This window comes from Streptomyces sp. MspMP-M5, from assembly GCF_000373585.1.
Taxonomy (GTDB): Bacteria; Actinomycetota; Actinomycetes; order Streptomycetales; family Streptomycetaceae; genus Streptomyces.
The window spans coordinates 1-57671 of record NZ_KB891911.1; the positions used below are offsets into that span (position 1 = coordinate 1).

General features: G+C 73.7%; 41 protein-coding genes and 1 pseudogene (1 of these 42 running past the window's edge). 23 read left to right on the forward strand and 19 right to left on the reverse strand.

Features of this window, described 5'->3' with window-relative positions:
* The 8 genes from B073_RS41265 to dhaM all read right to left on the reverse strand — a co-directional run.
* The coding region (locus B073_RS41265) for a condensation domain-containing protein (RefSeq protein WP_037812901.1) at nt 1–2137 on the reverse strand (2137 nt) is incomplete at its 3' end.
* A gap of 11 nt (nt 2138–2148) precedes the next feature.
* Nucleotides 2149–20757 (reverse strand): non-ribosomal peptide synthetase, encoded by an 18609-nt coding sequence (locus tag B073_RS0127255; RefSeq protein ID WP_018541258.1) that lies wholly within the window; start codon nt 20755–20757, stop codon nt 2149–2151.
* Between the two features lie 138 nt (nt 20758–20895).
* The gene (locus tag B073_RS0127260) at nt 20896–22251 is read right to left on the reverse strand and encodes a serine hydrolase domain-containing protein (protein ID WP_026247773.1); all 1356 of its coding nucleotides are present in this window, start codon (nt 22249–22251) and stop codon (nt 20896–20898) included.
* A 142-nt stretch (nt 22252–22393) separates the two neighbouring features.
* Entirely contained in the window at nt 22394–23602 is a 1209-nt protein-coding gene (locus tag B073_RS0127265) for a cytochrome P450 (protein WP_018541260.1), read from the reverse strand.
* Nucleotides 23603–25365: 1763 nt separating this feature from the next.
* Entirely contained in the window at nt 25366–25770 is a 405-nt protein-coding gene (locus tag B073_RS41270; protein ID WP_018541261.1) for a hypothetical protein, read from the reverse strand.
* Entirely contained in the window at nt 25752–26036 is a 285-nt protein-coding gene (locus B073_RS44480) for a serine hydrolase (protein WP_018541262.1), read from the reverse strand. The genes B073_RS41270 and B073_RS44480 overlap by 19 nt, the downstream gene beginning before the upstream one ends.
* Nucleotides 26037–26118: 82 nt before the next feature.
* A complete protein-coding gene (locus B073_RS46690; RefSeq protein WP_158690230.1) occupies nt 26119–26268 on the reverse strand; it encodes a hypothetical protein in 150 nt (49 codons plus the stop codon).
* A 100-nt stretch (nt 26269–26368) separates the two neighbouring features.
* Nucleotides 26369–26761 carry a dihydroxyacetone kinase phosphoryl donor subunit DhaM gene (gene dhaM / locus B073_RS0127275; RefSeq protein WP_026247774.1) on the reverse strand — a complete coding sequence of 131 codons (393 nt, stop codon included), beginning with the start codon at nt 26759–26761 and terminating at the stop codon, nt 26369–26371.
* 57 nt (nt 26762–26818) lie between these two features.
* On the opposite strand from dhaM, the gene B073_RS0127280 reads away from it, so the two are divergent.
* From B073_RS0127280 to B073_RS0127325, 10 genes are all read left to right on the forward strand, one after another.
* A complete protein-coding gene (locus B073_RS0127280) occupies nt 26819–27595 on the forward strand; it encodes an IclR family transcriptional regulator (RefSeq protein WP_018541264.1) in 777 nt (258 codons plus the stop codon).
* Between the two features lie 347 nt (nt 27596–27942).
* Complete coding sequence (gene dhaL / locus B073_RS0127285) at nt 27943–28659, forward strand: dihydroxyacetone kinase subunit DhaL (RefSeq protein WP_078508204.1); 717 nt, start codon at nt 27943–27945, stop codon at nt 28657–28659.
* 84 nt (nt 28660–28743) lie between these two features.
* Nucleotides 28744–29841, forward strand: coding sequence for a 4-hydroxyphenylpyruvate dioxygenase (hppD, locus tag B073_RS0127290; protein WP_018541266.1), 1098 nt, complete (start codon nt 28744–28746; stop codon nt 29839–29841).
* Nucleotides 29838–30995 (forward strand): alpha-hydroxy acid oxidase, encoded by a 1158-nt coding sequence (locus tag B073_RS0127295; protein ID WP_018541267.1) that lies wholly within the window; start codon nt 29838–29840, stop codon nt 30993–30995. Before hppD ends, B073_RS0127295 begins: the two co-directional genes overlap by 4 nt.
* Nucleotides 30992–31918 carry a phytanoyl-CoA dioxygenase family protein gene (locus tag B073_RS0127300; RefSeq protein WP_018541268.1) on the forward strand — a complete coding sequence of 309 codons (927 nt, stop codon included), beginning with the start codon at nt 30992–30994 and terminating at the stop codon, nt 31916–31918. Before B073_RS0127295 ends, B073_RS0127300 begins: the two co-directional genes overlap by 4 nt.
* Entirely contained in the window at nt 31915–33234 is a 1320-nt protein-coding gene (locus B073_RS0127305; RefSeq protein WP_018541269.1) for a PLP-dependent aminotransferase family protein, read from the forward strand. The genes B073_RS0127300 and B073_RS0127305 overlap by 4 nt, the downstream gene beginning before the upstream one ends.
* Complete coding sequence (locus tag B073_RS41275) at nt 33231–34169, forward strand: DMT family transporter (RefSeq protein ID WP_018541270.1); 939 nt, start codon at nt 33231–33233, stop codon at nt 34167–34169. Before B073_RS0127305 ends, B073_RS41275 begins: the two co-directional genes overlap by 4 nt.
* Before the next feature lie 133 nt (nt 34170–34302).
* Complete coding sequence (locus B073_RS0127315; RefSeq protein WP_018541271.1) at nt 34303–35421, forward strand: prephenate dehydrogenase; 1119 nt, start codon at nt 34303–34305, stop codon at nt 35419–35421.
* A gap of 88 nt (nt 35422–35509) precedes the next feature.
* Nucleotides 35510–35887 (forward strand): 5-carboxymethyl-2-hydroxymuconate Delta-isomerase, encoded by a 378-nt coding sequence (locus tag B073_RS0127320; RefSeq protein WP_018541272.1) that lies wholly within the window; start codon nt 35510–35512, stop codon nt 35885–35887.
* A gap of 68 nt (nt 35888–35955) precedes the next feature.
* A complete protein-coding gene (locus B073_RS0127325; protein ID WP_018541273.1) occupies nt 35956–36237 on the forward strand; it encodes an acylphosphatase in 282 nt (93 codons plus the stop codon).
* Here B073_RS0127325 and B073_RS0127330 read toward each other — a convergent pair.
* From B073_RS0127330 to B073_RS0127340, 3 genes are all read right to left on the reverse strand, one after another.
* Nucleotides 36228–37370 carry a hypothetical protein gene (locus B073_RS0127330; RefSeq protein ID WP_234025176.1) on the reverse strand — a complete coding sequence of 381 codons (1143 nt, stop codon included), beginning with the start codon at nt 37368–37370 and terminating at the stop codon, nt 36228–36230. The two genes, B073_RS0127325 and B073_RS0127330, sit on opposite strands and share 10 nt — an antisense overlap.
* 94 nt (nt 37371–37464) lie before the next feature.
* Entirely contained in the window at nt 37465–37812 is a 348-nt protein-coding gene (locus B073_RS0127335) for a DUF3040 domain-containing protein (protein WP_018541275.1), read from the reverse strand.
* 354 nt (nt 37813–38166) lie between these two features.
* A complete protein-coding gene (locus tag B073_RS0127340; RefSeq protein ID WP_078508205.1) occupies nt 38167–38727 on the reverse strand; it encodes a DUF402 domain-containing protein in 561 nt (186 codons plus the stop codon).
* 266 nt (nt 38728–38993) lie between these two features.
* On the opposite strand from B073_RS0127340, the gene B073_RS41280 reads away from it, so the two are divergent.
* From B073_RS41280 to B073_RS0127355, 3 genes are all read left to right on the forward strand, one after another.
* Complete coding sequence (locus B073_RS41280; RefSeq protein WP_018541277.1) at nt 38994–39191, forward strand: DUF6126 family protein; 198 nt, start codon at nt 38994–38996, stop codon at nt 39189–39191.
* Between the two features lie 13 nt (nt 39192–39204).
* The gene (locus B073_RS0127350; RefSeq protein WP_324608806.1) at nt 39205–39837 is read left to right on the forward strand and encodes a histidine phosphatase family protein; all 633 of its coding nucleotides are present in this window, start codon (nt 39205–39207) and stop codon (nt 39835–39837) included.
* A gap of 83 nt (nt 39838–39920) precedes the next feature.
* The gene (locus B073_RS0127355; protein WP_202487050.1) at nt 39921–40466 is read left to right on the forward strand and encodes a hypothetical protein; all 546 of its coding nucleotides are present in this window, start codon (nt 39921–39923) and stop codon (nt 40464–40466) included.
* A 97-nt stretch (nt 40467–40563) separates the two neighbouring features.
* On the opposite strand, the gene B073_RS0127360 is transcribed toward B073_RS0127355, so the two are convergent.
* Nucleotides 40564–40905, reverse strand: coding sequence for an SHOCT domain-containing protein (locus tag B073_RS0127360; protein WP_018541280.1), 342 nt, complete (start codon nt 40903–40905; stop codon nt 40564–40566).
* Nucleotides 40906–41090: 185 nt separating this feature from the next.
* A complete protein-coding gene (gene ftsH, locus B073_RS0127365) occupies nt 41091–43037 on the reverse strand; it encodes an ATP-dependent zinc metalloprotease FtsH (protein WP_018541281.1) in 1947 nt (648 codons plus the stop codon).
* A gap of 177 nt (nt 43038–43214) precedes the next feature.
* On the opposite strand from ftsH, the gene B073_RS0127370 reads away from it, so the two are divergent.
* Nucleotides 43215–43790: a hypothetical protein gene (locus B073_RS0127370; RefSeq protein ID WP_202487051.1), complete on the forward strand. Its 576-nt coding sequence runs from the start codon at nt 43215–43217 to the stop codon at nt 43788–43790.
* A 274-nt stretch (nt 43791–44064) separates the two neighbouring features.
* Here the strand turns inward: B073_RS0127370 and B073_RS0127375 are convergent, their stop codons facing one another.
* Nucleotides 44065–44703: a TetR/AcrR family transcriptional regulator gene (locus tag B073_RS0127375; protein ID WP_018541283.1), complete on the reverse strand. Its 639-nt coding sequence runs from the start codon at nt 44701–44703 to the stop codon at nt 44065–44067.
* A 137-nt stretch (nt 44704–44840) separates the two neighbouring features.
* Here B073_RS0127375 and B073_RS0127380 point away from each other — a divergent pair, with 137 nt between their 5' ends.
* Together B073_RS0127380 and B073_RS49390 are read left to right on the forward strand one after the other, a co-directional pair.
* Complete coding sequence (locus B073_RS0127380; protein WP_018541284.1) at nt 44841–45770, forward strand: alpha/beta fold hydrolase; 930 nt, start codon at nt 44841–44843, stop codon at nt 45768–45770.
* A 59-nt stretch (nt 45771–45829) separates the two neighbouring features.
* A pseudogene (locus tag B073_RS49390) lies at nt 45830–45937 on the forward strand (MarR family transcriptional regulator); the annotation flags it as partial.
* A gap of 126 nt (nt 45938–46063) precedes the next feature.
* Here the strand turns inward: B073_RS49390 and B073_RS0127390 are convergent.
* From B073_RS0127390 to B073_RS0127400, 3 genes are all read right to left on the reverse strand, one after another.
* Nucleotides 46064–46819, reverse strand: coding sequence for an SDR family oxidoreductase (locus B073_RS0127390; protein WP_018541286.1), 756 nt, complete (start codon nt 46817–46819; stop codon nt 46064–46066).
* 349 nt (nt 46820–47168) lie between these two features.
* Complete coding sequence (locus tag B073_RS0127395) at nt 47169–47414, reverse strand: hypothetical protein (RefSeq protein WP_018541287.1); 246 nt, start codon at nt 47412–47414, stop codon at nt 47169–47171.
* 164 nt (nt 47415–47578) lie between these two features.
* Complete coding sequence (locus tag B073_RS0127400; protein WP_018541288.1) at nt 47579–48157, reverse strand: RNA polymerase sigma factor; 579 nt, start codon at nt 48155–48157, stop codon at nt 47579–47581.
* A gap of 129 nt (nt 48158–48286) precedes the next feature.
* Between B073_RS0127400 and B073_RS47310 the strand changes: the two genes are divergently transcribed.
* Complete coding sequence (locus B073_RS47310) at nt 48287–48424, forward strand: hypothetical protein (RefSeq protein WP_018541289.1); 138 nt, start codon at nt 48287–48289, stop codon at nt 48422–48424.
* 95 nt (nt 48425–48519) lie between these two features.
* Nucleotides 48520–49173 carry a TetR/AcrR family transcriptional regulator gene (locus B073_RS41285; protein WP_018541290.1) on the forward strand — a complete coding sequence of 218 codons (654 nt, stop codon included), beginning with the start codon at nt 48520–48522 and terminating at the stop codon, nt 49171–49173.
* A 101-nt stretch (nt 49174–49274) separates the two neighbouring features.
* Here B073_RS41285 and B073_RS0127415 read toward each other — a convergent pair whose 3' ends face one another.
* Nucleotides 49275–49625 (reverse strand): DoxX family protein, encoded by a 351-nt coding sequence (locus B073_RS0127415; protein WP_018541291.1) that lies wholly within the window; start codon nt 49623–49625, stop codon nt 49275–49277.
* Nucleotides 49626–49740: 115 nt separating this feature from the next.
* Here B073_RS0127415 and B073_RS0127420 point away from each other — a divergent pair, with 115 nt between their 5' ends.
* Both B073_RS0127420 and B073_RS0127425 read left to right on the forward strand, forming a co-directional pair.
* Nucleotides 49741–50661 carry a LysR family transcriptional regulator gene (locus B073_RS0127420; RefSeq protein WP_018541292.1) on the forward strand — a complete coding sequence of 307 codons (921 nt, stop codon included), beginning with the start codon at nt 49741–49743 and terminating at the stop codon, nt 50659–50661.
* A gap of 97 nt (nt 50662–50758) precedes the next feature.
* Nucleotides 50759–51526 carry a maltokinase N-terminal cap-like domain-containing protein gene (locus B073_RS0127425; protein ID WP_018541293.1) on the forward strand — a complete coding sequence of 256 codons (768 nt, stop codon included), beginning with the start codon at nt 50759–50761 and terminating at the stop codon, nt 51524–51526.
* A 345-nt stretch (nt 51527–51871) separates the two neighbouring features.
* Here B073_RS0127425 and B073_RS0127430 read toward each other — a convergent pair whose 3' ends face one another.
* The gene (locus tag B073_RS0127430; protein ID WP_026247780.1) at nt 51872–53221 is read right to left on the reverse strand and encodes a hypothetical protein; all 1350 of its coding nucleotides are present in this window, start codon (nt 53219–53221) and stop codon (nt 51872–51874) included.
* A 429-nt stretch (nt 53222–53650) separates the two neighbouring features.
* Here B073_RS0127430 and B073_RS0127435 point away from each other — a divergent pair, with 429 nt between their 5' ends.
* From B073_RS0127435 to B073_RS0127445, 3 genes are all read left to right on the forward strand, one after another.
* On the forward strand, nt 53651–55018 hold the full coding sequence (locus B073_RS0127435; protein WP_018541295.1) for a hypothetical protein: 1368 nt from the start codon (nt 53651–53653) through the stop codon (nt 55016–55018).
* A 295-nt stretch (nt 55019–55313) separates the two neighbouring features.
* Nucleotides 55314–56219, forward strand: coding sequence for an acyltransferase domain-containing protein (locus tag B073_RS41290; RefSeq protein ID WP_018541296.1), 906 nt, complete (start codon nt 55314–55316; stop codon nt 56217–56219).
* Nucleotides 56191–57671 carry the 5' portion of an acyl-CoA dehydrogenase gene (locus B073_RS0127445; RefSeq protein ID WP_018541297.1) on the forward strand. The gene runs 358 nt beyond the window's last position, so only the first 1481 of its 1839 coding nucleotides appear in the window; its start codon is at nt 56191–56193; its stop codon lies off the right edge, out of view. The genes B073_RS41290 and B073_RS0127445 overlap by 29 nt, the downstream gene beginning before the upstream one ends.

Genomic DNA, 57671 nt, shown 5'->3' on the forward strand with positions numbered 1-57671 from the left:
GCAGCCGGTGGCCGTCGGCCATCAGCAGTACGCCCTCCAGTGAGGTGTCGAAGGAGAACGACGCGGTCAGCGCCACCCGCAGCGGTCCGCCGCCGGCGTCGGCGACGAATCCGTGCCGGTGGCCGGCGAGCAGGTTCATCAGGGAGTGGTGTGCGACGGCCACGCCCTTGGGGCGGCCGGTGGAGCCGGAGGTGTACAGGACGTAGGCGGTGGTGCCGGGGAGCAGTGGTGCGCGGCGGTCGGCGTCGGTGGGATCGTCACTGCGGTCCGGGCCGGGCAGGTCGCGCACGGCGGCCTCGTCGAGGACCAGCAGCGGGCGGGCGTCGTCGAGCAGGAACCGCAGTCGCTCGTCGGGGAGTTCGGGGTCGAGGGGCAGATAGGCCGCGCCGGTCTTGAGGACGGCGAGCAGCGCCACGATCAGCTCGGCGGTGCGCGGCAGCCGTATGGCGACGAGCCGTTCGGGCCCGGCGCCGCGCGCGATGAGGCGGTGGGCGAGCCGGTTGGCGCGGGCGTTGAGCGTGGCGTAGTCCAGCACGGTGTCCCCGGCCACCAGCGCGGTGGCGTGCGGGCTGCGGGCAGTCTGGGCCTCGAAGACGGCGGGGTAGGTGGTGGGCGCGACGGGCAGCGCGGTGGCGTTCCACTCGGTGGTCAGCCGCCGCCGCTCCCGTTCTGACAGCAGTGGCAGTTCGCCCAGCGGCCGGTCGGGTTCGGCCGCCACTCCGCCGAGCAGGACGAGGAGTTGGTCGGCCATCCGCGCGGCGGTGGCGGCGTCGAAGAGGTCGGTGCGGTACTCCAGCAGTCCGCTCAGCCCGTCGCCGTCGGGGACGAACTCGATGCTCAGGTCGAAGGCGGCGGCGCGGCGGGGCACGGGGACGGTCCCGGCGGTCAGCCCACGCAGGGCGGGGGCCGCGGGCGGGGCGGGGTGGAGCAGGACCATCACGTCGAAGAGCGGGTTGCGGCCGGCTTCCCGGGTGGCGCCGGCGGCCTCCACGACCCGTTCGAAGGGGAGGTCGTCGTGGGCGAAGGCGTCGAGGACGGCGGTGGCGGAGGTGTCGAGCAGTTCGCGGTAGGAGCGGGTGGCGTCGACCGGGGCGCGCAGCACCACGGTGTTGACGAAGAGGCCGACGGCGCGCTCCAGTTCGGTGCGGCCGCGGCCGGGGGTCAGGGAGCCGACGGCGATGTCGTCCTGTCCCGACCAGCGGGCGAACAGCGCCTGGCAGGCGGCGATCAGCGCGGTGAACAGGGTGGTGTGCTGTGCGGTCGCCACCTCCCGCAGCCGGGCGGCGGTGGCGGCCGGGACGCGGAAGGTGTGGATCGCGCCGGCGCCGGACTCCTCGCCGCCGCGCGGACGGTCGAGCGGCAGCTCCCACGGCACCAGTCCGTCCAGCTGCTTGGCCCAGTAGGAGAGTTGGTCCTCCAGAAGGGCTCCGGAGAGCCGTTCGCGCTGCCAGACGGCGAAGTCCGGGTAGGGGGTGGCGGCCGGGGCGGGGGCGGGCGCCTCCCCGTGGGCGAGGGCGTCGTAGTGGGCGCAGATCTCGTCCAGCAGTACGCCCATGGACCAGCCGTCGGTGACGATGTGGTGGGCGGTGAGCAGCAGGACGTGCTCCTCCGCGGCGCGGCGGATCAGCAGGGCGCGCAGCAGCGGGCCGGTGCGCAGGTCGAACGGGCGGGAGTACGCGGCGAGCAGCAGCCCGTCCAGTTCCGCGTCCCCGTCGTCCGCGCCGGACGCCGCTTGTTGACGATCCGTCATGTCGTGTAACGGGAGCGGGACGGGGGCGGCCGGGTGGACCACCTGGTGCGGCCGGCCGCCGTCCTCGTCGAAGGTGGTGCGCAGCGCCTCGTGGCGCGCCACCACGGCGTCGAGGGCCCCGGACAGCGCGGTGCGGTCCAGGGGGCCGGTCAGCCGCAGGGCGACCGCGCTGTTGTAGCGAGCGTCGCCGGGCCGGAGCCGGTCGAGGAACCACAGCCGCTGCTGGGCGAAGGAGAGCGGCAGGGGGCGGGACCGGTCCGCGCGCGGGATGCCGGGACGGGCCGTGGCGGCCGGCGGGGCCTGTCCGGCCAGCCGGCGGCGCAGCGCCTCCCGCAGCTCTGGCGGCAGGGCCGCGGCACGGTCCTTCTTCGCGTCCGAGGACGTCATGTCGTGGTTCCTCACCGTTGGTCGGGGTCGCTGTCGCGGGCGGCGTCTTCCAGTTCGCGCAGAACGTGCTCCTCCACCAGGTCCGCGAGGGCGGCGACGGTCCGGGCGGTCAGTACGTCGCGGGGTGTGAGGTGCACGCCGAAGGTCTCGTTGGTCCGGGAGGCGAGCTGCAGGCTGCGCAGCGAGTCGCCGCCCAGGGCGAAGAAGTCGTCCTCGACGCCGACCGGCCGGCCCAGCACCTCGGCCCAGAGGCCGGCGAGGAACTCCTCGGTGGGGGTGCGGGGCGCCAGGCGCGCCGCGGGTTCGGGGAGTTCCGGGCCGGGGGCCGGGAGGGCAGCGCGGTCGGTCTTGCCGTTCTCGGTGAGCGGGAAGCGCTCCAGGACGACGAAGGCCGACGGGACCATCGGGCCGGGCAGCGTCCGGGCGGCGAACGCGCGCAGTTCGGCGGCGGACGGGACGTCGGTGCCGGGGGCGGCGAGCAGGTGGGCCACCAGGCGCGGTGTGCCGGGCTCGTCCTCCCGCAGGGTCACCACGGCGTCCCGTACGGCGGGGTGGCCGGCCAGGGTCGCCTCGACCTCGCCGGCCTCGATCCGGTGGCCGCGCAGCTTGAGCTGGTGGTCGGTGCGGCCGAGGTAGTGCAGTTCGCCGTGGGCGTCGCGGCGGACCAGGTCGCCGGTGCGGTACATCCGGGTGCCCGGCGGCCCGTAGGGGTCGGCGACGAAGCGGGCGGCGGTCAGGCCGGGGCGGCGGAGATAGCCGCGGGCCAGCGAGGGCCCGGTGAGCCATAGTTCGCCGGGGACCCCGTCGGGGACGGGGCGGAGCCGCGCGTCCAGGACGTAGCTGCAACTGCCGGGCCGCGGGCGGCCGATGGGCGGCGCGCTGCCGTCCGGCCGCAGCGGCCCGGACCAGGTGGCGACGACCGTGGCCTCGGTGGGGCCGTAGGAGTTGATCATCCGGTGGTGCGGGGCCCAGCGGGCGACGAGGTCGGCACCGCAGGCGTCCGCCCCGACGATCAGGGTGCGCAGGTCCGGCAGCGTCCCGGCGGTGCCGGGCGGCACGGTGCCGAGCGCGGCGGGCGGCAGCAGGGTGTGCGTGACGCGTTCGGCGCGCAGCACCTCGGCCAGCTGGGTACCGAGCAGCGGGCCGGGCGGCGGCACCACCAGGCGGGCGCCGTTCGGCAGCGCCAGGCACAGCTCCAGCACGGAGGCGTCGAAGCTGGGGGTGGCGAAGGCCAGTACCCGGTCGCCGGGCCGCACTTGGTAGTGGTCGGCCTCGGCGGCGGCGAAGGCGGCCAGGCCGCGGTGGGTGACGACCACGCCCTTGGGGGTGCCGGTGGAGCCGGAGGTGTAGAGCACATAGGCCGGGTCGCCGAGATCGAGGGGACGGGAGCGGTCCCGGTCGGTGGGGCGGTGGCCCGGTGCGTCCTCGTCGGCCAGGAGGGCGTGGAGCTCGGCGGCCTCCAGGGTGACGGCGGGGGCCGCGTCGCGCAGCATCAGGGCGATCCGTTCGGCCGGGTATCCGGGGTCCACCGGCAGGTAGGCGGCGCCCGCCTTGGCGGTGGCGAGCTGGGCGACGATCATCTCGGCCGAGCGCGGCAGGACCAGGGCGACGAGGTCTCCGGGGCCCGCGCCGCGGGCGATGAGCCGGTGGGCGAGGCGGTTGGCCCGCGCCTCCAGCTCGGCGAAGGTGAGGCACAGGTCGGGTGCGCTGACGGCGGGGGCGTCGGGCCACCGGTCCACCGCGGCCTCGACGAGCGCGGCCAGGGTGGCCGGCGGGACGGGGTCCGGGGCGGCCGGCGCGGTCAGCCGGGCATGCTCCGCCGGCGGCAGGGTGGCGATCGCGTCGAGGGTCGCCGGGCCCCCGGGCGAGCCGGCGGCGGCGATCGCGGCCAGGGTGTGCGTCAGCTGGGCGGCGAGGGAGCGGGCGGTGGACTCCTCGAAGTAGCGGGGGTCGTAGCCGAGTTCGACGCTCAGCCGGGTGCCTGGTGAGATCACCACGGTGAGCGGGTAGTTGGTGGCCTCCAGGGCGTGCAGGTCGCGGACCCGCAGGCCGTGGGCGGTGGCCGCGGTGTCGTTGATCGGGTAGTTCTCGAAGACCACCAGGCTCTCGAACAGCGGGGTCCCGCCGGGCACGTCGCTCCAGTCGCGCAGCGCGGCGAGCGGGACGTGGTCGAAGCCGCGGGCGGTGGCCTGGGCGGTCTGCAGGGCACCCAGCCAGTCGGCCGGGGCCGCGCCGCCGGCCACGTCACACCGCACCGGCAGGGTGGCGATGAACAGGCCGGGGATGGTGTCGGCGCCGGGCAGGCCGGCCGGGCGGCCGGAGACGGTGCTGCCGAAGCACACCTCCCGCTCCCCGCTCCAGCGCGACAGCAGCAGCGCCCAGGCGCCCTGGACGACGGTGTTGAGGGTGAGGTGGTGGCGCCGGGCGAAGTCCTGGAGCGCGGCGGTCTCCCGCTCCCCGAGCCGGTCCGGGAGCCAGCTGCCGGCGCGGGTGGGCGCGTCGGGGGCCGGGCGGCGGTCGTAGGGCAGCGGGGTGGGGGCGGTGAGACCGGCCAGGGCGCGGCGCCAGTGCTCCTCGGCCGGAGCCGGGTCCTGGGCGGCCAGCCAGGCGACGTACTCCGCGAAGGGGCGGCGGTCCGGCAGCCGCGGCTCGGTGCCGTGCGCCAGCGCCGTGTGGCAGGCGAAGACGTCGGAGAGGACCTGGAAGACGCTCCACCCGTCGAGCAGCACATGGTGGAAGGTCCACACCACCCGCACCTCGGAGGGGCCGAGCCGGACGAGGGTGAGCCGGAGCAGCGGCGGCCGGTCCAGGGCGATGCCCCGGTCCCGGTCCTCGGCGAGCAGCCGGGCCAGCGCGGCGTCCCGCTCGTCGGGGGTGCGGTCGCTCCAGTCGAGGGTGGTGACGGGCAGGGTGACGGCGCGGTGGACGATCTGGAGGGGGGCCGGCACGTCGCCCAGGAGCACGGCGGTGCGCAGGACGGGGGTGCGGTCCACGACCTGCTGCCAGGCGGCGGCCAGCAGCGCCGGATCGGTGACGCCGTCCAGGACGAAGGTGGCCTGTTCGACGTAGAGGCCCTGGCCGGGTTCGTCGAGGGCGTGGAAGACCAGGCCGGTCTGGGTGGGGGTCAGCGGGTAGATGTCGGTGACGTCCCGGCCGTCGCCGGCGAGCCGGTCGACGGTGCGCTGGTCGAGGCTGACCAGCGGGAAGTCGGAGGGGGTGCGGCCGCCGGCGCCGGGTGCGGCGCAGTGCCGCAGGATGGCCCGCAGTTCGGCGGCGGTCTCCTCGGCTAGCCGGGCCACGGTGGCGCGCCGGTGCAGGTTGGCCGAGTACGACCAGGTGAACTCCAGCCGCTTGTCCGCCACTTGGCCGACCACGTCGATCAGGTGCGGCCGGTCGGCGGCCGGGTCCAGGTCGCCGTCGAGCGCACCGTACGGGGCGTGCAGCAGGCCGCCGTCCTCGCTGGCGCTCCAGTCCTGCCGGCCGAGGTAGTTGAAGACGATCTGCGGGGCGGCCGGGAGACCGGCCGGTGCCGGGGTGCGCAGATGGCGCAGCGCACCGTGGCCCAGGCCGTGCCGCGGCAGCGCCCGCAGCCCCTCCTTGGCGGACTTCAGCGCCGACGCGAGGTCCGCGTGCGGCGGGAGGTCCAGCGCGACGGGGAACATGGTGGTGAACCAGCCGACGGTGCGGGAGAGGTCCACGTCGTCGAAGAGTTCCTCGCGGCCGTGGCCCTCCAGCCCGATGAGCACCCGGTCGTGCCCGGTCCAGCGGGCCAGCACCCGGCCCAGGGCGCACAGCAGGACGTCGTCGATCCGGGTCCGGTAGACGTCGGGCACGTCCTGGAGCAGCCGGCGGGTCTCCTCGGCTTCCAGGCGGACGGTGACGGTCTCCTCGGAGTCCGCGGTGTTGCGGCCGGTGTGGTCGGTGGGCAGTGCGTGGTGGCCGCCGGGCTCCTGCCAGTAGGGGAGTTCGTCGTCGAAGCCGCCAGCCGCGGTGTGCTCGCACAGCCGCTCGGCCCAGGCGCGGAACGAGGTGGTCTTGGGGCCGAGCAGGGCCCGGCCGCCGGTGCGCGCCTGGCGGTAGGCGGTGTCGAGGTCCTCCAGGAGGATGCGCCAGGACACCGCGTCGACGACCAGGTGGTGGGCGACGAGCAGCAGGACCGGGCGGTCCTGGCCGCCCAGATGGCACAGGGCGGCCTTCAGCAGCGGCCCCTCGGCCAGGTCGAACCCGGCGCTCAGCTCGCGGGTGAGCGCGCGCAGCGCGGCGGGGTGCTCGTCGGGCCGCCGGGTGGTCAGGTCGCGCACCTCCAGGGCGGCGCCGGTGCCGGGCAGCGTGCCGTACTGGCGCCAGTGGCCGTCCTCGGTGGTGCGGTACCGCATGCGCAGCGCGTCGTGGTGGTCGAGCACCGCGCCCAGTGCCGTCCGCAGCGCGTCCTCGTCGGTGTCGGCGGCGAGGTGGAAGGAGAGCGCCTGGGTGAAGTGCGCCGGGTGGTCGGGCATGGTGGCGAAGAGCCAGTGCTGGACGGGGGTGAGCGGTATCTCGCCCACCACCGGGCCCTGTTCGGCGGTGGCGGCCGCGGCCCGCGGTTCCCCGGCGGCCGCGGCGAGGGCGGCGACGGTCTGGTGGACGAACAGCTGGCCCGGGGTGAGCGCGAGGCCCGCGCGGCGGGCCGCGGAGACGATGCGGATGCTGAGGATGGAGTCGCCGCCGAGCGCGAAGTAGTTGTCCTCGGCGCCCACTTGGGCCACGCCCAGCACCTCGGCCCAGATGGCGGCGAGCACCCGTTCGGCGTCCGTGCGCGGCGGGACGTGTCCGGCGGCCGGGGCGGCGGCCGGGCCGGGCGCGGGCAGCGCACGCCGGTCGAGCTTGCCGGTGGGGCCGAGCGGCAGCCGTTCCAGGGGAACGATGAGCGCGGGGACCAGGTGGTCGGGGAGGCTGCGGGCGAGGAAGGCACGGAGCGCGACGGGGTCGGGGGCGGCCGCGCCACGGGCGACCGCATAGCCCACCAGGCGCTTGTGGCCGTCGGTCGCCACGACCCTGGCGGCGGCCGCGGCCACGTCCGGGTGGCGGGCCAACGCGGCCTCGACCTCGCCCAGTTCGATCCGGAAGCCGCGCACCTTGACCTGGTCGTCGGTGCGGCCGAGGTACTCCAGCCGGCCCTCGGCGTCCCAGCGTACGAGGTCGCCGGTGCGGTACATCCGCTCGCCCGGGGGACCGAACGGGTCGGGCAGGAAGCACCGCGCGGTCAGGCCGGGCCGCGCGAAGTAGCCGCGGGCCACGCCGGTGCCGGCGAGATGGAGCTCGCCGGGCACCCCGACCGGCACCGGGCGCAGCCGCGCGTCCAGGACGTAGGCCCGGGCGCCGGCGACCGGGCGGCCGATCGGCGGGGTGCGGTCCGGGTCGGCGGGGTCGCAGTGCCAGGCGGTGGCGTAGACGGTGGCCTCGGTGGGGCCGTAGAGGTTGGCGACCCGGCAGCCGGGGACGGCGGCGCGGACCTCGCGGACGGTGCGCGCGGCGAGCGCCTCACCGGCCAGCACCACGGTGTCCGCGGTGACGTGGACGGTGTCCTCGGCGAGCAGCCGGCCGAGGGCGGAGGGAACCGCGCTGAGCAGGCCGGCGGTCCAGGGCTCGGGGCGTTCGGCGAGGGCCAGCAGGTCGCGGACGATCTCCACCCGGCCGCTGGCCAGCAGCGGGCAGAGCAGTTCGAACACCGACACGTCGAAGTTGAGCGAGGTGGACGCCACGACGTGCGCCAGGCCCCGGGGGCCGAACTCGGCGGCCGCCCAGTCGGCCAGCGCCACGACGGAGGCGTGGGTCACCACCACGCCCTTGGGCACTCCGGTGGAGCCGGAGGTGTGGAGGACGTAGGCGGGGTGGTCGGCCAGCAGCGGGCCGGTGCGCTCGGTGTCGTCCAGGTCGGCGGCCGGTCCGGCGGCGAGGTGGTCCGCGAGCCCGGGGTCGTCCAGGAAGAGCCGGGCGGTGGGCCCGTCGGGCAGCCGGCCGGCCGTCGCGCCGGTGGTGAGGACGAGGTCCGGTGCGATGTCGTCGAGGAGGAAGGCGACCCGCTCGGCGGGGTGGCCGGGATCGATCGGCAGATAGCCGGCGCCGCTCTTGAGGACGGCCAGCAGGGCCACGGCCAGGTCGGCGGTGCGCGGCAGGGCGAGCGCGACGAACCGTTCGGGGCCGGCGCCCGCGGCGATCAGCAGCCGCGCCAACCGGTTGGCGCGGTCGTTCAGTTCCCGGTAGGTGAGCCGGTCCGCGCCGGCCAGGACGGCCGGGGCATGCGGGGTGCGGGCGGCCTGTGCCTGGAACACCTCGGGCAGGGTGCGGCGCGGCCGCGGCACGACGGCGCCGCCGAACTCCGCGACGACGCGGTGGTGTTCGTCGTCGGTGAGCAGTGGCAGCTCGGCCAGCCGGCGGTCCGGGTCCGCCGCCATCGCGGTGAGCAGCGTGCGCAGGCCGGCGCCGAGCCGCTCGACCGTCGCGGTGTCGAAGACCGCCGGGTCGTGGTCGAGGGCGACGGTCAGCCGCTCGCCGGGGGCGACGATCACGCTGAGCGGGTAGTTGGTCGGCTCCAGGTCGCGTTCGGAGGTGAGGCCGAGGCCGTGCCGGGCCAGGGCGTCGCTGTCGAAGGGGTAGTTCTCGAAGACGACGATGGTCTCGAACAGGCTGGTTCCGGGCGGCAGTTCGCTCCAGGAGCGGATGTCGGCCAGGGAGACGAAGTCGAACCGCCGCGCCTCGGACTGGGCGGTCTGCAGCTCGCGCAGCCAGTCCAGCAGGGCGCGCCGTCCGTCGGTGCGGACCCGGGTGGGCAGGGTGTTGATGAAGAGGCCGACCATGCTCTCCACGCCGGGCAGTGTGGCGGGCCGTCCGGAGACCGTGGTGCCGAAGACCACGTCGTCACTGGCGCTGTAGCGGGACAGCAGCAGGGCCCAGGCGCCTTGCAGGACGGTGTTCATGGTGAGGCCGGCGTGCTGCGCGGTCCGGCGCAGGCGGGCCGACTCGGCCGCGTCCAGGGCGAGGTGGACGGAGGCGGAGGACGAGGCGCGGTGGGCCTGCGCGGGGGTGCGGTCCTTCGGGAGCCGGGTCGGCTCGGTGAAGCCGGCCAGCGCGGTCCGCCAGTGGTGTTCGGCCTGTCCGGTGTCCTGCCCCGCCAGCCAGCGCAGATAGCCGTCGAAGGGCGCGCGGGCCGGGACCTCGGGTGCCCGGCCGGCGGTGAGCGCCGCGTACCGTTCGCAGACCTCGTCGAAGACCTGGGCGGCGCTCCAGCCGTCGAGGAGGACGTGGTGGAAGGTCCACACCAGGCGGACCCGGTCGGCTGGCAGCCGGATCAGGGCCAGCCGCATCAGCGGGGCCCGGGTGAGGTCGAGGCCGGCCGCACGGTCCTCGGCGAGCAGCGTCTCCAGGGCGCGTTCGCTCGCCTCGGTGCTCCGGCCGGTCCAGTCGTGGTGGGTGACGGGCACGGTGGCCCGGGTCTGGACGACCTGGAGCGGCTCGGGGGTCTGCGCCCACACCAGGCGGGTGCGGAGCACCGGGTTGGCGTCGGCCGTCCGCTGCCAGGCGGTGGCGAGCGCGGCGGGGTCGCGGACGCCGGAGAGCACCAGCTGGACCTGGTTGACGTAGGTGTGCGAGGCGGGGTCCATCAGGGTGTGGAAGAGCATGCCCGCCTGCATGGGGGTCAGCGGGTAGAGGTCCGCCACCTCCCGGCCGTTCCCGGCGACCCGGTCCACGGTGGCCTGGTCGAGGCGGGCGAGTGGGAAGTCGGAGGGGGTGCGGCCGCCGGCGTCCGGACCGGCGCAGTGCGCGACGATCTCCTCAAGTGCCGTGCGCATGCCGGTGGCCAGGGCGGTGACGGTCTCGGTGCGGTGCACCGCGTGACTGTGGTACCAGGTGAGTTCCAGGCACCCGTCCTCGACCCTGCCGACCACGTCGAGCAGGTGGGGGCGGACGTTTTCGGGGGCGGCGGCGCCGTCCAGTCCGCCGCGGACACCGCGGATCAGCCCTCCCCCGCCGGACCAGTCGAACCGGCCCAGGTAGTTGAAGCTGATCCGGGGCTGCGGCGTACCGGCGAGGGCGCCCTCCACGGCGAGCCGGCGCAGTGCGCCGTGGCCCAGGCCGCGGCCGGGCACGGCACGCAGCTGTTCCTTGACGGACTTCAGCGCCGTTCCCCAGTCACCGTCGGGGACGTCGAGGGCCACCGGGAAGAGGGTGGTGAACCAGCCGACCGTGCGCGACAGATCGACACCGTCGAAGAGCGCGTCCTCGCGGCCGTGGCCCTCCAGGCCGACGGCGACGGTGCGCCGGCCGGTCCAGTCGGCCAGGACCCGGCCGAGCGCGGTGAGCAGGACGTCGTTGATCTGCGTCCGGTAGGCGGCGGGGACGTCGCGCAGCAGGGCGGCGGTGCGCGGCCGGTCCAGCCGGACGGTGACCGTGCCGAGGTCGGCGATGGTGTTGGCCCCGTCGGCGTCGGCCGGCAGCGGCACCGCGCAGTGGCCGGCCGCTGCCTCCCAGTACGCCTGCTCGGCGGCGAACCCGCCGGCCTCGGTGCGCTCGTGCAGCAGCCTGGACCACTCCTGCACGGAGGTGGTACGGGCGGGCGGGGCCGCCGGCTCTCCGGTGCGGGCCCGGCGGTAGCCGCTCTCCAGGTCCTCCAGCAGGATGCGCCAGGAGACGCCGTCGACGACGAGGTGGTGGGCGGTCAGGAACAGCCGCGGCGGCGCGTCCGGCGCGCCGGTGAAGAGCCGGGCGGCGAGCAGCGGCCCATGCGCGAGGTCGAAGCCGGCGTGGGCCTCGGCCATCGCGGCCTCGACGGCGGTGGCACACTCCCGCGCGTCCCGCCCGGTCAGGTCGTGGACCCGCAGGGCCGGCGGTTCGGCGGCGTCCGCGGCCGGGCAGTGCTGCTGCCAGCCGCCGTCCGCGCACTGCGTGAAACGGGCCCGCAGGGCGTCGTGGTGGGCCCACAGCGCGGCCAGGGCAGCTTCCAGTGCCCGGATGTCGGGTTCCTCGGCCAGTTCGACGACGACGGACTGGTTGAAGTGGCCCGGACGCGCCGGCCGGGCGTCGAGGAACCAGCGCTGGATCGGCAGCAGGGGGACCTCGCCGGTGACCGGGTCGGTGCCGGTGACGGGGGCGGCGGCGCCGGTGGCGGCGGCCAGGGCGGCGACGGTGGGGTGGCGGAACACGTCCCGGGGGGTCAGGTTCAGGCCCGCCCGGCGGGCGCGTGAGACGACCTGGATGCTGAGGATCGAATCGCCGCCCAGCATGAAGAAGTTGTCGTCGGCACCGACCTGTTCGACGCCCAGCAGTTCGCGCCAGATGTCCGCGAGGGTCCGCTCCGCCCCCTCGCGCGGTGCGCGGTGGGTGCCGCCGGGGGCGGGCGACCAGCGCGGGGCGGGCAGCCGGCGCCGGTCCACCTTCCCGTTGCCGGTCAGCGGCAGCGCGTCCAAGGTGACGAAGGCGGCCGGGAGCATGTAGTCCGGCAGCCGCTCGGCGAGGAAGTCGCGCAGCTCCTGGGCCGGGGGCACGGTCGCGTCCGGGGCGGGGACGAGGTAGGCGGCCAGGCGTTTGCGGCCGTCCGCCGCGACGGCGGTCAGCAGCGCCTCGGCGACCGCGGGGTGGTGGGTGAGCGCGGCCTCGATCTCGGCCGGTTCGACGCGGAAGCCCCGGATCTTGATCTGGTCGTCGGTGCGCCCCACGAAGTGGAGTTCACCGCCGGCGCTCCAGCGCACGAGGTCGCCGGTGCGGTACATCCGGCTGCCGGGCGGTCCGAACGGGTCGGCGAGGTAGCGTGCGGCGGTCGCGCCGGGGCGGCCGTGGTAGCCGCGGGCGACACCCGCGCCGGCGACGTACAACTCGCCGGGGATGCCCGGCGGTTGCGGCCGCAGCGCGCCGTCCAGGACGTAGCCGCGGGTGTTGTCCAGGGGGCGGCCGATGGGCAGGGTGGCGGGCAGCGGGTCGCCGGCGCGGAAGACCCGCCGGGTCGCGAAGGTGGTCGTCTCGGTCGGGCCGTAGCCGTCGACGACGGCGAGGTCCGGGCAGGCGTCGAGGACCCGGCGCACCGCGGCGCCCGGCACCGCCTCGCCGCCGGTCCACACCTCGCGGGCACCGCGCAGGCAGGTGGGGTCCTCCTGGGCCAGCAGGCGGAAGAGCCCGGCGGTCAGCCACAGGCAGGTCACGCCCTGTTCGGCCACCGCCCGGCGCACGGTGGCGGCCTCCAGGTCGCCGGGCGGGGCCAGGACGGCCCGGCCGCCGCGCAGCAGCGGCACCCACAGTTCGTAGGTGGCCGCGTCGAACGCCGCCGGCGAGTGCACCAGGACCCGTTCGTGCCCCTCGAAGGCGCGGTCGAAGGCGAGCGCCACGACGTCGCGGTGGCGCACCGCGACACCCTTGGGGCGGCCGGTGGAGCCGGAGGTGAACATCAACTGGAGCGCGTTGTCGGGGTGGAGAGCGGGGAGGGACGAGTTCTCGTGCTCGGTCATGTCCGGGGCGGCGGCCGTCACCCGTAACGTTCGCCCGCCGGGGGCCACCGCACGTGCGGTGTCCTGCCAGGCGGCGTCGGTGAGCACCAGGTCCGCGGTGGTCTCCCCCAGCAGCAGCCGCAGCCGCTCGTGCGGGGCGCGGCCGTCCAGCGGGACGTACACCCCGCCTGCCTTGGCGAGGGCGACCTGGGCGACGACGAGGGCGGCCGAGCGGTCCATCAGGACCCCGACCGGCTGCTCGGGGCGGACCCCGAGCGCGGCCAGCCGGTGAGCCAACGCCTCGGCCCGGGCGTCGAGTTCGCGGTAGGTCAGGCGGACGTCGCCGGCGTCCACGGCGAGCGCGTCGGGGGTGCGCCGGACCTGGTCGGCGAAGAGCTGGGCGACCGTCCCGTCGGGCAGTGCGGTGGCGGTGTCGTTCCACTCCTCGACGACCTGGCGGCGGCGCGCCGCGCCGAGCACCGGCAGCCGTGCGGGCGGGCGGTGGGCGTCGGCGGCCATCCCCGCCAGCAGCACGGTGAGGTACTCGGCCATCAGCTCGACGGTGGCGGTGTCGAACAGTTCTGGGTCGTAGCCGAGGCGCAGGGCCAGTTCCGGGCCGGGGTAGGCGACCAGGCTCAGTGGGTAGTTGGTGGTCTCGATGCCGTCGAGGGCGCTCAGCCGCAGCCCGTGGGCGGCGGCGAGATGGTCACCGGCCGGATAGTTCTCGAAGACCACGATGCTGTCGAACAGGGCGGTGCGCTCGGGCAGTTCGCTGAACGCCGACAGCCGGGCGAGCGGGACGAAGTCGAAGCGCCGGTCCTCGGTCTGGATCTCCTGGACCCGGCGCAGCCAGTCCGGCAGGGTGCCCTCGGAGGGCACGGTCAGGCGGGTCGGCACGGTCGCGATGAACAGGCCGGTCATCGCCTCGGCGCCGGGCAGCTCCGGCGGGCGGCCGGAGACGGTGGTGCCGAAGACCACCTCCGAGCGTCCGCTCTGCCGGGCCAGCAGCACCGCCCAGGCGCCCTGCACCAGCGTGTTCATGGTCACGCCGGCGTCCTTGGCCAGGTCCGCCAGCCGGCCGGTGAGGGCCGTGGGCAGGGTGACGCGCACCGCCTCGGTGGACTCCGTGCGGTGGCTCTCCCGGGGCTCGCGGTCGTAGGGCAGGGCGGTGGGTTCGGTCAGCCCGTCGAGCCGGGCCCGCCAGTGGCCCTCGGCCTCCGCCGGATCGCGCTCGCGCAGCCAGGCGACGTAGTCGCGGAACGGCCGGCGGGCGGGCGGCGCGGCCTCCGGCGCCGGTCCGTTCCCGTCCGCCGGTCCGCTCAGCCCGGCATGGCAGCCGAAGACGTCGGAGAGCACCTGGAACAGGCTCCAGCCGTCCAGCACCAGGTGGTGGAAGGACCACACCACCCGTACCTCGGTGGCGGACAGCCGGGCCAGGACCAGGCGCTGGAGCGGGGCGGTGGCCAGGTCCATCCCGTGTCGCCGGTCCCGGGCGAGCAGTTCGCGCAGCCGGGCGTCGCGCGCCTCGGGCGGCAGGGCGCGCCAGTCCAGGTGGGCGACCGGGAGGGTGACGCCGTTCTCGACCACCATCAGCGGCTCGGGCACGTCCTGCCAGACGACGCGGCCGCGCAGCACCGGGGTGCGGTCGGTGACCTGCTGCCAGGCGGCGGCGAGCACCTTGGGGTCGGGCACCCCGTCCAGGACGAAGGTGAGCTGCTGGAAGTAGACGCCGCCGTCGTCCTGGGCGAGCCGGTGGAAGAGCATGCCGGCCTGGGTGGGGGTGAGCGGGTGGATGTCCTCGACGGCCCGGGCGTCGTCGCCCACCAGCCGGTCGAGGGCCGGCTGGTCGAGGGCGGCCAACGGGAAGTCGGACGGGGTGCGGCCGCCGGCCCCGGGGCGGGCGGCGTGCCGGGCGATCTCGCCCAGGGCCGCGGCGAACTCGTCGGCCAACCGGGCCGCGGTCGCCTCGTGGTGCAGGTTGACCGAGTAGAACCAGGTGAACTCCAGTGCGTCGCCGTCCAGTTGGCCGACGACCTCCAGGGCGTGCGGCCGCTCGGCGGCCGGGTCGGCGTCGAGGGCGAGCGGGCGGTGCGGGCCGCGGTAGAGGCCGCCGTCGGTGTCGGGCAGGCCGAACCGGCCGAGGTAGTTGAAGCTGATGCCGGCGGACGGGCCGGCGGGCAGACCGGCCGGCCGGGTCAGGTAGCGCTGGACGCCGTAGCCGAGGCCGCGGCCGGGCACCGCGCGCAGCTGCTCCTTGACGGACTTCAGCACGGTGTCCCAGCCGGCGTCCGGCGCCACGGTGAGGGCGACCGGGTAACGGGTGGTGAACCAGCCGACGGTGCGGGAGAGATCCACGTCGGCGAAGAGTTCCGCACGGCCGTGGCCCTCCACGTCCACGGGCACGGTGTCGCGTCCCGTCCACGTGCCCAGCACCCGGCCGAGCGCGCTCAACAGCACGTCGTTGACTTCGGTGCGGTAGGCGCCCGGCAGGGTGTGCAGCAGGGCGGCGGTCTGCTGCGGGGTCAGGCGGACGGTCACCGAGCGGGCCGACGCGTAGGTGTTGGCGCCGGTGCGGTCGACGGGCAGGGCCGGGTCGCCGGCGCGGGCCGCCGCGGTCCAGTACGCGGCCTCGTCACGGAAGCCGCCGGTTTCGGCGTGGCCGGTCAGCCGGCGGGCCCAGTGGCGCAGCGGGGAGGAGGCGGGGAGCGGCGCGGCGTCGCCGCCGCCTCGCCGGGCGCGGTAGGCCCGGTCGAGGTCCTCCAGCAGGATGCGCCAGGAGACCCCGTCCACCACCAGGTGGTGGACGGCCAGGTGCAGGACGCGGGGCCGGTCGGCGCCCCGGTCGTGCAGCACCGCCCGCAGCAGCGGCCCGCGTTCCAGGTCGAACGGGCCGAGGTGCGGGGCGTCGTCGTCGGGGCCGGCATGGCGGTGCAGGACGACCGGGGGCGCGGTGCGGTCGATGTGCTGGTGGCGGCGGCCGTCGCCGGCCGCCGGGAAGCGGGAGCGCAGCGCCGCGTGATGCTCCGTCAGGTCCCGTAGGGCGCCTTCCAGCGCGGCGGCGTCCAGGTCCTCGGTCAGCTCGACGGAGAGGGTCTGCCCGAAGTGGGCGGCGCGTGCCGGGTCGGCCTCGAACAGCCACCGCTGGATGGGGGTCAGCGGCGACGTCCCGGTGGGTTCGGCCGCCGGGGCCGGGGCGGCGGGCCGCTCGGCGGCGTCCGCGCACCGTGCGAGGGCGGCGACGGTCTGGTGCCGGTAGACGTCGCGCGAGGTGATCGCCAGGCCCGCCTGCCGGGCCCGGGCGACGACCTGGATGCTGAGGATGGAGTCGCCGCCCAACGAGAAGAAGTTGTCCTCGACGCCGACCCGCCGCACCCGCAGCACCTCGGTCCAGACGGCGGCGAGGGCGCGTTCGGTGGCGGTGCGCGGGGCGACGAACTCCGTGGTCGCGTCCGTCGTCCAGTCCGGGGCGGGCAGTTGGGCGCGGTCCAGTTTGCCGTTGGGGTTGAGCGGCAGCGCGTCCAGGACGAGGACGGTGGCGGGCACCATGTAGTCGGGCAGGGTGCGGCCGAGCCGGCGGCGCAGCGCGCCGGGCGCGGGGTCCGCCCCGGGCTCGGGGACGACATAGCCGATCAGGCGCGGGTGGCCGTCGGTCTCCCGGGTGGCGGCGGCCGCCTGCGCGACCCCCGGGCAGCGCAGCAGCGCCTCCTCGACCTCGCCCAGCTCGATGCGGAAGCCCCGCACCTTGACCTGCTGGTCCACCCGGCCCAGATATTCCAGCTCGCCGTCGCCGGTCCACCGCACCAGGTCGCCGGTGCGGTACATCCGGCTGCCGGGGCCGGCGAACGGGTCGGCGAGGAAGCGGCGGGCGGTCAGGCCGGGCCGCCGGAGGTAGCCGCGGGCCAGGCCCCCGCCGCCGAGGTACAACTCGCCGGCCACCCCGGGCGGTTGGGGGCGCAGCCTGCCGTCCAGGACGTAGCAGCGGGTGCGGGCGACCGGCCGGCCGATGGGCGGGGCCTGTTCGGGCCGGGCGTCGCCGGCGAACCAGGCGGTGGCGTAGACGGTGGCCTCGGTCGGCCCGTAGACGTTGGCGACCTCGGAGGACGGCATGGTCTCCCGGATCTCCTGCACGGTCCGGGCGGGCAGCGCCTCGCCGGCCAGCACCACCGTGTCGGCCGTGACGCCGCCGGCGCCCCGGGTGAGCATCCGGGAGATCACCGAGGGCACGCCGCTGAGCAGGCCGGCCCGGCGCGGCGCGGTGCCCGGCCGGTCGGCGAGGGCCGGCAGGTCCGCCACCACCTCGACGCTGCCGCCGGACAGCAGCGGGCAGAGCAGTTCAAAGACGGAGACGTCGAAGTTGAGCGAGGTCGAGGCGACCACATGGCTCAGCCGGGGGCCGAACCGGGCGGCCGCCCAGGTCGCGAGGTCGGCGACGCTGCGGTGGGTGACCACCACCCCCTTGGGGCGGCCGGTCGAACCGGAGGTGTAGATGGCGTAGGCGGGGTGGGCCGTCTCCAGGGGGCGGGACCGGTCGGCGTCGGTGAGGTCGTCCGCTGCCTGGCCGGCCAGCCGGGCCGCGGTCTCCGGGGCGTCGAGGACCAGCCGTTCGGTGTCCCGGGGCAGGCAGTGGGCGGTGTCGCGGGTGGTCAGGACGAGGGCGGGGGCGGCGTCGGCGAGCATGAACCGGATGCGTTCGGCCGGATAGCCGGGGTCCACCGGCAGGTACCCGGCACCCGCCTTGAGCACCGCCCAGAGCACCGGCACGAGGTCGGCGGAGCGTGGCAGGGCCAGCGCCACCAGGGTCTCCGGGCCGGCGCCCTGGCCGACCAGCAGCCGGGCGAGGCGGTTGGCGCGCCGGTTCAGCTCGGCGTAGGTGAGCCGGGTGTCGCCGCAGACCACGGCGGTCCGGTCGGGGGTGCGGGCGGCCTGCGCCTCCAGGAGGGCAGGCAGGGCGGTGTCCGGGCCGTCCTGCTGGGGGGTGTTCCAGGCGTCGAGCATGGTGCGCCGCTCGTCGTCGGTGAGCAGCGGCAGGTCGGCCACGGTCCGGTGCGGGCCGTCCGCCATGCCGTCCAGCAGCAGGTGCAGTTGGCGGCTCATGCGGGCCACGGTGCGGGCGTCGAAGAGGTCGGTGTTGTATTCGACGGTCAGCCCGAGGGAGCCGTCGGGGTGCGGCAGGAATTCCAGGACGAGATCGAAGCGGGCGGCCGGCCGCGGCAGCGGATGCTCCTCGATCCGCACCCCGCCGGCTTCCCGCGGGTGCACCATCGGGGTCTGCTGGACGACGAGAACCTGGACCAGCGGGGTGCGGCCGGGGTCGCGCGGCGGGGCCAGTTCCTCGACCAGGCGGTCGAAGGGGACGCCGGCATGGCTGAAGGCGTCCAGCAGCGTGCCGCGCAGGGTGTCCAGGAAGGCGTCGACGGTGGCGGTGCCGTCGACGTCGGTGCGCAGTACGAGGGTGTTGACGAAGAAGCCGGTCACGTCCTCCAGTTCGCGCCGGTCGCGGCCGTTGGTGACGGTGCCGAAGACGATGTCGCGCTGGCGGGTGTAGCGGGAGAAGAGCACCGCGGCCGCCCCGGCGAACAGGGTGAACAGGGTGGTGCCCCTGGCCCGGGCGAGGGCGCGGAGGCGTTCGGCGAGGTTGGCCGGCAGCCGGTGCCGGTGAGCCGCGCCGGAGGTGGTGCGCACCGGCGGCCGGGGCCGGTCCACGGGCAGGTCGAGCTGGGGCATCCCGGTGAGGTGCCGCTTCCAGTACGCGAGGTCGTCGGCGTACCGGCCGGGGGTGCGGTGGGCGCGCTCCCACACGGCGAAGTCGGGGTACTGAAGAATCGATTCTTCGAGGTCGTCGGTTCCGCCGTCCGCCTCCGCGCCGTACAGCGCGGCCAGTTCCCGTACCAGCACCCCGACCGACCAGCCGTCGGTGACGATGTGGTGCTGTGCCAGCAACAGCAGCTGCTCGTCGTCGGCGAGCCTGATCAGCAGGGCCCGGGTGAGCGGTCCCTCGCGCAGGTCGAAGGGGCGCCGCAGCTCCTCGGTGAGCAGACGGTCGGCCTCCTGGGCGCGGTGCGCGGCCGGCCGGTCACGGAGGTCGGCGGTGGCGAGGGGCAGGACGGCGGTGTCCGCCACGCGTTGCACCCCTTGGCCGTCCACGGTGGCGAAGGTGGTGCGCAGGGAGTCGTGACGGGCGGTGAGCCGGTCCAGGGCACGGCGCAGCGCGCCGGTGTCCAGCGGGCCGCGCAGCCGCATCCCCACCCCGGTGTTGTACTCGGTGCCGCCCGGGGTCAAGTCGTCGAGGAACCACAGTCGTTGCTGCGCGGCGGAGAGCGGCAGCGGCCCGTCCCGGCGGGCGGGCGTGACCGGCGCGGGAGCGGCCGCGGTGGCCGGCTCGTCGAGGAGGACCGCCAGGCCGGCGAGGGTCCGGGCGCCGAACACGTCGCGGACGGTGAGCCGGACGCCGAGCGCCGCCCGGATACGGGAGAGCACCCGGGTGGCGAGGACGGAGTCGCCGCCGAGGTCGAAGAAGTCGTCGGTGGTGCCGGGCTCGGGCACCGCCAGGACCTCCGACCAGATGGCCGCGAGGGTCCGTTCGGCCGGGGTCCGCGGGGCGTGCCGGCCCGGTTCCGGGGCGCGGACCGCATCGGGTGTGGGCAGCGCGCGCCGGTCGATCTTGTGGTGGGCGGTGAGCGGGAACGTGTCGAGGACGACGACCGCCGACGGCACCATGTGGGCGGGCAGGCTGCGGGCGAGGGCGGCGCGCAGCGGCGCGGGCCGCGGGGGCCGGGCCGGGTCGCCCGGTGTCACATAGCCGACGAGCCGCCGGTGGCCGGGCTCGTCCTCGCGCACCAGGACCACCGCGTCGGCCACCTCGGGGAGACGGGCCAACGCCGCCTCGATCTCACCGGGTTCGACGCGGAAGCCGCGGATCTTGACCTGACGGTCGGCCCGGCCGAGGAATTCCAGTTCGCCGGCGGGGTCGCGGCGCACCAGGTCGCCGGTGCGGTAGAGCCGGGCCCCGGGCGGCCCGAACGGGTCGGCGACGAAACGGGCCGCGGTCAGCCCCGGGCGCCCGAGGTAGCCGCGGGCGACCCCGGGGCCGCCCACGTACAACTCGCCCGCGGTGCCGTCCGGGACCGGCCGCATGGCCTCGTCCAGAATCCGGGCCCGGGTCTGCGGCAGCGGCCGGCCGATCGAGGGGGTGCCGCCGCCGGCGGACAGCGGACCGGTCCAGGAGGCGACGATGGTGGCCTCGGTGGGCCCGTACGAGTTGATCATCCGGCGCCCCGGCGCCCAGCGGTCGGCCAGTTCGGCGGGGCAGGCTTCGGCCCCCACGATCAGGGTGCGCAGGCCCGGCAGGCGAGCGCCGTCCGCGGGGACGGTGGCGAGCGCGGCCGGCGGGATGAGCGCGTGGCTGATGCGGTGCTCGGCCAGCACCGCGACGAGTTCGTCCCCCAGCCACGGCCCGTCCGGCGGGACGACGAGCGTGGCGCCGGCCAGCAGGGAGGCGCACAGCTCCAGTACGGCGGCGTCGAAGCTCGGCGAGGAGAACTGCAGGACCCGGTCCCCCGGCCCGACCGCGTACCGGTCGGCGGCCGCCGCGGCGAAGGCGCCCAGCCCGGTGTGCGGCACGACCACGCCCTTGGGCGCGCCGGTGGAGCCCGAAGTGTAGATGACGTAGGCGGGGTGCCCGGGGTGCAGCGGGGAGAGCCGGTCCCCGTCGTCCGGGGCGCGGTCGGGGCCGGCGGCGGCCCGGATCGCGGCCGGGTCGTCGAGGACCACGGCCGGGCGGGCGTCGGCGAGCATCAGGGCGCGGCGCTCGGCCGGGTACGCCGGGTCCACCGGCAGGAAGGCGCCCCCCGCCTTGGCCACGGCCAGCTCCGCGACGACCAGTTCGACGGAACGGGGCAGGACCAGCGCCACCGTCCGCTCCGGCCCCACCCCACGGCCGATGAGGACGTGCGCGAGGCGGTTGGCCCAGGCATCGGCCTCCCGGTACGACCAGGTCCGCCGGCCGTCCGTCAGCGCGGTCGCCTCCGGGCTACGGGCCACCCACCGTGCGAACAGGTCCGCGAGCGCCGGGGCGGGGACCGGACCGGCCGGGCCCGGCTCCGGATCGAGGGTCCGGACCCGCGGTGCGGTGGGCTCGGGGGCTGAACTCTGGTGCTGGTCCGTCATGTTGGTCAGTCCTTCTGGGCGGGGACGGGGCGGCCGGCGGGACGTGCGGCGGGCCGCCCGGACAAGCGGGGCCGGGCGGAGCGGAGCCGGAGGGGCGAGCGGGTGGGGAGGTGCACCTCGGCGTCCGCCGGGCCCGGTTCAGGCGGTGGCGGAGCGGCGGGCCGTGCGGCCGGAGATCTGGAGGCGGTCGACGGCCCCGCTGTCGGGGTCCCGCAGGAAGCGTCCGCCCGGCACCGGACGACCGGTGGCGGGGTCCACCAGGTCGAAGGAGAGATCCGGGTAGCAGACCAGCGGGGCCGGGGTGTCGCCGTTCACGGTGAGGGACAGGGTGCCCGCGGCGTCCGCGGTGACCAGGTATGCGACGGTGCCGTTGCGGTAGCTCCCGGCGCCCTGGGGCAGCGCGCCGGCCGGGCCCCGCTCGGGCGGCCGGGCGGCCGGCGGGACCGGTTCCCCGGTGATCTCGCCGATTTCCGCGGCGAGTTCGTGCCACAGGGCGGTGCCGTTGTTGGCGTTGGCGGTGAAGGCGACCACGGTTCCGGTGTCCGGTTCGGCCCGCAGATGGCAGGAGGTGCCCTGGGCGTTGCCGTCGTGGCCGCACCACTGCCGGGCGTCCTGCTGGAAGAGCGCGAGGCCCGGTCCCCAGGCGTCGGCGAGCGCGCCCGGGGCGGCGCCGGGCACCGGGCTGCGCATCTCCTCGGCGGCCTCGGGTGTCAGCACCGCGCGGGGACCCGCACCGGTCAGCGCCCGCCCGAGAGCGACCAGGTCGAGGGCGCTCGCCGCCAGTCCGCCCGCCGGAGCCTCGACCGGCGCGAGGGTCTGGCGTACCGGCCGTACCCGACCGGAGACCGGGTGGACGGAGTGGCCGCGGGCGACCGGCCGCCCGGGAGCCGGCTCCCCCAGGAAGGCGGGCGCGGTGCCCAGCGGTTCGAGGACCAGCGTCCGCACCGCGTCGCGCCAGGCCATGCCGGTGATCTCCTCGATCAGCCGCCCGGCGGCGACGTAGCCGGCGTTGGAGTACGAGAAGCCGGTGCCGGGCACGCACACCGTGTCCGGGCCGGCGCAGTACGTGGCGAGGTAGCGCGCGGCCGTCAGCCCGGCCACGTCGTCCGAGTCGGGCCCGGTGGGCAGTCCCCCCGTGTGGCTGAGCAGCTGCCGCACGGTCAGGTGCGGAGCGCGGCGCAACTCCGGTAGATGCGTCCCGGCGAGGTCGTCGAGGTCGAGGTCACCGTCTTCGGCCAGGAGCAGCACCGCAGCGGCCGTGTAGGGCTTGGTCAGCGAGCCCAGCGGCACCGCCGTCTCGGCGGTGAGCGGCCGGCCGGTCCCGGCATCCGCCACGCCGGTGTGCAGCGGGTAGGTCACCCCGTCGAGGTGAACGGCGAGTTGGGCGCCCGGCACCTGATGGGCGCGGGCGAGGGTGTCCAGACGCTCTTGTAAGAGAGGGCGTATCCGGGTCGGCTGCCGGTTCGCGACCGGCGCGCTCGAAGCATGCGGCATGAGGAAGGAACTCCCGGGACTCGGAACTCACGGGGGAATGACGTGACTGCCTGCCGTGGGACCGGCCGCTCCGGTGGGGCGGGCCGGCCGGTCAGCCGGCGCGGCGGCGGCCGGTGGGGCCGGGGCCGCGCGGCGCACGGCGCTATGACCTCCGGACCTCCAACGGCAGATGGCGCGGGCTGACGATCACGGCCGGGTTCTGGAGCACCACGTCGCGGTCGTCCGGGACCGCGAGATCGGAGAACCGATCCAGCAGCAGGCGCAGGGCGATCCGTGCCTCCAGCCTGGCCAGCGGCGCCCCGAAACAGAAGTGGATGCCGTGGCCGAAGGTCAGGTGGGGGTTGGGATGGCGCGTCACATCGAAGCGGTCGGGCTCGGCGAACCGGGCCGGGTCACGGTTGGCGGCGGCGAGGTGCGGCATGACCAGCGTGTCGGCCGGCAGGGTGTGGCCGCCGATCTCCACCTCCCGCGTGGTGCGCCGGCCCAGTTCGGGAAAGGGCGGCAGCCACCGCAGCACCTCCTCCAGGGCCGCCGGCAGCCGCCCCGGCTCGGCTCGCAGCAGGGCGGCGGCATCGGGGTGGGCATCCAGGCAGAGCACCGCGTTGCCCAGCAGGGCGGTGGTGGTGATGTGCCCGGCGACGAGCAGCAGCGCGACGAAGCCGACGATCTCCTGGTCGGTCAGGCGGACGCCGTCCGCCTCGGCCGCCAGGAGTCTGCCGGTCAGGCCGTCGCCCGGGGCCCGACGGTGGCGGCGGATGTGGTCGAGAAGGTAGCCGTTCATCTCCCGCACGGTGGGCGCGAGGGCGTTCAGGGCGCGTTCGAGATCGGCCATGTCCGGCGCGTCGCCGAGGTCGTCTCCGCCGAAGAGGACCGCCGCCCACTCCTGGAACAGTCCACGGTCCTCGGCCGGTACGCCCAGCAGTTCGCCGATCACGATGACCGGCAGGGGGTAGGTCAGCGCCTCCACCACGTCGAAGCGGTCGCGATCCGCGACGGCGTCGAGCAGTTCGGTGGTCAGCGTGTGGATCCGTGGCTCCAGTCCGGCCACCACACGAGGGGTGAACGCCTGGCTGACGAGGGTACGCAGGGTGCGGTGGCGCGGCGGGTCCATGCCGACGAAGTTGCCCTCGCGGAAGGTCTCGAAGTCCGGCTGGGTGGGGGTCAGTCCGGAGAGGTCGGAGGAGTAGGTGGCCGGGTCGGCCAGTACCGCGGCCACGCTCCGGTGGTCGAGAACCTGCCAGACGCCCTGCCGTTCGTCGTGGCGCACCGGGCCGGCCGCTTGCAGGGCCACCCACCGGCCGATCAGCTCGTCGAAGACGGTGGGCGACGCACTCAGTTCTTTGCTGGTCACCGGTTCTCCCTGAAGTACGGGTTCTGGACGGGGCTTTTCTGTACGGCAGTTGGGCCCAGGACTGTTCGGCGGCCCGACGTCCGGAAAAGACAACTCGCCAGGTGGTGCAAGATTTTTACTATCACAGCCCTTTCGTGGCCTTGACTGCTTTGCGATTAATTCTGTGTTGCCGCCAGCCGAATTGGGCGACCATCGGGAGAAGCGCCCGCGGGCAGGCGTCGGCAACGGCCGCCATAGGCCGGCCCCAACGCCCGACGGCACCCCTGCACCGCATCCAGGAGTTCCGGGAGTTGCGGGACTTGCCAGGCTCCTGAACCCCCCGGCACACACGACCGGTTATCGGCACTGCGCACGCGCACACCGAACGAAGGACGGCAAGCGGGCGCGAATGACGAAATCATCCGCAGGCACTCGGCGGAACGCGTCAGCACAGCATGCCCCGGCGCCCGGACACCCTTTCCACCAGCCCGAACGTGGGGGCACGCGGCGGAAGTTGAACTCCGCTCCCGCCACACCGCCCGCGCCGGGACGGCACCTGCCCTCGTCGGCGGAGAAAGGTCAACGGCGACAGCAGCCGAAAAGCAGCCGCGTCGGCCGAACGGCAGGCCGGTCCGTACCGGCCACCGGCCGGCCATGACCGGAACCGGAAGAGGACACGGAATTCCCCATGCCATAGCGCTTTGCGCCCCGAGCAGCGGGACGCCGAACGCTTGACACCGGGTCCGCCCGGCGCAGCGCGGAGCAAGCCGACGCGCTCCGGCCACGACCCGTCCCCTTCGCAGGGACCCACGACGGTGACACCACCGTCGACCCACTCGTTACCACACATCCCCCACAGGAATCCTCTCGCCCAGGGCGCGCATGAGGTGTCTCCGCACCAGCAAACGTGAGCGGACCCCACCTAAGCCACCCGGTGCCTACAAGAGACAACGAGAGACGATCACCATTACCGGCAGGCGTACTTGGAGTTGTCGGCGATCTGTACCCCTGGCACATTCTCGCCACTCGAACGTGACCGACAGTCTTCACTCGCCTTCACGCAATATCAACCCCCATGTTCTGACGATGTGCGATTTTCCGGTTCATTTGCCTTGACTTGCCAGTAGGCACCTGAGGCTCCTGTTACCCAAGAGGCAAGTGATATTCGACTTCCCGTTCGAGTGCAGCGAAGGGAATCGCACAAGCGTTTCCCCGGGGACGGCCTGGCCCTCCAGGAACGTTCCCGCTCCCCTGCCGGACAGACGAAGACGATGAGGCTCACACCTGCACGACGTCAAGGCGGCGCAGGCAACATTCCACCTGCAAAGCAAGCGCCCCGCACTGGCGGCCCGGACCAGCGCCCACGTCAGCGTTCGCCGCTTCACCGGGCGTTGGCCATCGCACCGGCCGCGCGGAGCGGCAGGCCAGACGGCCGACTGGCCTGCTCTCGCCCACCTGCCTCCGCGTTCCCCGCACCCGACCGGCCAACACCCCCCGTCGCGGAATGGCTCGCTTTGACCGGTCGGCGAATTGGCCGGATCCCAGACCTTCCACCCGGCACCCGGGCCGAGTTACTCGCGGTTCAACTCCGGGCGGGCGTCACCGCGTCTCCTGCTATTCGCTCCCGCTGCTCCTGCCATACGCGCCCCAGTGCGCCCCCATCGCGCCCCAGTTGCGCCCCCTTACGCCCCCACAAAACCGCGAGCGACCCGGCCCGACGGGAACCCGATAACGGACGTCATACAGCCGCCGAACGCGAGCCCGCCGAGGCGGACTCGGATTCCTCATCGGTGTGGGAGGGGGATGCCTGCGGAGCGGAGTTTGGCCTCGGTGAGCGCGGTCAGGCGGGCCGAGATCGGTGCCTGATCCTTGCGGTGGTTGTTGATCAGCCTGTACTGGGTGGAAGCGCTCGTCCATGCCCGCAGGCTGGTGGGGCTCCCCAGGAGTGTGGGGTTGGCGAGGTAGTGGTCTGCCATGGCGGTCGCGAGTTCTTCGATCCTCGGGTCGTCCGGGTCCCAGGTCTCGGCCTCCCGACCGCGCTTGATCAGGTCGACGTACTCGGGGTCGTCAAGCCAGTGTTCGAGCTGGGTCAGGAAGCCCTCGAAGCCCTCCGGCACCAGCGCCCGGGTCAGCACCAGCGCCTCGCGTTGTGCGGCCACGTAGTCGGGGCTCAAGCCGAGGCCGGGCATCCGCTCCAGGATCGCGCAGGCACGGCCACCAGCATGAGCGCCGAGGTCGCGACGAAGTTCTTGGTGGTGCTGCCGATGCGGAAGTGCCCATTGACCAGCGGCTCGGCGTTCTGCCCCAACTCGCGCACCCCGGCACTGCCGACCCACTCACCCCGCTCGTCGTTCACCCGCAGCTGCACCCCGAGGAAACCGGACTCGACGATCGCCTCGATCGCCTTCTGCAGCGATGGGCGTTCCTGCCCCTGGTGGGAAAGGACGGTGGACATGGTGGTCGCTCCTCGGAATCCGTTGTGCCCGGGTCGGCGTCGTGCCGCTGCGACGAGCTTCCGCCCTGCCCCAAGGTCGACCTCAAGCGTGTTCTGGCTCACCACTACCTTGGGGGAACAATGACTGCGGCTGCCAGACGAGGTGCAGTTCGGCCAGCAGGGCGGTGAGTTGCGAGTCGTGCGGGCAGCGGTCGTCGGCCCGGCGCAGCATCCGGGCCGCGTGCGGGCGCATACGCGCCGTACGGCGCCGGTGGTGGGCGGCGGTGCGCTCGTTCCGGTCAGGCGGAACAGACGGCTGCGTTCGGCCCCCGCCCCCTCCGGCGAACCGGCCGTCAGAGCTTGCTGAAATGGCGGGCCTCTTCTGCCGCCTTGGCGACGGTGGACAGTGGGGCGCCGGTCGCGGCGGTGACGGCGGCCGCCACGGCGCCCTCGACGAACGGGGCGTCGGCGAGGACGGCGCGGATGGCGGGGTGGTCCTCCAGGACGAGGCGCGCAGTGAGCACCGAGCTGCCCAGGTCGGGCAGGAGCAGTACGCCGGCATCGGTGGCGGCGCTGTGCAGGGCATCACGGATGCGGGCGTAGCTGGTGCCGGTCCGGCCGTCGTCGGTGCCGCCCGCCGCGGCCACGGTGACCTCGGGGCCGGCCATCTCGGCGACCAGGGAACGTACCCCCAGGGCGATTTCCGCACGGTGCGACACAAGTACGATGCCAACCAGCGGTGTCATGAACGAGAACCCTACGGTTCGGAACGCCGTTCAGCAATACCGACCGAGGAGTGGTTCATGGTCCAAGCGGTGCACAGGGCGATCCACGTACTGCGGGAACTCGCCACGGCGGCACGCCGGTTGGGTGTGACGGAGCTGGCGGAGCGGATCGGGGTCGCCAAGCCGACCGCCCATGCACTGCTGCGCACCCTGGAGGCGGAAGGACTGGTCGTCCAGGACCGCGAGACCGGCAAGTACCAGTTGGGGCCGGGACTGGTGACACTGGGCAACGCCTATCTGGACTCGCATGAACTGCGCACCCGTGCGGTGACCTGGTCCGACCGGCTCGCCGCCCAGGCGGACGCGGCCGTCTGGACCGGCATCTTGACGGGAGGTCAGGTATTGGTGGTGCATCATGCGTTCCGGCCGGGTGGGGCGGTGCAGGTCCTGGAGACGGGGGCCAGTCTGCCGTGGAATGCCTGTGCGCTCGGCAAGGCGATCGCCGCCTTTCTGCCCCTCGAACGTCGTTCCGCGCTGCTGGCGGGCGAGTTGCCGCGGGTCACCGGCTCCAGTCTGGATGATCCGGAGCGACTGGAGAGCCAGCTGGACCGGGTGCGGGAGACCGGATACGCGCTCGACGAGCACGAGTTGACGCTCGGAGACGCGGGGATCGCGGCGCCGGTCTTCGACCGCTCCGGTGAAGTGGTCGGCGGGCTGGGGCTGGTGGGCCCGGTGGAACGCCTGCTGGCCGAAGGCGTGCGGCAGGAACACGCCATCGCGGTGCGGGAGGTGGCGCGCAGCCTGTCCCGGGACCTCGGCGCACCGCGTAACGCCGGTCTGACGGCGTGTAGTTGAGCCAGTTGAGCCAGTTGACGGAGTCGGTGTAGTCGGCTCCGGGCCCTGTCACTCCCCACTTCCCTGTGCCACCTCGGCGCGCCGCTTCCCGGTGCGCTTCCCCGCGCCGCTTCTCCCTGCGCCTCCTCGCGTCCGCGTCGATTTCACCAACGCGCCGCTCGCCGGCCGCGGTTCGCTGTCGCTCCGTAAAGCCCGTGCTCGCTTGTGCGGGAAAACCTTGACGCGGCCGGGGTCGTTGCGTTTTGCTTCCTGTCGGTATTCGGTAATGCCGAACACCTTTCGGTAACACGTTGGTAATCCGGTAGCCGTCCACCACTGCGGCACGGGGGATCGAAGGAGCGCCTGCCATGCGGGAGCCTGAGAGGGACCGCGAGACGTTACGAGGCCGTGCCGGTACGCCCGGCCGGGGCGCGGTGGACTGTCCCTTCGTTCTCGACTGGCTGCGGCGCGTCGGCACGGCCATGGACCGGCATCAGGACCATCTCATCCAACTCGACTCCGCCATCGGCGACGGCGATCACGGGGCCAACATGGCCCGCGGCTTCGCCGCGGTCCGCGCCGCGCTCGACGCGCTGCCGCATCCCCCGGCCTCGCCCGGCGCGGCACTGACGGCCGCGGGCGAGACGCTGATCTCCGTGGTCGGCGGGGCCTCCGGGCCGCTGTACGGAGGCGCGTTCCGCACCCTGGGAGCCGCCCTCGGCACCGCGCCGGAAGTCGGCGCTCGCCGGTTCGCAGCCGGCCTGGTCGCCGCGCTGGCCACCATGCAGCGACTGGGCGCGGCCGTGCCCGGCGACAAGACCATGATCGACACCTGCTCCCCCGCGGTCCACGCCTTCCGGGGCGCCGCGGAGTCCGGCGCCGACCTCCCCGCCGCCGCCCGCGCCGCGGCACTGGCGGCCGAGGACGGTATGCGTGCCACCATCCCGCTCCAGGCAAGGAAGGGCCGGGCCTCGTATCTGGGGCTGCGCAGCGTCGGCCACCAGGACCCCGGAGCCACCTCCTCCTGTTACCTCTTCCGGGCCCTCGCCGAAGCGGCGGCGGCACCGGCGACCTCCATGCGCTGACCTGGCGGCCGGCTTCTCGCGGCGTTTCACGCGAGGGGCGGCCCGGTGCGCCACCACACCTTCCGAACGAGAGATTGGATCAGTGTGACCGCCCATTCCGTCGACCACGTCGAGTTCTTCGTCGGGGACGTCAACCAGTCATCCCACTACTACTGCGGCACCTATGGATTCCGGGTGGTGGCCGAGGCCGGCCCGCTCACCGGGCTCGCCGGCGCCCGTTCCCTCGTCCTGGCCCACGGCGGGGTGCGCCTGGTGCTGACCTCGGCCCTGCACGCCGACCACGCCGCCTCCCACTTCGTCCGCAGGCACGGCGACGGCGTGCGGGACGTGGCCCTGCGGTCCACCGACGCGGCCGGCGACTTCGCCCGTGCGGTGGCGGCGGGGGCCGATCCGGTCGCCGAACCCGAGACGTTCGAGGACGCCGGCGGCCGGGTCGTCCGGGCCACCGTCGCCGCCACCAACGACCTCGTGCACACCTTCGTCCAGCGTGACGACCCGTCAGGACCGTTTCTGCCGGGGCGGTACCTGCCCGTAGACGACGGGCAGCCCGACCCCGGTCTGCTGCGGTCCGTCGACCATCTGGCGCTGTGTCTGCGCCCCGGTTCGCTGGACACCATGGTCGACTTCTACGGACGCGCCCTGGGGCTGAAGCACACCTACGACGAGTACATCGTCGTCGGCGGCCAGGCGATGGCCTCCAAGGTCGTCCAGGACGAGACCCGGGGCATCACCTTCACGATGGTGGAGCCCGACCCGGTCAGCGGCCGCGGACAGCTCAACGACTTCCTCGACGGCTTCGACGGCCCCGGTGTGCAGCATGTCGCCTACGGGACCGACGACATAGTCACCGCCGCCCGTGAACTCCGCCGCTCCGGTGTGGAGTTGCTCAGCACACCGGCCGGCTACTATGCCTCGCTGGCCGCCCGCGGCATCGACGTGGGCATCGACCCGGCGGCCCTCCAGGAGCTCGGTCTGCTGGCCGACCGGGACGAGTGGGGCCAGCTGGTGCAGGTCTTCACCCGGTCCCCGTACGCCCGGCGCACGGTCTTCTTCGAGCTGATCCAGCGCCTGGATGCGCGGACCTTCGGCAGCGGCAACATCAAGGCACTCTACGAGGCCGTGGAACGGGAACGCGCGGGGAACGCCGTACCGGCGGGTGCCGCGGCGAGGGCCGGCGGGTGACCGCGCCGACCGCCGCCCGCACCGACCGTACCGAACCGCCGCTGAACCCACGGGACTTCGAGGCGGCGGCCCGTACCCGGCTCGACCGCCCGGTGTTCGACTACATCGCCGGCGGCAGCGGCGACGAGGTGACCCTGCGCGAGGACCGCGCGGCCTACGCCCGCTACCGGCTGCGCCCCCGCGCCCTGGTCGACGTCTCCCGCTGCGAGCCGGCCACCACGCTGCTCGGCCGGCCGGTGGCGTTTCCGGTGGGCATCGCGCCCATGGCGTACCACCAGTTGGTCCACCCGGACGGCGAGACCGCGACCGTCCGCGCGGCCGGCACGGTGGGCGCGCTCACCGTCGCCAGCACCTTCGCCAGCACGTCGCTGGAGGAGATCGCCCGGGCCGCCACCGGGCCGCTGTGGCTCCAGGTGTATGTGATGCGCCGCCGGGAGATCACCGCGTCCCTGGTGCGCCGAGCCGAGGCGGCCGGCTACCAGGCACTGGTGATCACCGTCGACACCCCGCGCATGGCCCGCCGCGAGCGCGATCTGCGCAACGGCTTCCGCCTGCCGCCGCACATCCGCCCCGCCAACCTCGACGAGGACCACGACACCGGGCTGTACCAGGGCCGCGCCGGCAGCTCCACTCTCGCCGCGCACGCCGCCCGGCACCACGACGCCGCGTTCACCTGGGACGACCTGGCCTGGCTGCGGTCGCTGACCGGGCTGCCGCTGGTGCTCAAGGGCGTCCTCACTGCGGAGGACGCACGGCGGGCGGCCACCCTGGGCGTGGCCGGGCTGATCGTCTCCACCCATGGCGGGCGCCAACTCGACGGGACAGTACCGGCATTGGAGGCTCTCCCGGAGGTCGTCGCGGCCGCCGGGGACCGGTGCGAAGTGCTCGTCGACGGCGGCGTCCGGCGCGGGACCGACGTGCTCAAGGCACTGGCCCTCGGCGCCCGTGCGGTCCTCGTCGGCCGCCCCGTCCTCTGGGGCCTCGCCGTCGACGGCGAGGCCGGCGTCGAACGGGTGCTGGCCACCCTCCGGGACGAACTGGAGGAGGCGATGGCGCTCACCGGCCGCCCCCGCCTGGACACCCTCGCCCCGGACCTGCTCCACCGCTCCACAGACCGTCCGTACCCCACCACCGACGACAGGGAACCGGCATGACCGACACCGCTGCCAACGCCACCCGCTTCACGCTGACCCCCGCCGAGCAGGAGCTGCTGCCCACCGACGAAGAGGTGCGGTTCTACCAGGAGCACGGCTGGTACCTGTCGAAGAAGCTGCTCACCGACGAGGAGGTCGACCTGCTGGACTCCGCGGCCGACCGTTTCTACGGCGGCCACCGGGACCGCACCCTGCCGGTCCGCCCGCCGCGGCTGGCCTACTGGGAGCCGGAGCAGGGCGATGTGCACCGGCACAACGACTACATCTTCTACGAGGACGACACCATCCGCTCCCTCCTGGCCAAGCCGGTGATCGCGGCGGTCGCCGCACGCATCGCGCAGACCGACCAGATACGCCTGTGGAACAGCACCCTGATCCACAAGCCGCAGCGGACGGACGACGCGCGCAACATCGTGCCCTGGCACTTCGACCGCCACTACTGGCAGACCTGCTCCTCCGACGCGATGCTCACCGCCTTCATCCCCTTCCACGACTGCGGCGAGGAGATGGGGACCATCACGATGGTGGACGGCAGCCACCGCTGGAAGGAGACCGGCGGCGACGATTCCACCAGCCGGCACTTCGCCGATCGCGACCGGTCCGAACTTGAGGACATGCTTACGGAGAACGCCGCCTTCAACAACGCGGAGGTCCGCAAGGTGCCCGTGACCATCCCCAAGGGACACATCAGCTTCCACCACTGCCGCACCTACCACGGCAGCGGCTACAACCTCGGCGACCGGCCCCGCCGCGCCATCTCCCTCCACCTCCAGGACCGCACCAACCAGTGGCGGCCCTACGAGCTGTCCTCCGGCGACCTGGTCGTCTACAACAACGACGTGCTGGTGCGCAAGGACGCGCACGGCAACCCCGACTACACCGACCCGGACTTCTGCCCGGTCCTGTGGGAGGACGCCCGGTGAGCCAGGATCCCCCCGTCACCGAGCTGCCGGGCCAGGGCCTGCACGGCTCGCTCTCCGACCCGCTGATGGAGGTGATGAACTTCCTCAACGAGGTCACCTCCCGCTACCCGGACGCGATCTCCTTCGGCCCCGGCCGGCCCTACGAGGGGCTCTTCGAGGTCGAGCGGATCGGCGACTACCTCACCGCCTACCAGCGGTACCTCACCGAGGAGCGCGGCTGCTCCCCGGAGCAGGTCCGCACCCTGCTGTTCCAGTACGGGCGGACCAACGGGCAGATCCACGAGCTGGTCGCCCGTGCCCTGCACCACGACGAGGGCATCACCGCCGATCCGGCATCGCTGGTGGTCACGGTGGGCGCGCAGGAGGGGATGTTCCTCGTGCTGCGCGCCCTGTTCGCCGACCCCTCGGACGTGCTGCTGGTCTCCTCGCCGTGCTACGTCGGCATCACCGGCGCCGCCCGGCTGCTGGACATCGAGACCGTCCATGTCCCCGAGGGCCCGGAGGGGTGCGATCCGGCCGTCCTGCGGCGGACGGTCGCCGAGCTGCGCGCCGCGGGCAAGCGGCCGCGGGCGTTCTACGTGGTCCCGGACTTCTCCAACCCCACCGGCACCTGCCTGCCGGTCGCCGCGCGCCGCCGGCTGCTGGAACTGGCCGAGGCCGAGGACCTGTTGATCCTGGAGGACAACCCCTACGGCTTCTTCACCCCCAAGGGCAGCGTGCTGCCCACCCTCAAGGCGCTGGACGACCGGCGGCGGGTCGTCTACCTCGGCTCGTTCGCCAAGACCTGCTTCCCCGGCGCCCGGGTCGGCTATGTGATCGCCGACCAGCACGTCCGGGCGCCGGACGGCGGCCGCACGCTGCTGGCCGACGAACTGTCGAAGCTCAAGGGCATGCTGACGGTGAACACCCCGGCGCTCAGCCAGGCGGTCATCGGCGGCATGCTGGTCAGCCATGACTTCCGGCTGCGGGAGGCCAACCGGCCGGCCGCCGACTTCTACCAGTCCAACCTGCGGATCCTGCTGGACAGTCTCGACGGGCTGCTGCCCCGCGAGCGGCGCGAGGCGGCCGGAATCAGCTGGAATGCGCCTGCGGGTGGCTTCTTCCTCACCCTGACCCTCCCGGTTCCGGCGGACAATGCCCTGTTGGAAGAGTCCGCCCGCGAACACGGAGTGATCTGGACACCGATGAGCTACTTCTATCCCGACGGTGACGGCGGATGTCACCAAATGCGCCTTTCCCTTAGTTACTTGACGCCGGATCAGGTTGCGGAGGGAGCCCGCCGGCTGGTCGGGCTGCTGGAACGGAGCTGCGGATGAACGCCGTCCTGTATGCCGTGACGGTGCTGATCTGGGGCTCCACCTGGCTTGCCATCAAGGGGCAGTTGGGGGACGTGCACCCCACGGCCTCGATCGCGTACCGCTTCGCACTGGCCGCCGTGATCCTGCTGGCCTGGGCCCGGCTGCGGGGGCTGCCGCTGCGCTATCCGCTCCGGGTGCACGGCCAGTTCGTCCTCATGGGCGCGTTGATGTTCTCCACCAACTTCGTCTGCTTCTACTTCGCCGAACAGCATCTGACCACCGGACTGGTCTCGATCGTCTTCGCCATGTCGCTGGTGGTGAACATGGTCTTCGCCCGGGTTTTCTTCCGGCGCAGCATCACCGCGAAGATGCTGGTCGGCGGAGGCATCGGGCTGTTGGGAATCGTCACCGTCTTCTGGCCGGAGTTCCAGAACTTCGGCCTGTCCTCCGGCTCGGGCCAGGGCATCGTGCTGTCGGTGCTCGGCACCCTGGTCTTCTGCCTGGGCAACGTGGTCTCCGGCAAGACCCAGGCGGCGGGCATCCCGGTGGTGCAGGGCACGGGGTACGCGATGGCGTACGGGGCGCTGCTGATGGCGCCGTTCGCCGCGTTCTTCGGGCACGGCGCGCCGTTCCAGCCCACCTTGAAGTACACCGGCTCACTGCTCTATCTCGCCGTCTTCGGTTCGGTGGTGGGCTTCGGCGCGTACCTCACCCTGCTCGGCAGGATCGGCGGCGAGCGGGCCGCGTACGCGATGGTGCTCTTCCCGATCGTGTCGCTGCTGCTGTCCACGGTGTTCGAGCACTTCTCCTGGACGGCCAGGGACCTGGCGGGTGTCGTGCTGATCCTCGTCGGCAACCTGGTGATGGTCGCCAACCCGGCGCTGCTGCGGCGCCTGACCGGCCGGCCCGCACCAGCACCGGAACCGGCCGCGCCGGCCCCGGCCGACCGCTAGGAACCGTCGCAGCACAACCGCCGCCCGAAGCTCCCTCCTTCCCCGGGCCCGNCCGCCCTCCCGGCCGGGCCCGGGCCCCGCACCGCCCCTCTCCGCCACCCACCCCACCCCCTCTCGGCCGAGGAGCGCCACCTTGGACACCGCCGCAGTCGTCGGCACCGGTCTCATCGGTACCTCCATCGCCCTGGCACTGTCCGCACGGGGAGTGACCACCCATCTGATCGACCGCGACCCCGACGCCGTCCGGCTAGCCGCCGCCCGCGGCGCCGGCACCCCGAAACCACCGCCCGCGCCGGTGGACATCGCCGTCATCGCCGTACCGCCATCACACACCGCCAGGACCCTCGCCGACCACCAGAAGGCCGGACTGGCCCGCGTCTACACCGATGTCGCGAGCGTCAAGGCACTGCCGCACGCCGAGTGCCTGGCCCTCGGCTGCGACACCACGACGCTGGTGGGCGGCCACCCGCTCGCCGGCCGGGAGCGCTCCGGCCCGCTCGCGGCCCGCGCCGACCTCTTCCAGGACCACCACTGGGTACTCACCCCCACCCCGGAGACCGGCGAGTCCGCCCTCAACCGCGCGCTGGAACTCGTCTCGCTCTGCGGCGCGGTGCCCGTACTGCTGGAGCCGCCCGACCACGACCGCGCCGTGGCGCTGGTCTCCCACCTCCCCCATCTGCTGGCGTCGCTCGCCGCGGCCCGGCTGCGGGACGGCGAGGAGTACGCGGTCCGGCTCGCCGGCCGCGGCATGCGAGACGCGACCCGGGTGGCGGCCGGCGACGCCGGCCTGTGGGCCGACATCCTCGCCGCCAACGCCGGCGCCCTCGCCCCGCTCCTGACCGAACTCGGCGCGGACCTGACGACCGCCGCCCACGCGCTGTCCCGGCTGTCCGCCGCCCCCGAGCCGGAGGCCACGGCCGACGCCCTGGCGGACCTGACCGCACTCCTGCACCGCGGCGCCGAGGGCCGGGCCCGCATCGCACCCTCCTACGACGGAACCGGGGCCCGCCCCCACAGCGTGCTCTCGGTCGCCCTGAGCGACCGCGACCGCCCCCTCGCACGCCTCCTCGCCGACGTCGACTCGGCCCAACTGCAGCTGGAGGGGCTCGACTTGACATCCACGGACACCTCCCGCCCGGCCAGCCCCGCAACCCCCGCCGATCCACCCGGCTCCGTCCGCCTGAAGGTCGCCCCGGACGTGGCACGTCCACTCGCCGAAGCCCTACGCGACCGCGGCTGGACCGTCCGCTGACGTCCACTCCACAACCCAACCCACTCCGCAACCACCCCGCTCCACAACCACCCCACTCCCCCGCCAGTCCCTCCGAGAGGAGACCCCCATGCCGCACATCCTCGTCGACCACGACGCCACACTGCGGGAGTTCCTGGACCGCCGCCGCTTCGCGCACGAACTGCACGCCCTCGCAGCGAAGACCGTCGACGGCATCACCGTCGAGAGCTGCAAGACCCGCTTCCGCTGCGTCGACGACGTCGTCATCGCCCACGACGCACCCCAACAGGCCCTGGTCCACGTGGACTTCGCCATCCTGCCGGGCCGCTCCACGGAGACCAAGAACGCCCTGAGCCAGGCGGTCCTGGACCTGGTGCGCGCCCACACGGCGGCGGCGACGAACCTGACCGTCCACGCCTCCGTCGAGGTCCGCGACCTCGACGCGGCCTATACCAAGCATGTGACGGCGGCCGGGGACCGGCGGTGAAACCCGCCGGGGCGCGCCGGAGGCGCCGGTCGCGCACCGCTCCGACCGCTTGATCTAGAGTCCTGAACATGGTGCGGAAGCACGTCATCGTGACGGGACAGGTGCAGGGTGTCTTCTTCAGGGACACCTGCCGGCACAACGCGCTTGGGTACGGCGTCTCGGGGTGGGTGCGCAATCTGCCCGACGGGGAGGTCGAAGCGGTCTTCGAAGGGTCCGAGGACCGCGTCCGGCGGATGGTCGACTGGGCGCACCTGGGACCGCCGGCCGCGGACGTGACGACGGTCGAGGTGCGGGACGAGGAGCCGGAGCAGCTCAGCGGCTTCGAGATCCTGCCCACGCCTCATCGCTGACTGTGGGCCGCCGAGGCGACGATGGCAGCGCGGCGCGGGGCCCCGGCGAACGCCGGATAGAGCGGCAGCGGCGGCACCGCCCACCCCTCGCCGATCCTCCGTAGCAGCACCCCCGCCGTCTCGCCCACCGCGCGGAAGTCGCCCCCGGCCAGGGCGGCTTCCGCGCGTTCCCAGCGGTACCGCAGCACCTGCCGCCGCGTGGGACCCGTCGGCTGCCGCGGATGCAACGGTCCGTCCCCGGCCACCACCCGCGGCAGCCAGTACGCCGTCGCGTCCACCGTCCACACCGCGGTCGCCCAACGCATCCCGGCCTCCCACACCGCCTCCTCGCCCAACTCCGGGTAGACTGCGGCCACTTCGGCCCGGTAGGTGCGCTCGGCCGCCGCCGCCACCGCGTCCGGGATACGGCAGACGCACCAGCAACTGGGAAACGGGCTCCGGCAGTACGCGGCGGTCAGGAACACCGACTGGAACCCCGCTCCCTCGAAGTCGATCAGCCGGACCCCGTTCGGTGCCAGCAACGCGTTGTAGGGGCAGGAATCCCCGGGGGTGAGCGCCGGAAAGCGGTGCTCCGCCGCCGTCAGGTGTCCCAGTTCCGCCGCCAGTCCGGCCGGGGCCGCGACATGCACCGCGTCCAACACGGCGAGGAACTCCTCGCCGTTCCGCTCGATCCAGGGCTCGCTCCCCCACCACGCCACGCCCTTGTCGTACTCCGCGCACCGCCGGTCGAACTCCGCCCGGCGCGGCAACGACAGCGCCGCCAGTCGCCCGAGTTCACGCGCCCAGGCACGCAGGCCGTGGCCCGCGAGACGACAGTCACCACCGACCAGTGCGTCCGCCAACGACAGGCCGGTCCCCACGTCCTCCATCACCACCACGGAGGCCGCAGCATCCACCCCGAGCAACTCCGGCCCGGCCAGGCCCAGTGACAGCCCCGCCGCCTCCGAGGTGAAGGACCTGCGCCCCTCCGGATCGTCACGGAACGCCTTGACGATCGCACTGCCCGCTCCGGCTCCCGCCGAGCAGCGCAGCACCACACTGCGCGAACTGCTGCCCACCACCACGGGCTCCGCCACGACCGCCCCCAGCACACCGCTCGCAGCCCGTAGAGCCGCACGTATGAGTGCATCCATCACGTCACTATGCCACCGGGGGCCAGACATCCGCGGGAAAGCCGCTGCTTCATATCCCGGTGACCGGGCCGTGGCAGGCAGTGCGGCCAGGCGGTCAGCTGCCGGCGTCGGCCGGTTCCCGGTCGTCGAGGGTTCGTAGCCGCGCCCAACAGGCGACCAGGCGGGCCAGACAGGTCAGCGCCAGTCCCCAGACCGATACGCAGGTCGAGAGCACCGCCGTCGTGGCGGTCGAGGCCGCCGACCCCAGTACGCCCCGGAACAGGGCGCCCAGTGCCCGGACGGCAGGACCGACGCCGTGCCCGGCCGACGGTGGTGGCTGCGGCGGTGGGACGTCCCACCGCATGGTGGTCAGACGACGGTCGAGGTCCGCGTCGTCCGTACGCAAGTCCAGTTCGATCTGTGCCAGGAGGGAAAGCTCCCGGCGGGAGAGTGCCTCAGCCATTGCGGTACGCCTCCGTGAGACCGCCCCCACGACTTCCGCTCTCCCTCCCACTGTGGTCCCACCCCGCCGACCAGGCAATCGCAACGACGGCCACGGCGGCCCGGCCCCGGGACGTTCCGGCCTGGGACCGGCGCCGTCCAACCACCCGTGACCTGTGCGGATGCACCTCGCTCGGGGGCCTGACGGGGCCTGACCGGCGTTGTCGCGACGGCGGCAACGGAGTGCAGCCGAGGGCATCTTCGCCCAGTCATCGGTGTCATAGGAGTCATCGGTGTCATCGGTGGTCGTGCCGGGCATCGGCGCACGGGCCCAAGCACAGTCCCGGCGGATCCGCAAGTCGGCGGCCGGGCCGGGTCAGAGTGTGCCCAACCGCCCGGCGCGAGCGAGTGCTTCGAGCGCGTCCAGGGCCCGTCGTGCCTGGGCCGCCGCGGCCGGATCGCGGCGCTCGATACCGCTCTGCGCGAACTCGTCCTCGTCCAGGCGGAGCACGGTCGCGCCGTCCGCCGACTGCCACAGGTCAAGATCCAGATCCTCGACCGTGATGCCGTCCGCACCGATCTCCGCCGGACGCGTCACATCGCAGTACCAGCCCTTGAGCGCGCCGTCGGCGGCCCGGACCGCCTTGACCGCGTACCAGCGGTCACGCCAGTAGTGCTCGGTGAGGACGTCGCCCGGCTCGAAGCGTACGAATCCGAAGTCCCGGGCGGTGGGCCGGGCCCAGCGCGCCCGCACCACGGCGCGCACGCCGTCATCGCTCACCACGGTGGCGGGGTACCGCACCTTGGTCTGCCCCGCTTTCGTCAGCGTGATGTGCACCTCGCGCCCCACCGTCAGCGCCACCGCACCAGTCAGCACAGTCCCCCGCTCCCGTCCGCTCCCGTCCGCTCCCGTCCGCTCCCATCCGTTACCCTCCATGCCCGTCGAATCCCGTCCCTGTACGCGCTCCGTCACGGAGCACCGGCACCTCGCAAGCTTCTCCCGGCTCGGGCCCGTGGCGACAGCGAATTTCGCGGTGCCGCGCGTGGCCCTGCCGAGGGCGGCCGGGGCCGAAGGGGCCGGGACCCATGGGGCGTCGCCTAGACTTGCAGGGTTTCGCAAAGCCTGTGGGCGGCTGCCGGACCCGTAGAACCCGGCAGCCGCACAGGAGATGCGGCGATAGCCAGGAGGACGGACAGCACACCATGAGCGACGGCCACAGCACCGGACAGCGCACCGACGCGGCGCCGTCCGCGCCCGATCCCGGCTTCGGTGGTGGGATGTCGGAGGCCCGCAAGGAACGCGGGGCGTCCTGGCGGGTGTTCCTCTACATCGCCGGGAGCCATCTCCTCCTCGGGTTCATGGCCCTGTTGTTCTACCTGGGGTCGCACGCCCAGAAGTAGCGCGGAGGCTTCCGTGAGTACTGACGAGAGTGCTTCGACGAGCGAGGCGATGAGCGCTTCGACGAGCAATTCGACGCGCGCTTCCCAGGAGCGGTGCGCCCGTCTGATCGTGCTGCGGCATGCGAAGTCCGCCTGGCCGGAGGGCGTACCGGATCATGAGCGTCCGCTGGCGGGGCGGGGCCGTCGTGACGCGCCGGCGGTCGGCCGATGGTTGCGGCAGCAGCACTGCACGCCCGACCTGGTGGTGTGCTCGACGTCCCGGCGGACCCGCGAGACCTGGGAGCGGGTCGCGGCGGAACTCGTGACGGCGGCGGAACTTCCCACGACGCAGGCGGCGGGCCCGGATGTGATCTTCGAGCCACGGGTCTACGCGGCGAGCGCCGACACCCTGCTCCAGGTGGTGCGGGCGCTCCCGGACCGTTGCCGGACCGCGCTGGTGATCGGCCACCAGCCGGCCGTGCAGGACCTGGTGGTGACGCTGACCGGGGCCGGCGACACCGAGACGCTCGCCCGGGTCCGTGGGAAGTTCGCCACGTCTGCGGTGGCGGTGCTGACGGTGCCCGACGGATGGGCGCGGCTGGAGGCGGGCGGCGCCGTGCTCACCGCATTCGCCGTGCCGCGCGGCGCGGCACACGACGCGCACTGAGGCGGTCCCGGCCGGCCTGGTCTGTCACCCCCATGGTCCGCACATCGCGCGGGGCCGCGGGGTCCACGGCGATCCTGTGGGACATGGCGGATGGTACGGGCGCCGACGACTCCGCGGACGATCAGGGCCGACCGATTCCCGGGCAGCCGGAAGAGCCGCGCGGGGCGCACACCGACTACGGAGGCGCGGTCTACGGTTCCCTCCAGGCCGCGTCCGTCGTGGCCGGCACCGCCGCCTTCGGGCCGTTCCCGCGGGCCGGGCTGGTGCTTCTGCTGCTGGTCACGGGCCTGGTCTTCTGGGTCGCGCACGTCTACTCCCGCCTCGTCGGCACGCTGGCGTCGTACCGGCATCTGACGTGGAACCGGGTGCGTCGGGTGGCAGGGCACGAGTGGCCGATCGCGCAGGCCGCGGTGGCGCCGGCGGTGGCCGTGGCGATCAGTCCGCTGCTGGGGCTGAGCCTGCCGGCCACCGCGTGGTTCGCGCTCGCGGTCGCCGTGGCGGAGCAGATCGGCTGGGCCGGCACGGCCGCGATCCGCGCCGGGGCCCCGACCCGGCTGGTGGTGCTCTCGGCCGTGGTGAACCTGGTGCTCGGCCTGGTCATCGTGGTGCTCAAGGCGGCGCTGCATTAGTCAGGGCTGCCGGCGGGGCGGTGTGGGGCGACATGGGCCGGCGGACCGTGCGGACGGTGCCGTCTCCGGCGCGCCTGTGGGTGTTCGCCGCCGCGGCTCACTTCGCCGGCGCGTCCGGGGGTCTCGTCGGGCCGCCCGTGCCGGAGCGCAGCACGGCCAGCCGCCGCTGGTATTCGTCGTCCTCGATCTCGCCGCGGGCGTACCGCTCGGCGAGGATCTGTTCCGCCGTGGGCGGCCCCGCGGGCGGTGCGGCATCCTGGCGCCAGCCGGGCACGCGGCGGCCCGGGCCGGCCGCGCCGAACGCGCCGGGACGGGTCAGGGCGCGGAAGATCAGGACGCCGATCACGATCACCAGTGCCCAGAACAGGACCATGCCGACCGTGGCCCCGAGCCAGCCCCAGCCCGGGCCGCCGTGGTGGTGGCCGTACCAGAACAACATCGGACCTCTCCTTCCCAGCTGGGAGGGCGGCTGCGGGCCCGGACGAGGGCCCGCACGCGCACGGGTGCCCTCAGCTCGATTCTCGCTCGTGTGGCCGCTGCCGGCGCATGCTGGAGGTTGCGGGTCGGCGGTGCGCCCGGCCCGGCCCCGGTGATCGGCAGGTCAGGGGCCCCGTGATCGTCGGGTCAGGGCGGGCGGGGCCCGGGCTCGTAGGGGTGCTCCGGGGGCGGTCCTGGCTGGCGGCGGAGGACGTCGAGGACCACCGAGCCGTCGACGGTCTCGCGGGTGGTGAGCAGGTCGGCGAGGTGTTCCAGGGCCGCCCGGTGGTCGCGGAGCAGAGCGGTGGCGCGTTGTTCGGCCTCCCGGACCAGGCGGGCGATCTCCTCGTCGATCAGGCGCTGGGTCTGCTCGGAGTAGGGGCGGTGGAAGGTCTCGCCGGGGGTGTCGTCGCCGGGCCGGTGCGGGCCGCCGGTGGTGGCGTAGCCGACCGGGCCGAGGGAGGGCGAGAGGCCGAAGTCGCGGACCATGCGGCCGGCGATCTGGGTGGCGCCGGCCAGGTCGTCGGCGGCGCCGGTCGAGCCCTCGCCGAAGATCACGAGTTCGGCGGCCCGGCCGCCGAGCCGGACGGCCAGCAGGTCGGTGAGATAGCCCTCGGTGTACAGATGCCGCTCGGCTTCCGGGAGTTGTTCGGTGGCCCCGAGCGCGGGGCCGGACGGCAGGATGGTCACCTTGGCGACCGGGTCGGCGTTCTCGCACAGCGCGGCCACCAGCGCATGACCCGACTCGTGGACGGCGACGGCATGGCGTTCCTCCGGGAGCAGGGCGTTGGAGGATTCCCGGCGTCCCAGCAGCACCCGGTCCCGGGCGTCGTCGAGGTCCTGGCCGGAGATGACGGTGTTGCCCGCGCGGACGGCGTGGATCGCGGCCTCGTTGACGAGGTTGGCGAGGTCGGCGCCGGAGAAGCCTGGGGTGGCCCGGGCGGCCACGTTCCAGTCGACGTCGGGCGTCAGTCGCTTGCCGCGGGCGTGGACGGCGAGGATGGCGGCGCGTTCGGCCTGGTTGGGCAGCGGGACGGTGACATGCCGGTCGAAGCGGCCGGGGCGGAGCAGGGCCGGGTCGAGGGCCTCGGGGCGGTTGGTGGCGGCGAGCACCACGATGCCGCTGCTCTGGTCGAAGCCGTCCATCTCGGCCAGGAGCTGGTTGAGGGTCTGCTCGCGTTCGTCGTTGCCGCCGAGCCGGATGCCGCCGCGGCGGCTGCCGACGGCGTCGATCTCGTCGATGAAGATGATCGACGGTGCGCGTTTGCGCGCCTCGTCGAAGAGGTCGCGGACGCGGGAGGCGCCGACGCCCACGAACATCTCGACGAACGCCGATCCGGTCACCGACAGGAACGGCACCGCCGCCTCGCCGGCGACGGCCCGGGCGATCAGCGTCTTGCCGGTGCCGGGCGGCCCGACCATCAGCACCCCGCGCGGCCCGGTGGCGCCGACCACGGCGTACCGCTCGGGGCGGCGCAGGAAGTCCACGATCTCGCTGATCTCCTGCTTGACGCCCTGGTATCCGGCGACGTCGTCGAAGCGGGTGGTGGGCCGCTCGGCCTCGATGATCCTGGCCCGGGAGCGGCCGATGCCGCTGAGCCCGCCGGTGAGGGTGCGCGCGGCCTGGCGCCCGGTCCACAGGAACAGCGCGCCGAGCAGGACCAGCGGCAGCAGCACGGCCGCCAGCGGTCCGATCCAGCTGCCGCCGCCGCTGCTGGAGGCGGTGATGTCGACGTCCTTCGCGCGCAGTTGCCGGTCGAGGCCGGTGGTGCCCAGCGCGGTGGGAATCCGGGTGGTGAACTTCCGGCCGTCCTTGAGCTTGCCGTTGACGCCGCCCTTGTCGTCGATATCGATGGTCTTGACCTGCCCGGCGTCCACCTTGCCGAGGAACGTGCTGTAGGTCAGGGAGGTGCCGGAGGGGTTGTGGGCGCGGCTGAGCAGGATGACGAAGACCGCGAGGAGGATGACGGGCGGCAGCCATGGCCGCCAGGCGGGCGGCCGGGGGCCGGCCGGTGGCTTGGGCGGCTCCCGCGGCGGGCCCGGCTTCGCCGAGCGCGTGGCGTGGCGCCCCGGCAGGCGCACTGCGGTGATCACGACGGCTCCCTACGGCTCCGCACTCCTGGGACGCGTCCGCTCCCTGCTCCCAGGATGCGCTCCGCTCCCCTTCCACGATCGGCTTTTCCGGCCGGTTCCGCAGGGCGGTGGCCGCCCTGCGGTGGGACCGCGCGGCCAGGTGTGGCACGCTCGAAGGGCAGGCAAAGGGGGTGCGTGATGCCTCTTGGGAAGCTCCGGCCGCCCTGGCGGCACGGCCCGCTGCGGCGGGGCACGGATGTGGCGCAGTCCTGGATCGCGCTGACCGCGGGCGTGCTGATCGCCGTGGCCGCCCCGACCGCGGGCGTGCTGGCCGGCAACGCGGTGGACGCGGCGGCCCACCGGCAGAGCGCCGAGTGGCGCCCCGTCTCCGCGGTGGTGGTGAAGGATCCCGCCGCCCGGATCACGGTCGACAGCGGGAACGGCACGGGCAGCCGGGTGCACACGATCGTGCGCTGGACGGCCGCGGACCACACGGCGCGCACGGGCGAGACGACCGTGCCGCCCGGTGTCCACGTCGGGGACCACACGACCGTCTGGCTGGACCGGGACGGGAAGCTGGTGCGCGACCCGAGCACGCCGACGGATTCGCTGGCCGAGAGCGTGGTGGCGGGCACCGTGGTCGCGTCCGGCACCGGCCTGCTGCTCTACGGCGCGGAGAAGGCCGGCGTCCGGCTGCTGAACCGCCGGCGCTACGCCCAGTGGGAGAAGGAGTGGGCGGACCTGGACACCCGCTGGCGGCACCCGCAGCAGTGAGGTGCCGTGGCGCGGGGCCCGGCCGGGACCGCGCGACGGGCTCGCGTGGCGGGCCCGGACCGTCCCTGCCACCCTGAAACGGACGGCTGCCCGACCGGCGTCCGTCCGGCCGTCGTGCCGGATCCGCCGGGGGTCGCCGGCGTCGCGCGCCGTTCGGCCGGTCCCGGAATCGCCGCACCGCAGCGCGCTGGACGTGCCGGCAATCTACGGGCTGTGCGTCTGCGGCGGACGCCCCGCAGGCACAACGACCGGGCCGGCGCAGGAGGGTTGAGCCTCACTCCGGGATCGCGCGCGCCAGTGAACCGCCGCCGCCCTCCCGGAAGATGCGGTCCAGGTGGCGGTCCAGGACGTCCGCGGCGGACCGGGCGCTGCTCCGGCCCACCAGGACGCTGGTGCCGAGCCCCGCGGACAGGGCGAGCAGGGTGACGGCCTCGGCGCGGGCGTCCATCCCGGGCCGGGTGAGGCCGGCTTCCCGTGCCTGTTCCAGGAGCGCGGTCAGGCGGTTCTCGGCGGCCTCGGGGTTCTTGATGAAGGGCTGGGCGGCGAGCGCCTCGTCGGTCACGGAGAGCACGGCGTACGAGGTGTAGACGAGGTGGAAGGTGCGGCTCTCCTCGTCGGTCGGCAGCGACGCCGTCAGGAGGGCCTCGATCACCGCCCGCGGTCCGGGGCGGTCCCCGGCGGCCCCGACGCGGGCGGCGACGCGTTCCCCGAACCGCTCGGCCAGGTGCTGCAGTCCGTGCAGCAGCAGCTTCTCCTTGGTCTCGAAGTAGTACTGCACCAGCCGCACCGACACACCTGCCTCCGCCGCCACGTCCCGCATCCCCACGGAGTGCAGGCCGCGTCGTCCCGCGACGCGGAGGAGCGCCTCGGCGATCTCGGTACGTCGTTCCGTGTGGTCCACGCGCTTGGGCATCGGCCGCGTCTTCCCTCGTCAGTCGTCTCGGTACGGGTCGGTGGTCCGTATCGTGCCAGGCAATTTTGTTGATACAACCGTACCAAGATCGTGGTACGTTCGTATCACGAAGACCGCGAACAACGGATTCCCCGGAGGTGGCCGTGTCCGTGACCACTACCCGTCCCCCCGCCGATGTCGGCCGCTACGTGAGCGAGGCCCTGCGCGACGAGTACTTCGCCGCGTGCGACGCGCTCTACGCCCTCGGAGCGCCCGCGGCCGCGGAGCAGGACGTCGAGACGTCCTTCGGCACCACCCATGTCTACCGCTACGAACCGGCCGACCCCGCCGCCCGGAACCGCACCCCCGTCGTCCTCGTCCACGGCTCGGGCTCCTGCTCCGCCATGTGGTACCCGAACACCCCCGCCCTCAGCGCCGAGCGGCCGGTGTACGCGGTGGACACCCCGGGGGACCCCGGGCGCAGCGTGCAGCGCGCACCCATCCACCAACCCGAGTGCGCCGCGCAGTGGTTGGACGAGACGCTGGCCGCGCTCGGACTCGACCACGTGCACCTGGTCGGCTCCTCCTACGGCGGCTGGCTCACCCTGAACCAGGCACACCGCAGGCCCGGCCGGCTCGCCTCGGTCACGCTGCTCGACCCCGGCGGACTGGAGAAGGTGGGACTGCGCTTCTTCGTCTGGATCTTCCTCAGCCTCTTCGCGACCTCCGCCCCGAAGGCGCTACGTCCGCGCCTGGCGGCGTGGTTGGAACAGCCGGTGATCATCGTGACCGAGCTGCGCACGATGATCCGGAAGGGCGTCCGGGCCTTCCGCGTCCGTCGCCCGTCGCCCCTGCCGCTCTCCGACGACGAGCTGGCGAGCATCCGCACCCCGCTCTATCTGGTGCTCGGCCGGCGCAGCCTCCTGGTGCACCCGAAGCGGCAGTTGGAGCGGGTGCCGCGGCTGATACCGGGTGCGCGCGCCGAGATCGTCTCCGAGACCGGCCACGGGCCGCAGATCGACCACCCGGAGGCGGTCAACCGCCGGATGCTGCGCTTCATGGACTCCGTCGACGGAGCCGCCCGGTGACCGGCTGACCCGCGTCCCCGCCGGGTCGCTCCGCCGTGGTGACCGCGTCGCGCCTTTTGATGGCCCTGTCGGCACGGGCCCTGGCCTCGATCGACACCTCGCTGACGCTGCCTCAGTTGCGGACGCTGGTGGTGCTGGAGGGCTGCCGGCCGCTCAAGCTCGCGGCGTTGGCGGAGATACTCGGGGTGAACCCGTCCACGGCGATGCGGATGGTGGACAAGCTGGAGGCCGGGGCCAGGTGTTCGCGCTGCATCGGGGAACGGAACCGCGACGGTCGCGCCCGGCAGTCGCCCTCAGCGCGTGGTGTACCCGCCGTTGACGAAGAGGGTCTGCCCGTTGAGCCACCAGCCCTCGGTGAGCAGGAAGATCACATAGGGCGCGATGTCCTCGATCTTGGTCAGTTCGCCGTTCATGGCCGAGGACTTGTGGAACGCGACGGAGTCGTCGGTCTCGGCCGGGTAGAAGAATGAGGTGTCCATCGGGCCCGGGGCGATGTTGTTGACACTGATGTTGCGGCCGAAGAGCTCCTTCGACAGGGCTCGGGTGAAGTGCTCGACCGGTGCCTTGCTGCCGGCGTACACCGAGTACAGGCCGGTGTAGGCGGCCAGCAGCGAGGTGACGACGGTGACGATCGAGCCGTCGCGCTCGATGCGCTCGGCGGCCTCCCGCATCATGAAGTAGGCGGCCTTGGAGTTCACCGCGAACATCCGGTCGTACTCGGCCTCCGAGGTCTCGGTCATCGGCTTCTTGATCACCATGCCCGCGGTGTTCACACAGGCGTCGACCCGCCCGAACGCATCCATCGCGGCGTCGAAGAGCCCCTCGACGCCAGCCACCCGCGTCAGGTCCGCCTGGTGCGTCACCGCGTCGCCGCCCGCCCGTTTGACTGCCGCGGCCGTTTCCTCCGCGTCGGTACGGGAGGAGTCGCTGTTGTAGTGCACCACGACCTTCGCGCCGTGCTCGCCGAGCTGCCGGCTGACCAGGCCGCCGAGGTTCCTGGAGGCCCCGCCGACCACGACGACCTTGTCCTTGAGCGTACGAGCGGGCATGACGCGTCTCCTCACACAGTGGTGTCCGTCCCCGCGCGTGCGCGCCGGCGCGCCTCAGCGCCCGTACGCCCGGGCCGTGTCCCCACACGTGCGACGCGCGGCCACCCCGACGCTAAGCAGGGCCCCCGGTGATCGCATCCGCAGGCCGGACGGGCGTCACCCGCCCAGCCGACCTGGGAACCTCCGGCACGCCGTGCGCGTGCGCGAAGCGGCGGGCGAGGCGGGCGAGGCGGGAGGCGCGGCCCTTCCCCTCGCAGGGGCCGCGCCATCCGTCACCTCGTCGCTTCACCCGGGTGCCCGCCGCGTCATAGCGAGTGTGCCGACGCATCCGAACGGTGCGGTGCGCCGCTCACCACTTCACCACCGACCGCCCCAGCGCCGCCCCGTCGAGTCCGTCCCGGTACCAGGCATCCGGCGACAGGTCGGGGGGCTCAAGGGGATCCGGGGCGGCGGCGGGCAGCGCGGCGGCCGCCGCCACCGTGTCGTACAGGGCCTGCCAGTCACATGCGCTCCGCGTGACCGAGGGCAGGAGCTGGTCCCCCTCCGTGAGGTAGGCCAGCATCCTCTCGTGCGGAGAGGAATTGCTGTTCGTCATGGTTACCCTTCCGTGAAGAACTCCTGGTGTGGGATCGGTCCCACCCCGGGGCCACGGGTCTGGCTGGCAGCCACGCCGTGGCTCCGGGGCACAGCCCGGTCCGGCACTGCGGACGTCGGGCGCGGCGGCCGCCGCACGCGACCGCCGCGCGCCCGGGGCATGCCTTATGCGGGTGCCGGCTCATCGTCGTCCCGGCGGAGCCCGGCCCTGGCCTTCGCCTCGGCCGCGGCGAGTTCACGGCTGACGGTCGCCGACGAGATCTCCAGCAGCTCGGCGATCTCGATGCCCTTCAGGCCCCAGACATGGGTGAGTTCCCAGACCGCTGCCTGCCGCTCGTCGACGATCGCGGTCTTCACCGATTCCAGGAGTTCCAGGTATTCGAGTGCGATGGTGGGTTCGGGGCCGAACTTCCGGGCGTGTTCGGGGGGTTCGTCGTAGAGCCGCTCTCCCGAGGATGCCTTGCGCCAGTGGTCCCGGAGCTTGTTCCGGGCGACCACGGTGGCGAAGACGATGACCGGCTTGTCGAACTCGGTGCCGCGGCGGAACGCCTGGAGGATCGCGATGCAGGTCTCCTGGGTGATGTCCTGGGCCAGGTGGTAGTCGCGGGTGACCCGGGTGACCGAGGAGATCAGCCGCGGTACGACGGTCCGCAGCGCGTCCTCCATCAGCGCGTCCTCGCGCTCCTTCGACAGCCGACGGTGCGCCTCCCCGGAGTCGTCGCCGCCCCCTGAGAGCTGCCTCATGTGTCGTCCTCTCCACTGACCGGGTACCGCGACCGCGGCCCCGGGCTCGATAGGAGGACGTGTCGGCGCGCGGATTCTTTTCACGGCCGCCGGCTGAAAATTCCGGCGGCCCCGACGGGACCTGACAGCATGGATACCCGCATCGCCCTCGTGCTCGTACTCGGCGGCCTCGCCGTCTATCTCGCCTACTCCGACCCGGTGCTCGGCGCGGCCCTCGGCATCGGCGTCGCCGTGGTCTCCCTGCTGCTGTCACTGCTGGACAAATAGCGCGGACTGCCCGGCACCATCTGCCGATCTCGCCGCCGCGAACGCCAAGTATCCGCGCGCGTTCATGAGTTACCCCACCGAGGAGTGTATTACCCATGCGAGTAACGGAAGGTACGGGCGAGGCGGGGGCCGCCTCCGCCGTCGGGCCGGGGCGGTCACCGGCCGCGCGCGCACGACGGGCGCAGATCGTGGACGCGGCCATCGAGACCCTGGCCGAGATCGGTCACGGACAGACGACGTTCGCGCGGATCAGGGAGCGCGCGGACATCTCCAGCACCCGGCTGATCTCCTATCACTTCGGCACCAAGGGGGAGTTGATGAGCGCCGTTCTGGAAGAGGCCGCGTTACGCGCACACCAGGCGATCTCGCACCGCGTCGCCGGCGAGACCACGGCGACCGGGGCGCTCCGGGCCCGGATCGAGGCACAGGTGGAGTGGGTGGCCGGCAACCGCTCCTCGATGCGGGCGATGTACGAGATCTGCCTGAACGAGCGGGACGCGGACGGCACGTTGCGCTACGGCATGGCGCCCTCCGCCCAGGCAAACGTCGAGGCACTGGAGCCGATCCTGCGTGCCGGTCAGGAGAGCGGGGAATTCCGCCGGTTCGACACGGGGTTGATGGCGCTCACGTTGAAGTCCGCGATCGACGCGGCAATCGTCCGCATGACGCATCCACCGTGCCTGACCGTGGCACAGTGCGTCGACGAACTGACCACCTTGGCCCACCTCGCCACCAGGCGGGAGTCGTGACCGCCGCGGAAGGCGTGCCCACCGACGCCGGGCGGCCTTCCGGCGCATCTGGCGCGTGTCGACGGCGCTATGCAGGGGGCGGCGTCCTGGCTCGACAACTCCTAGTGCAGCACGGCCAGGACGAGCGAGGCGACGGCCAGTCCCAGGTATCCCGCGGGCCCCGCCATCGTCGCGTAGGCACCCACCCGCACATGGGCGACGACGGCGCCGACGAAGAACAGCACCAGGCCCACGGCGGCGGCGACACCGAGGACATGAGCCCCCAGGAGCCCGGCCAGGAGCCCCACCGCTCCGGCGCCCTTGAGCCCGCCGAGCCACGGAAGCCAGGACCGCGGCACCCCCACCGCGGCGGAGTTGGCGAGGACGAACTCGGCCCTCGCCAGGTCCGCCACCGCGATCCCCCCGTTCGCCACGATCGCGATGACGGTGACGAGCACGTAGGCCACGGCCATGTGCCGACGCCTCCCTTCCCCTCCGTTCGGCCTGTCTGTGACCAGGCCCCTGTCTGTGACCAGGCTCGTCGTGCCGGCGCCCGGCGTCCAATACCTGCGGCTATAACCTGGCGGCATGGATGTCGACACCCGGCTGCTGCGCTACTTCGCCGCCGTGGCGGAAGAGGGGCGCCTGACCCACGCCGCGCAACGCCTGTTCGTCTCCCAGCCGGCGCTGACCAAGCAGATCAAGCAGCTGGAGGCACAGCTCGGGGTGGTGCTGTTCACCCGCTCCCGGACCGGGATGGCGCTGACGGAAGCAGGGCGCGCCCTGGCCGAGCGGGTGCCTGCGCTGCTGGCCGACTGGGACCGGATACTGCGGGAGGCGAAGGCCGCGGCGAGCCGGGCGGAGCGGGTGCTGCGGGTCGGCTTCGTGGCCAGTGGCACCAACGAGGCGACCCCGGGCATCGTCGCGGAGTTCGCCCGGCGCCGACCGGGCTGGCGGGCCGAGATGCGGCAGGCCGCGTGGTCCAACCCGTCCGCCGGACTGGCCGATGCGGAGGTGGACGTCGCCCTGGTGCGGTTGCCGTTCCCCGGCCAGGACACGGTGCGCGTCGCGCCGCTGTTCACCGAACCGCGCTGGGTGGCACTCGCCGACGGGCATCCCTTGGCCGCACGCCAGGTGATCCCGTTCCGGGAGCTGTGGGACGAGCCGTTCGTGGCCGCTCCACCGGAGACCGGCCGGTGGCGGGAGTACTGGCTGGCCGCCGACGAGCGCGCGGGGCACCCGGTCCGCATCGGCGCCGTCACCGACCAGCCGGACGACTGGCTCAGCGCGATCGCCAACGGCTACGGCATCGCGCTCGCGCCCGAATCCGCGTCCCGCTTCTACGCCCGCCCCGGCGTCACCTATCGCCCGGTCACCGGCGTCAGCCCCAGTCAGGTGGCCGTCGCCTGGGCCCCGGCCGACGACCCCAACCCGGTCGTGCAGGACTTCGTGCGGTGTTGCCTGGAAGGGATCGCTGGTAGGGACGGAAGGGATGGGAGCGGCGGCTGACGGGGCACGTCAACTCCTGTCCCTGGCCGAAGGTTGTTGCCTCAGCAGGCAACGCCATCGGCCGGGCAACGGCTGGTCAGGGGTGGTATGAAGGGGCATGGCTGTCATACACCGCACCACCCTGAAGCCCACCAAACTGGAGCTGCTCACCGCCTGGCTCCCGAGCCGTCCCTGGTACCGGGGCACCTCCCAGGCACCGCAGTTGGCCCGGGCGGGCGGATTCCGGCTCGACGATCCGCAGGGCGAGGTGGGGATCGAGTGCCTGGTGGTCACCGACCGGTCCGGTGACCTTCCCTTCACCTACTTCGTTCCGCTCACCTACCGCGGGGCGCCGCTCGACGGTGCCGAACAGGGCCTGGTCGGCACGCTGGAGCACGGCGTACTGGGCCGTCGCTGGATCTACGACGGGGCCCATGACCCCGTTCTCGTGGGCCAGTTGTTCGCCGTCTTCCAGGGCCGCGCCGTACCGCAGGCACAGGACGACTCCGATGTCCGTGACGACTCCGTCCACGGCCGCCTCGCCGGGACCGCGGCGGCCGCCGCTGGGGGCTCTTCGAGGGTGGTGGGTGCGGCGACGGTGGTCGACGGGCAGCGCGGCACCGAGCTCGTGTTGACGACCACCGCGGCAGCGGACGGGGAAGCCGGAGCGGACGGGAAAGCGGCCGGCGCTCGTCCGGACCGCGCGCGGGCCACGCTCGGCCTGCGTCTGGAACGCGTGCTGGAGGCGCTGCCGCAGGAGGCGGGCGTCGGCTCCACGGGCAGCGCAGCCCCGGAGTGCCTGGGGTCCCTGACCGGTGTCTGGCAGTCGGCCGACGGTGTAGAGCTCCGCGGTCTGTTCGCGGCGCTCCACACCGCGGAGCGCTGACGGGTCCGACGGTTCCGCGCCGCCACGCGAACGTCGGTTCCGGCGGAGGGAACAATTTCCCTCCGCCGGGGCGGAGTTCCCAAGGCCCGGGAGATGCCTGGCGTGGTCCGGTGGGGCGGGCAGGGTACGTGCTTCTGGGTGAAGAGTCCGGGCGGGTGGGCGTGCCGGGAGTCGAAACGGCGCCGCCCCTCCCCTCTTATAGCTGTGTGACTGACCCTGTGGACATGGCGATGGCGTTGCTGTGCGGATCATCCGCGGTGCCGGTGAAGGGCGAGGCGGAAGAGCACCGGTCGGTGGACGTACGGCGGCGGGTGCCTGGCAGTGAGGAGCGGACCCGGGCGGGCCTTACCGGGCCGTCGCGCGCAGACGTTCCCGGAAGGCTTTGACGTGGGGGTTGCGCTGATGGGGCGCGAGTCGGTGGGCCAGGCGGGGCAGTGTGCCGTGCACGGAGCCGGCGGCGAGCTGCCGGTGGTGGCGCAGGGCGTGGAAGGAGTGCTCCACCGCGGCGTCGACCTCGTCCAGGGCGAGCAGGGTGTGTGCGAGCTGGACGTGCAGCAGGGTGCGGGCCTTGTGGTGGTCGGCCGGCCGGCAGGCGAGCGAGTGCTCCAGTTCGGACAGGGCCGCCTTGTGGTCACCGAGGCTTGAGAGCATCTCGGCCCGCTGGTAGCACAGGGCGGTCTCCGGATAGCTGGTGAAGGGCCCTTCGGGGCCGGTGGCACGGGCCAGGTGCTGTTCCGCGGTCAGCAGGTCGGCGGTCGCGGCGCGGCTCCGACCGGCGCCGGCCAGGACGACGGCGCGCCCGGCGTGGAGATACGCGCGGACGGCATCGGGCACCGCCGTTCCCGCGGTGTCGATGGCGGCCTCGGCAAGGGCGAGGGCCTGGCGGTGGTCGCCGAACTGGTGGGCCTGCACGCTCAGGCAGCGCAGCACGATCGCGTACGAACCCCGGTCGCCGGCCGCATGGGCGAATTCGAGGGCGATGTCGTAGTAGTGCTGGGCGAGGGCCGGGTGACCGGTTTCGCAGGTGCGGCCGGCCAGCAGCAGGGTCAGGTGGGCGGCGCCGGTGAGCAGGGCGCGCCGCAGGCCCGGGTCGGCCGGGGCGGTGAGCAGCGGCGCCACCTCCGTGGCGAGGTATCCGGCCAGCGCGGACCGGCCGTGGGCGCCGCCGTACCGCTCCCCCAGCAGGGAGCTGCGGGCCGCCATGGCCTCCAGTCGGGCGGGAGCGTCGGCGGATGCCTGGGGGGCGCGCGGGTCGGCCGGGGGCAGGGCCGGCTGACGGCTCCCCCAGTCGGTGAGGACCGGTGGCGGGGCGCAGAGCACGGTGCGGGCGAGGTCGGCCCGGCGGGCGGTGTCGGTCTCCGCGCGGCACAGGGCGGTGAGCCTGTGGACGGCGTCGCCGCCGCGCAGGGCGCAGGTCAGCGCGCCGCCGGTGGGGTCGGGGTCGGGGAGCCCGATGTCCTGGAGGGTGAGCCGGCGGCCGAGGCGGTGGCTCAGTGCCTGGCCGATCAGGTGGCCCACCGGGGGGCGCGGGCGGGCCCCGTTGAGCCAGCGGGCGACCGAGCTGCGGTCGTAGCGCAGGCGGAGGCCCTGGGCGGCGCCGAGGGCGTTGACGGCACGGGAGAGGTCGGTGGCGGTCCAGTCGGCCTCGGCCAACAGTGCCGCGAGCATTCGGTTGGGGCGGCGCGGGGGCGTCATGGTGTGGCTGCCTCGCTCACTCGTCGGGCTTTCCGGCTCGGCGCTGCGCCTGTCGCAAGCAGGACTTTCAACACGTTCACGCTTCCCGCCACGATCGGGCGTTCCGCCCCGGCTCGATTCATGGTTCCGTTGATGGGCGGCTGTTGGCTACGGCGCAGTGGTCCGCAGGGCGCGAATCCGGCCACCGTAAGGCTGCCCCGGAAGAATTCCGTGGACACCCGCGCGAACCAGGCCGTTGACGGGTATGCATGCGATCAGGCGTAAGTGCAGGACCAGGTACGGACATTACTTCTCATGAACTCCTTTCGTCCCTTCCGTTTCTCCGGCTCCCCTCGTCCGTTCGTCCACGGTGGGACCGTGGAATTGACGCGGAATGATGCGGGCGAGGCGGCCGGTGCGGATCCCGAACCCCCGTGCCGGGAGCCGTAGGTGCCGCCGCCGTCGCGCCGCCGTAACGAGAATCTGCGGGCCCTCCTGGCGGAGGCCCGCTGGACGCAGGAGGCGCTGGCGCGCACGGTCAACGCCCTCGCCGCGGAAATAGACCTCGACCTGAATTACGACCGCACGGCCGTAGCGCACTGGCTGAGCGGGACGCGTCCCGCTCCGCCGGTGCCGGAGTTGATCGCGGAGGCCCTGACCCGTCGCTTGGGCCGCGCGGTCTCGCCCGCCTCGGCGGGCCTCGCCGGCGAGCCGTCCGCCTCGACGGGCGGACGGCTCCCGGCCTCCGGCACGCCGATCGGCACCGCCCTCACCGAGCTGTGCAGCATGGAGAACGACCCGGCGCGCCGGGCCTCCGCCCGGATGCTGCCCTACCGGGAGGCGGAGTTGGCGAAGGCGGCGGCCGGTACCGCCGACCGGAGACCGGCGCCTCCGGTGCCGCGCGGCGAGCCCGACGCCGACGGCGACCTCGGTGTCGTCCGGCTCGCGGTGCAGTTCTACTCGGCCTCCTTCGACGCGCACGGCGGGCGCCGGGCCCGCTCGGCGCTGGCCGCGTACCTCGCGGACGACATCGCTCCGCTGCTGCGCGAGCAGGAGGGCCAGGAGCCGCGCCGCGGGCTGCTGGTGGAGGCGTCCCGGCTCTCGTTCCTGCTGGCCCGGATGTACCAGGACGCCTCCGTCCACGGCCTCGCCCAGCGCCATTTCTCCACCGCGCTTCAGCTCGCCGACGAGTCCGGGGACGCCACGGCGCGGGCCGTCGTCCTGCGCGGGCTGAGCGCCCAGGGGCTCGGCCTGGGCCACCGGCGGCTCGCCCTGGACGCCGCCGAGGCCGCCGCCGCCACCCGTGTGCCGGACGCGCCGGCCCGGGCGTTCCTGCTGTCCCAACTCGCCGTGTCGCAGGCGGCATGCGGGCGGCACCGTGCGGCGCGGGAGTCCCTCGGCCGGGCCGAGCGCGCGCTCGCGAAGGGCGGGCGGGGCGGTGGGGCGGAGCCCTTCACCGCGTACTCACGGGGTTCCCTGGAATTCCAGAGTGCCGAGGTCCTCAGATACACCGGTGACCTCCCGGCGGCACGTGTCACCCTGGCCAACTCCCTTGCGCACCGCTCGGATCAGGACCACCGGGGCATGGCGCTGAGTTACGCGCAACTCGCGGAAATCCTCATGGGCCTCGGTCATGTGGAAGAAGCCTGTGCCTCCTGGAATTCCTTCCTCGACCACTATGTCCATCTGCGGTCCGGGGCGGCGGATCTCGCCGCGGGCCGGCTGCGGCAACTGCTGACGCCGTTCCGGAACCTCCCGGTGGCGACCGCGGTGTTGCACCGGGCGTTCGCCGTGTCGTCTCCGTCCCCACACTCCTGAGCCACCGTCGCCTGCGCGTTCACCTCTTTCAACAGCCTCGGGGTGGAAACCCGGGCCCAGAGCCCGGCGACGGCTGTTGAATGGCACCACACCGACCGGAAACCACCGGAAATGGGATGTGGAAATGCGTGACGCCCCCGCGACCCCCCACGGAAGAAACGACTCGGCACCGCCCCGGATCCTCCATGTATTTCCCGGGCAGGGCGACTTCGCGGTAAGCCCACTGGTCCGAGCAGTACGCTCTCACACAACAGTACGAAAGGCCGTCCGCGAGGTATTCGAAGAAGCCGAGGAAGTGGGCGAGGAATTCGACATCGCGCCTTTGGGCAAGGCACTGCTGAGCGATGCGCCACCCAGCGGTCGCGAGCTGGCGGCCGGCAGTGTGGGAACTCCGCAACTCGCCTTGTTCTGCTCCTCGGTCGCGGTGCACCGTGCGCTCTGCTCGGTCGGACTGGCGCCCGACGCGGTGCTCGGGGTGAGTTTCGGGGAGATCGCCGCCCTCACCGCGGCCGGTGTGTTCGAGGTCGCCGAGGGCGCCCGCATCGCCTGCCTGCTGGCCCGTCAACTCGTCTACTGTGAAGGGGGGTTGACGCTGGTCGGCGCCGGCGAGGCGGACACCGAGGCGCTGCTGCGCCGCACCGGCTCCCCCGCCCTCGCCCTGGCCTGCGTCAACACCCCCGACCAGTGCCTGGTCAGCGGCCCGCTGCCGGCGCTGCGGACCCTGGAGGAACTGGCCGCGCGTCAGGGCGTCGCCGTCTCCCGCCTGCGGTTGCCGTTCTCCTCCCACCACCCGGCCCTCACCGGGCCCGCGGACGCCTTCGCCGCCGGGATCGGCCACCTCGCCCCGCGCCCGGCCCGGGTGCCCGTCCACTCCGCCGTCCACGGCGGCCCCTACGGCCCCCGGGACGACGTCCACCGCGGACTGGCCAACTGCCTGATCCATCCGTTCCGCCTGCCCCCGGTGCTCCATCGGATCACCGCCGGCGGCCGTGCGCTGTTCCTGGAGGCAGGCACCGGCCAGGCACTGACCGACAGCATCCGGCAGACCCTGCCGCCCGAAGCGGCCGGTGCCCACGCGCCGCTCGCCGACCCCACGTTCCCCTGGCCGCGGCCCGGCACCCCGGCCGCCCACCGGCCGCACACCGACCTCGCCGCCCTCTGGAGCCACCACGATGACCACCCGCACGCAGCCGCTCGGTGAACTGGCCGAGATCCTCAACGGGTCCCGCACCAGCACCCTGCGCAGCCGCCTGCTGACCGCCCTGGCCGCCGACCGCGAACAGCCGGCCGACGCCCGCGAGGACCGCGCCCACCGCACCCACCGGCGGCTGCGGCTGATCGCGGACCATCTGCCGCCGGTGCGCCGGCTGTTCCGCGACCCCGAGCAACTCGCCGCGCTCGGCGAGTGCGTGGCGCTGGTGGACCCGCCGCTGTACATGACCGTCATCAACCACTACGTGCTCTGCCTGGGCTCCCTCGTGACCCTGACCGACGACCCGGCGAGCGTCGGCCGGCCCTGGCGGGCCCTGGCCACCGGCCGCAGCAAGGGCGCCTTCCTGGTCACCGAGATCGGGGACGCCGGCAGCCACCTCGCGCCCCGGACGATCGCCCGATTCGACTCCGGCACACGGGAGTTCGTGCTCGTCACGCCGGTGGTGGGAGCGGCCAAGTTCTCCGGTGTCGGGGGCTCCGGAGTGCCGCACACCGCCGTGGTGTGCGCCCGCACCGTCGTCGACGGGATCGACCGCGGGGTGTTCTCGTTCGTGGTGGAACTCACCACCGCCCACGGCCCGCTGCCTGGCGTGACGGTCTCCCGCGGCCTGGACGCGCCGTCCCTGCCGCTGGACTACGCACTGGTGCGGTTCGACGGCGCCCGGGTGCCGTACGCCCAGTGGCTGCGCGACGGGGCCCGCATCGACGCCGACGGGGCCTTCCACGATCCGCTCGGCGGACCGGACGCCCGGCTGCAACGGACCCTGTCCGTGGGCCAGATGCTGTGGGCCACGCTGCCCTCGGCGGTGGCGACCATGGCCAGGCAGTGCGCCGTTTCGGCGCTCCGCTTCTCCGCGCACCGCCGGGCCCACGGCCGACTGGCCCCCGGCGCGCGCGTACTGGACCTGCGCAACCAGCAGCATGCGCTGCTCGGAGCACTGGCCGAGGCGTTCGCCCTGACCTGCGCCGGACGGACCGCACGGGAGATCTGGGCCCGGTCGCGCGCCGCCCGCGGCGCACCGGCGCACCGCGTGGACGGCATGACCTTCGCGCCGTGGACCGCGGTCGACCGGCCGCTGGCCGTGCTCAAGGCCGTCACGGTCCGCGGCGCCGCACGAGTGGCCGCCGCATGCCAGCACCGCTGCGGGCTCGCCGGATTCCTGCACCCCAACCTGCTCGACGGCTACCACGGCTTCGCGCACGCCTTCGACACCGCGGGCGGCGACAGCCAGCTGATCCTGCTGGACGCCGGCCGCGCCCTCGCCCGGGAGAGCGGCACCGGGCCGCTCGGCGCCATGCCGCCCGCCGACGTTCCCGCGGACCAACCCGGTTGGTGGCCGGCGGTCGCCCGCGCCCACGAGGACTGGCTGCGCGACGAACTCCACCGCGCGCTCCAGCGCCGCACCGGCGCCGGACGGACCGGGCTGGAACTGTGGAACCC

Excerpts from the sequence above, each read along its gene's own strand:
- B073_RS0127415 (WP_018541291.1), bottom strand. The coding sequence starts at position 49,625 with ATGGCCGTGGCCTACGTGCTCGTCACCGTCATCGCGATCGTGGCGAAC.
- B073_RS0127300 (WP_018541268.1), top strand. The coding sequence starts at position 30,992 with ATGACCGACACCGCTGCCAACGCCACCCGCTTCACGCTGACCCCCGCC.
- B073_RS0127325 (WP_018541273.1), top strand. The coding sequence starts at position 35,956 with ATGGTGCGGAAGCACGTCATCGTGACGGGACAGGTGCAGGGTGTCTTC.
- B073_RS0127260 (WP_026247773.1), bottom strand. The coding sequence starts at position 22,251 with ATGCCGCATGCTTCGAGCGCGCCGGTCGCGAACCGGCAGCCGACCCGG.
- B073_RS0127370 (WP_202487051.1), top strand. The coding sequence starts at position 43,215 with ATGCCTCTTGGGAAGCTCCGGCCGCCCTGGCGGCACGGCCCGCTGCGG.
- B073_RS0127280 (WP_018541264.1), top strand. The coding sequence starts at position 26,819 with ATGGTCCAAGCGGTGCACAGGGCGATCCACGTACTGCGGGAACTCGCC.
- B073_RS0127330 (WP_234025176.1), bottom strand. The coding sequence starts at position 37,370 with ATGGATGCACTCATACGTGCGGCTCTACGGGCTGCGAGCGGTGTGCTG.
- B073_RS46690 (WP_158690230.1), bottom strand. The coding sequence starts at position 26,268 with ATGCGCCCGCACGCGGCCCGGATGCTGCGCCGGGCCGACGACCGCTGC.
- B073_RS44480 (WP_018541262.1), bottom strand. The coding sequence starts at position 26,036 with ATGTCCACCGTCCTTTCCCACCAGGGGCAGGAACGCCCATCGCTGCAG.
- B073_RS0127360 (WP_018541280.1), bottom strand. The coding sequence starts at position 40,905 with ATGTTGTTCTGGTACGGCCACCACCACGGCGGCCCGGGCTGGGGCTGG.
- B073_RS0127400 (WP_018541288.1), bottom strand. The coding sequence starts at position 48,157 with ATGAGGCAGCTCTCAGGGGGCGGCGACGACTCCGGGGAGGCGCACCGT.
- B073_RS0127395 (WP_018541287.1), bottom strand. The coding sequence starts at position 47,414 with ATGACGAACAGCAATTCCTCTCCGCACGAGAGGATGCTGGCCTACCTC.
- B073_RS0127420 (WP_018541292.1), top strand. The coding sequence starts at position 49,741 with ATGGATGTCGACACCCGGCTGCTGCGCTACTTCGCCGCCGTGGCGGAA.
- B073_RS0127340 (WP_078508205.1), bottom strand. The coding sequence starts at position 38,727 with ATGGAGGGTAACGGATGGGAGCGGACGGGAGCGGACGGGAGCGGACGG.
- B073_RS0127430 (WP_026247780.1), bottom strand. The coding sequence starts at position 53,221 with ATGACGCCCCCGCGCCGCCCCAACCGAATGCTCGCGGCACTGTTGGCC.
- B073_RS41285 (WP_018541290.1), top strand. The coding sequence starts at position 48,520 with ATGCGAGTAACGGAAGGTACGGGCGAGGCGGGGGCCGCCTCCGCCGTC.
- dhaM (WP_026247774.1), bottom strand. The coding sequence starts at position 26,761 with ATGACACCGCTGGTTGGCATCGTACTTGTGTCGCACCGTGCGGAAATC.
- B073_RS0127255 (WP_018541258.1), bottom strand. The coding sequence starts at position 20,757 with ATGACGGACCAGCACCAGAGTTCAGCCCCCGAGCCCACCGCACCGCGG.
- B073_RS0127390 (WP_018541286.1), bottom strand. The coding sequence starts at position 46,819 with ATGCCCGCTCGTACGCTCAAGGACAAGGTCGTCGTGGTCGGCGGGGCC.
- B073_RS41275 (WP_018541270.1), top strand. The coding sequence starts at position 33,231 with ATGAACGCCGTCCTGTATGCCGTGACGGTGCTGATCTGGGGCTCCACC.
- B073_RS41280 (WP_018541277.1), top strand. The coding sequence starts at position 38,994 with ATGAGCGACGGCCACAGCACCGGACAGCGCACCGACGCGGCGCCGTCC.
- B073_RS0127425 (WP_018541293.1), top strand. The coding sequence starts at position 50,759 with ATGGCTGTCATACACCGCACCACCCTGAAGCCCACCAAACTGGAGCTG.
- dhaL (WP_078508204.1), top strand. The coding sequence starts at position 27,943 with ATGCGGGAGCCTGAGAGGGACCGCGAGACGTTACGAGGCCGTGCCGGT.
- B073_RS47310 (WP_018541289.1), top strand. The coding sequence starts at position 48,287 with ATGGATACCCGCATCGCCCTCGTGCTCGTACTCGGCGGCCTCGCCGTC.
- B073_RS0127320 (WP_018541272.1), top strand. The coding sequence starts at position 35,510 with ATGCCGCACATCCTCGTCGACCACGACGCCACACTGCGGGAGTTCCTG.
- B073_RS0127355 (WP_202487050.1), top strand. The coding sequence starts at position 39,921 with ATGGCGGATGGTACGGGCGCCGACGACTCCGCGGACGATCAGGGCCGA.
- B073_RS0127335 (WP_018541275.1), bottom strand. The coding sequence starts at position 37,812 with ATGGCTGAGGCACTCTCCCGCCGGGAGCTTTCCCTCCTGGCACAGATC.
- B073_RS0127375 (WP_018541283.1), bottom strand. The coding sequence starts at position 44,703 with ATGCCCAAGCGCGTGGACCACACGGAACGACGTACCGAGATCGCCGAG.
- B073_RS41270 (WP_018541261.1), bottom strand. The coding sequence starts at position 25,770 with ATGCCCGGCCTCGGCTTGAGCCCCGACTACGTGGCCGCACAACGCGAG.